Annotated in this window: 55 protein-coding genes, 1 tRNA gene and 1 riboswitch (1 of these 57 cut by a window edge); of the genes, 33 read left to right on the forward strand and 23 right to left on the reverse strand. The window is 64.4% G+C overall.

What is annotated here, in order from left to right; translation table 11 throughout:
• Window positions 1–182 (forward strand): hypothetical protein (locus ACK4TE_RS06545; RefSeq protein WP_409910689.1); only part of this gene is annotated, 182 nt, incomplete at its 5' end.
• A gap of 3 nt (window positions 183–185) precedes the next feature.
• Here the strand turns inward: ACK4TE_RS06545 and ACK4TE_RS06550 are convergent.
• The 3 genes from ACK4TE_RS06550 to ACK4TE_RS06560 are packed head-to-tail and all read right to left on the reverse strand — an operon-like array spanning window position 186 to window position 2,169.
• Window positions 186–992: a hypothetical protein gene (locus ACK4TE_RS06550; protein WP_409910690.1), complete on the reverse strand. Its 807-nt coding sequence runs from the start codon at window positions 990–992 to the stop codon at window positions 186–188.
• A 6-nt stretch (window positions 993–998) separates the two neighbouring features.
• Complete coding sequence (locus ACK4TE_RS06555) at window positions 999–1,949, reverse strand: M23 family metallopeptidase (protein WP_409910691.1); 951 nt, start codon at window positions 1,947–1,949, stop codon at window positions 999–1,001.
• 7 nt (window positions 1,950–1,956) lie between these two features.
• Window positions 1,957–2,169: a DUF2093 domain-containing protein gene (locus tag ACK4TE_RS06560; protein ID WP_409910692.1), complete on the reverse strand. Its 213-nt coding sequence runs from the start codon at window positions 2,167–2,169 to the stop codon at window positions 1,957–1,959.
• Between the two features lie 154 nt (window positions 2,170–2,323).
• Between ACK4TE_RS06560 and recA the strand changes: the two genes are divergently transcribed.
• From recA to ACK4TE_RS06575, 3 genes are all read left to right on the forward strand, one after another.
• On the forward strand, window positions 2,324–3,415 hold the full coding sequence (gene recA, locus ACK4TE_RS06565; RefSeq protein WP_409910693.1) for a recombinase RecA: 1,092 nt from the start codon (window positions 2,324–2,326) through the stop codon (window positions 3,413–3,415).
• Window positions 3,416–3,680: 265 nt separating this feature from the next.
• The gene (alaS, locus tag ACK4TE_RS06570) at window positions 3,681–6,326 is read left to right on the forward strand and encodes an alanine--tRNA ligase (RefSeq protein WP_409910694.1); all 2,646 of its coding nucleotides are present in this window, start codon (window positions 3,681–3,683) and stop codon (window positions 6,324–6,326) included.
• A 25-nt stretch (window positions 6,327–6,351) separates the two neighbouring features.
• The gene (locus ACK4TE_RS06575) at window positions 6,352–6,756 is read left to right on the forward strand and encodes a hypothetical protein (protein WP_409910695.1); all 405 of its coding nucleotides are present in this window, start codon (window positions 6,352–6,354) and stop codon (window positions 6,754–6,756) included.
• Between the two features lie 104 nt (window positions 6,757–6,860).
• Here ACK4TE_RS06575 and ACK4TE_RS06580 read toward each other — a convergent pair.
• From ACK4TE_RS06580 to ACK4TE_RS06595, 4 genes are all read right to left on the reverse strand, one after another.
• A tRNA-Pro gene (locus tag ACK4TE_RS06580) sits at window positions 6,861–6,937 on the reverse strand.
• Window positions 6,938–7,035: 98 nt separating this feature from the next.
• Entirely contained in the window at window positions 7,036–7,620 is a 585-nt protein-coding gene (locus ACK4TE_RS06585) for a glutathione S-transferase (protein WP_409910696.1), read from the reverse strand.
• A gap of 48 nt (window positions 7,621–7,668) precedes the next feature.
• On the reverse strand, window positions 7,669–8,601 hold the full coding sequence (locus tag ACK4TE_RS06590) for a rhodanese-related sulfurtransferase (protein ID WP_409910697.1): 933 nt from the start codon (window positions 8,599–8,601) through the stop codon (window positions 7,669–7,671).
• A 68-nt stretch (window positions 8,602–8,669) separates the two neighbouring features.
• A complete protein-coding gene (locus tag ACK4TE_RS06595) occupies window positions 8,670–9,059 on the reverse strand; it encodes a MerR family transcriptional regulator (RefSeq protein WP_409910698.1) in 390 nt (129 codons plus the stop codon).
• Window positions 9,060–9,130: 71 nt separating this feature from the next.
• Here ACK4TE_RS06595 and ACK4TE_RS06600 point away from each other — a divergent pair, with 71 nt between their 5' ends.
• Entirely contained in the window at window positions 9,131–10,384 is a 1,254-nt protein-coding gene (locus ACK4TE_RS06600) for an NADH:flavin oxidoreductase/NADH oxidase family protein (protein WP_409910699.1), read from the forward strand.
• Window positions 10,385–10,440: 56 nt separating this feature from the next.
• On the opposite strand, the gene ACK4TE_RS06605 is transcribed toward ACK4TE_RS06600, so the two are convergent.
• Window positions 10,441–10,818 carry a VOC family protein gene (locus ACK4TE_RS06605; RefSeq protein ID WP_409910700.1) on the reverse strand — a complete coding sequence of 126 codons (378 nt, stop codon included), beginning with the start codon at window positions 10,816–10,818 and terminating at the stop codon, window positions 10,441–10,443.
• A 65-nt stretch (window positions 10,819–10,883) separates the two neighbouring features.
• Between ACK4TE_RS06605 and ACK4TE_RS06610 the strand changes: the two genes are divergently transcribed.
• Window positions 10,884–11,369, forward strand: a complete 486-nt coding sequence (locus ACK4TE_RS06610; RefSeq protein WP_409910701.1) for a flavodoxin family protein — start codon at window positions 10,884–10,886, stop codon at window positions 11,367–11,369.
• Between the two features lie 316 nt (window positions 11,370–11,685).
• Here the strand turns inward: ACK4TE_RS06610 and ispH are convergent, their stop codons facing one another.
• The gene (gene ispH / locus ACK4TE_RS06615; RefSeq protein ID WP_409910702.1) at window positions 11,686–12,633 is read right to left on the reverse strand and encodes a 4-hydroxy-3-methylbut-2-enyl diphosphate reductase; all 948 of its coding nucleotides are present in this window, start codon (window positions 12,631–12,633) and stop codon (window positions 11,686–11,688) included.
• 117 nt (window positions 12,634–12,750) lie between these two features.
• Between ispH and ACK4TE_RS06620 the strand changes: the two genes are divergently transcribed.
• Window positions 12,751–13,323 (forward strand): hypothetical protein, encoded by a 573-nt coding sequence (locus tag ACK4TE_RS06620; RefSeq protein ID WP_409910703.1) that lies wholly within the window; start codon window positions 12,751–12,753, stop codon window positions 13,321–13,323.
• A 4-nt stretch (window positions 13,324–13,327) separates the two neighbouring features.
• Window positions 13,328–15,100, forward strand: a complete 1,773-nt coding sequence (gene argS / locus ACK4TE_RS06625) for an arginine--tRNA ligase (RefSeq protein ID WP_409910704.1) — start codon at window positions 13,328–13,330, stop codon at window positions 15,098–15,100.
• Window positions 15,101–15,149: 49 nt separating this feature from the next.
• On the opposite strand, the gene ACK4TE_RS06630 is transcribed toward argS, so the two are convergent.
• Window positions 15,150–16,223 (reverse strand): S41 family peptidase, encoded by a 1,074-nt coding sequence (locus tag ACK4TE_RS06630; protein ID WP_409910705.1) that lies wholly within the window; start codon window positions 16,221–16,223, stop codon window positions 15,150–15,152.
• A 172-nt stretch (window positions 16,224–16,395) separates the two neighbouring features.
• On the opposite strand from ACK4TE_RS06630, the gene ACK4TE_RS06635 reads away from it, so the two are divergent.
• The 9 genes from ACK4TE_RS06635 to gcvPB all read left to right on the forward strand — a co-directional run bounded on the left by ACK4TE_RS06635 (window position 16,396) and on the right by gcvPB (window position 25,045).
• Entirely contained in the window at window positions 16,396–17,424 is a 1,029-nt protein-coding gene (locus ACK4TE_RS06635; RefSeq protein ID WP_409910706.1) for a hypothetical protein, read from the forward strand.
• Entirely contained in the window at window positions 17,417–18,445 is a 1,029-nt protein-coding gene (locus ACK4TE_RS06640; protein WP_409910707.1) for an endonuclease/exonuclease/phosphatase family protein, read from the forward strand. The genes ACK4TE_RS06635 and ACK4TE_RS06640 overlap by 8 nt, the downstream gene beginning before the upstream one ends.
• A gap of 49 nt (window positions 18,446–18,494) precedes the next feature.
• Window positions 18,495–19,040, forward strand: coding sequence for an RNA polymerase sigma factor (locus ACK4TE_RS06645; protein WP_409910708.1), 546 nt, complete (start codon window positions 18,495–18,497; stop codon window positions 19,038–19,040).
• Window positions 19,037–19,402, forward strand: coding sequence for a DUF6768 family protein (locus ACK4TE_RS06650; RefSeq protein ID WP_409910709.1), 366 nt, complete (start codon window positions 19,037–19,039; stop codon window positions 19,400–19,402). The genes ACK4TE_RS06645 and ACK4TE_RS06650 overlap by 4 nt, the downstream gene beginning before the upstream one ends.
• A gap of 106 nt (window positions 19,403–19,508) precedes the next feature.
• Complete coding sequence (locus ACK4TE_RS06655) at window positions 19,509–20,285, forward strand: isocitrate lyase/phosphoenolpyruvate mutase family protein (protein ID WP_409910710.1); 777 nt, start codon at window positions 19,509–19,511, stop codon at window positions 20,283–20,285.
• Between the two features lie 53 nt (window positions 20,286–20,338).
• Window positions 20,339–20,430: riboswitch (glycine riboswitch) on the forward strand.
• Between the two features lie 144 nt (window positions 20,431–20,574).
• The gene (gcvT, locus tag ACK4TE_RS06660) at window positions 20,575–21,732 is read left to right on the forward strand and encodes a glycine cleavage system aminomethyltransferase GcvT (protein WP_409910711.1); all 1,158 of its coding nucleotides are present in this window, start codon (window positions 20,575–20,577) and stop codon (window positions 21,730–21,732) included.
• 21 nt (window positions 21,733–21,753) lie between these two features.
• Window positions 21,754–22,125 carry a glycine cleavage system protein GcvH gene (gene gcvH / locus ACK4TE_RS06665; RefSeq protein ID WP_409910712.1) on the forward strand — a complete coding sequence of 124 codons (372 nt, stop codon included), beginning with the start codon at window positions 21,754–21,756 and terminating at the stop codon, window positions 22,123–22,125.
• Window positions 22,126–22,130: 5 nt separating this feature from the next.
• Window positions 22,131–23,474 carry an aminomethyl-transferring glycine dehydrogenase subunit GcvPA gene (gene gcvPA, locus ACK4TE_RS06670; RefSeq protein ID WP_409910713.1) on the forward strand — a complete coding sequence of 448 codons (1,344 nt, stop codon included), beginning with the start codon at window positions 22,131–22,133 and terminating at the stop codon, window positions 23,472–23,474.
• The gene (gcvPB, locus tag ACK4TE_RS06675; protein ID WP_409910714.1) at window positions 23,474–25,045 is read left to right on the forward strand and encodes an aminomethyl-transferring glycine dehydrogenase subunit GcvPB; all 1,572 of its coding nucleotides are present in this window, start codon (window positions 23,474–23,476) and stop codon (window positions 25,043–25,045) included. Before gcvPA ends, gcvPB begins: the two co-directional genes overlap by 1 nt.
• A 12-nt stretch (window positions 25,046–25,057) precedes the next feature.
• On the opposite strand, the gene ACK4TE_RS06680 is transcribed toward gcvPB, so the two are convergent.
• Window positions 25,058–26,422 (reverse strand): acyltransferase family protein, encoded by a 1,365-nt coding sequence (locus tag ACK4TE_RS06680; RefSeq protein WP_409910715.1) that lies wholly within the window; start codon window positions 26,420–26,422, stop codon window positions 25,058–25,060.
• A gap of 136 nt (window positions 26,423–26,558) precedes the next feature.
• On the opposite strand from ACK4TE_RS06680, the gene ACK4TE_RS06685 reads away from it, so the two are divergent.
• The 7 genes from ACK4TE_RS06685 (at window position 26,559) to ACK4TE_RS06715 (ending at window position 32,205) form a co-directional block, all read left to right on the forward strand.
• Complete coding sequence (locus tag ACK4TE_RS06685) at window positions 26,559–26,906, forward strand: hypothetical protein (protein WP_409910716.1); 348 nt, start codon at window positions 26,559–26,561, stop codon at window positions 26,904–26,906.
• Window positions 26,907–27,049: 143 nt separating this feature from the next.
• Window positions 27,050–28,423: an amidohydrolase gene (locus tag ACK4TE_RS06690; protein ID WP_409910717.1), complete on the forward strand. Its 1,374-nt coding sequence runs from the start codon at window positions 27,050–27,052 to the stop codon at window positions 28,421–28,423.
• Window positions 28,420–29,685, forward strand: coding sequence for an amidohydrolase family protein (locus tag ACK4TE_RS06695; RefSeq protein WP_409910718.1), 1,266 nt, complete (start codon window positions 28,420–28,422; stop codon window positions 29,683–29,685). The genes ACK4TE_RS06690 and ACK4TE_RS06695 overlap by 4 nt, the downstream gene beginning before the upstream one ends.
• A 228-nt stretch (window positions 29,686–29,913) precedes the next feature.
• Window positions 29,914–30,651, forward strand: coding sequence for a hypothetical protein (locus ACK4TE_RS06700; protein WP_409910719.1), 738 nt, complete (start codon window positions 29,914–29,916; stop codon window positions 30,649–30,651).
• A 22-nt stretch (window positions 30,652–30,673) separates the two neighbouring features.
• Entirely contained in the window at window positions 30,674–31,078 is a 405-nt protein-coding gene (locus ACK4TE_RS06705; protein ID WP_409910720.1) for a DUF1489 family protein, read from the forward strand.
• A 41-nt stretch (window positions 31,079–31,119) separates the two neighbouring features.
• Window positions 31,120–31,356 (forward strand): hypothetical protein, encoded by a 237-nt coding sequence (locus ACK4TE_RS06710; protein ID WP_409910721.1) that lies wholly within the window; start codon window positions 31,120–31,122, stop codon window positions 31,354–31,356.
• 24 nt (window positions 31,357–31,380) lie between these two features.
• Window positions 31,381–32,205 (forward strand): sulfite exporter TauE/SafE family protein, encoded by an 825-nt coding sequence (locus tag ACK4TE_RS06715; protein WP_409910722.1) that lies wholly within the window; start codon window positions 31,381–31,383, stop codon window positions 32,203–32,205.
• Between the two features lie 2 nt (window positions 32,206–32,207).
• Here ACK4TE_RS06715 and ACK4TE_RS06720 read toward each other — a convergent pair whose 3' ends face one another.
• Window positions 32,208–33,662: a TrkH family potassium uptake protein gene (locus tag ACK4TE_RS06720; RefSeq protein ID WP_409910723.1), complete on the reverse strand. Its 1,455-nt coding sequence runs from the start codon at window positions 33,660–33,662 to the stop codon at window positions 32,208–32,210.
• A gap of 144 nt (window positions 33,663–33,806) precedes the next feature.
• On the opposite strand from ACK4TE_RS06720, the gene ACK4TE_RS06725 reads away from it, so the two are divergent.
• The 4 genes from ACK4TE_RS06725 to ACK4TE_RS06740 all read left to right on the forward strand — a co-directional run bounded on the left by ACK4TE_RS06725 (window position 33,807) and on the right by ACK4TE_RS06740 (window position 36,671).
• Window positions 33,807–34,856: a Glu/Leu/Phe/Val family dehydrogenase gene (locus ACK4TE_RS06725; RefSeq protein WP_409910724.1), complete on the forward strand. Its 1,050-nt coding sequence runs from the start codon at window positions 33,807–33,809 to the stop codon at window positions 34,854–34,856.
• Window positions 34,857–34,933: 77 nt separating this feature from the next.
• Entirely contained in the window at window positions 34,934–35,767 is an 834-nt protein-coding gene (locus tag ACK4TE_RS06730; RefSeq protein ID WP_409910725.1) for a universal stress protein, read from the forward strand.
• A 19-nt stretch (window positions 35,768–35,786) separates the two neighbouring features.
• The gene (locus ACK4TE_RS06735; protein WP_409910726.1) at window positions 35,787–36,155 is read left to right on the forward strand and encodes a hypothetical protein; all 369 of its coding nucleotides are present in this window, start codon (window positions 35,787–35,789) and stop codon (window positions 36,153–36,155) included.
• An 87-nt stretch (window positions 36,156–36,242) separates the two neighbouring features.
• A complete protein-coding gene (locus tag ACK4TE_RS06740) occupies window positions 36,243–36,671 on the forward strand; it encodes a hypothetical protein (protein WP_409910727.1) in 429 nt (142 codons plus the stop codon).
• 47 nt (window positions 36,672–36,718) lie between these two features.
• On the opposite strand, the gene ACK4TE_RS06745 is transcribed toward ACK4TE_RS06740, so the two are convergent.
• The 7 genes from ACK4TE_RS06745 to ACK4TE_RS06775 form a co-directional block, all read right to left on the reverse strand.
• Window positions 36,719–38,014 carry a hypothetical protein gene (locus tag ACK4TE_RS06745; protein WP_409910728.1) on the reverse strand — a complete coding sequence of 432 codons (1,296 nt, stop codon included), beginning with the start codon at window positions 38,012–38,014 and terminating at the stop codon, window positions 36,719–36,721.
• Window positions 38,015–38,128: 114 nt separating this feature from the next.
• Entirely contained in the window at window positions 38,129–38,665 is a 537-nt protein-coding gene (locus ACK4TE_RS06750; RefSeq protein ID WP_409910729.1) for a hypothetical protein, read from the reverse strand.
• A gap of 4 nt (window positions 38,666–38,669) precedes the next feature.
• The gene (locus ACK4TE_RS06755; protein ID WP_409910730.1) at window positions 38,670–39,413 is read right to left on the reverse strand and encodes a TlpA family protein disulfide reductase; all 744 of its coding nucleotides are present in this window, start codon (window positions 39,411–39,413) and stop codon (window positions 38,670–38,672) included.
• Window positions 39,414–39,567: 154 nt separating this feature from the next.
• On the reverse strand, window positions 39,568–40,776 hold the full coding sequence (locus ACK4TE_RS06760) for an acetyl-CoA C-acyltransferase (protein WP_409910731.1): 1,209 nt from the start codon (window positions 40,774–40,776) through the stop codon (window positions 39,568–39,570).
• Between the two features lie 162 nt (window positions 40,777–40,938).
• Window positions 40,939–42,531: a phosphoenolpyruvate carboxykinase gene (locus ACK4TE_RS06765; RefSeq protein WP_409910732.1), complete on the reverse strand. Its 1,593-nt coding sequence runs from the start codon at window positions 42,529–42,531 to the stop codon at window positions 40,939–40,941.
• Between the two features lie 287 nt (window positions 42,532–42,818).
• Window positions 42,819–43,235: an NUDIX hydrolase gene (locus tag ACK4TE_RS06770; protein WP_409910733.1), complete on the reverse strand. Its 417-nt coding sequence runs from the start codon at window positions 43,233–43,235 to the stop codon at window positions 42,819–42,821.
• Window positions 43,236–43,347: 112 nt separating this feature from the next.
• Window positions 43,348–43,647: a CC_3452 family protein gene (locus tag ACK4TE_RS06775; RefSeq protein ID WP_409910734.1), complete on the reverse strand. Its 300-nt coding sequence runs from the start codon at window positions 43,645–43,647 to the stop codon at window positions 43,348–43,350.
• 243 nt (window positions 43,648–43,890) lie between these two features.
• Here ACK4TE_RS06775 and ACK4TE_RS06780 point away from each other — a divergent pair, with 243 nt between their 5' ends.
• Entirely contained in the window at window positions 43,891–45,231 is a 1,341-nt protein-coding gene (locus tag ACK4TE_RS06780; RefSeq protein WP_409910735.1) for an acyl-CoA dehydrogenase family protein, read from the forward strand.
• On the opposite strand, the gene ACK4TE_RS06785 is transcribed toward ACK4TE_RS06780, so the two are convergent.
• Together ACK4TE_RS06785 and ACK4TE_RS06790 are read right to left on the reverse strand one after the other, a co-directional pair.
• Window positions 45,232–46,140, reverse strand: a complete 909-nt coding sequence (locus ACK4TE_RS06785) for an HNH endonuclease (RefSeq protein WP_409910736.1) — start codon at window positions 46,138–46,140, stop codon at window positions 45,232–45,234.
• Between the two features lie 68 nt (window positions 46,141–46,208).
• Window positions 46,209–47,573 carry a tryptophanase gene (locus tag ACK4TE_RS06790; RefSeq protein ID WP_409910737.1) on the reverse strand — a complete coding sequence of 455 codons (1,365 nt, stop codon included), beginning with the start codon at window positions 47,571–47,573 and terminating at the stop codon, window positions 46,209–46,211.
• Window positions 47,574–47,816: 243 nt separating this feature from the next.
• On the opposite strand from ACK4TE_RS06790, the gene ACK4TE_RS06795 reads away from it, so the two are divergent.
• A complete protein-coding gene (locus ACK4TE_RS06795; protein ID WP_409910738.1) occupies window positions 47,817–49,442 on the forward strand; it encodes a DUF4332 domain-containing protein in 1,626 nt (541 codons plus the stop codon).
• A gap of 2 nt (window positions 49,443–49,444) precedes the next feature.
• Here the strand turns inward: ACK4TE_RS06795 and ACK4TE_RS06800 are convergent, their stop codons facing one another.
• The gene (locus ACK4TE_RS06800; RefSeq protein ID WP_409910739.1) at window positions 49,445–50,422 is read right to left on the reverse strand and encodes a Gfo/Idh/MocA family protein; all 978 of its coding nucleotides are present in this window, start codon (window positions 50,420–50,422) and stop codon (window positions 49,445–49,447) included.
• A 207-nt stretch (window positions 50,423–50,629) separates the two neighbouring features.
• Between ACK4TE_RS06800 and ACK4TE_RS06805 the strand changes: the two genes are divergently transcribed.
• The 3 genes from ACK4TE_RS06805 (at window position 50,630) to ACK4TE_RS06815 (ending at window position 52,189) form a co-directional block, all read left to right on the forward strand.
• On the forward strand, window positions 50,630–51,055 hold the full coding sequence (locus ACK4TE_RS06805) for a hypothetical protein (RefSeq protein WP_409910740.1): 426 nt from the start codon (window positions 50,630–50,632) through the stop codon (window positions 51,053–51,055).
• 148 nt (window positions 51,056–51,203) lie between these two features.
• Complete coding sequence (locus ACK4TE_RS06810) at window positions 51,204–51,485, forward strand: hypothetical protein (RefSeq protein WP_409910741.1); 282 nt, start codon at window positions 51,204–51,206, stop codon at window positions 51,483–51,485.
• 32 nt (window positions 51,486–51,517) lie between these two features.
• Window positions 51,518–52,189, forward strand: coding sequence for an SDR family oxidoreductase (locus ACK4TE_RS06815; protein WP_409910742.1), 672 nt, complete (start codon window positions 51,518–51,520; stop codon window positions 52,187–52,189).
• A 3-nt stretch (window positions 52,190–52,192) separates the two neighbouring features.
• On the opposite strand, the gene ACK4TE_RS06820 is transcribed toward ACK4TE_RS06815, so the two are convergent.
• Window positions 52,193–55,081: the 3' portion of an efflux RND transporter permease subunit gene (locus ACK4TE_RS06820; RefSeq protein ID WP_409910743.1), read on the reverse strand. It continues 345 nt past the right edge of the window; 2,889 of the gene's 3,234 nt are visible here — the last part of the coding sequence; the start codon falls outside the window, past its right edge — the gene reads right to left on this strand; it ends in the stop codon at window positions 52,193–52,195.

Genomic DNA, 55,081 nt, shown 5'->3' on the forward strand with positions numbered 1-55,081 from the left:
TGTCGCATACGGACATGATGTCCACGCTGCAGGCCATCATCAGCGGCCAGATCATCGGTGTACGGCTGATTTCGCCGGAAGCGAACACGCGCTGGGCTGAGCAGAACCAGCAAGGCATGCGCTCGCTGATCGACTATGTGACGGATGGGCAGGCCCTGATGCAGAATGATGCGGGCGACTGAACGTCAGAGGCCTTCGGTGCGGATCACGCGGCGCTGATTGTCGATATAAATCTCCGCGCCGGGGCGGCGCCCGCCGGAAAGCATGCGGCGGGTGAGGCGTTCATAGTGCTGAACGAAATTCAGGACCCATGCACGGCGCTCATCCGTCATCGCTTCACCCCGCGAGGCCAGCAGGCCCGCTTCCTGTTCGAGGCGCCATCCGGGCACGCAGTCAAAATCCGGCGCGAGAATGTGCAGGAAACCATCCGCCCTGTCCCAGAGCGCGGAATAGTCGCCCGCGAGATCCGCTTCCTGCGCGCGCCGCCAGGTTCCGTCTGTGTCAGACGCTTCCACATCATTGATGGGCGGTGTGGCGGGCGCGTCCGGCTCCGGCAGCACGCCCATCATCCAGCCCTCAATCACAATCGCCGCCGGCCGCCCCCGGACGGTGCGCCACATGGAATGGGGCAGGGGCCGGTCGGCGGCCTTGTTGAAGATCGGAATGTCGAATTCTGTGCCCGGGCCGGTAGAGCGCAGGACGTTGATCATCAGGTTGAGCAACGCAAGCTTGTGCGTGCCGGGCGGGCCGCGGACTTCGAACAGCGCATTGCCTGCGCCGCGCGCCCGGCGCTGTTCCGGCGTGGCATAGAAATCATCAAGGCTGGCGCCGACGATGCGGCGCTGAATCCTGCCGAGCGCTTCGGCAAGCGCGGTGGACTTGCCGGAGCCCTGCGCGCCGGAAAGGAAGAGGACGGGAACATGGCCGGGCGCGGAGGCGGCGATGTGGCCTTCGATCCAGCGCTGGACCAGCGGGGCGATTTCATTGGCCATGCCGGATCAGTCCGTGAGCGGAAGATCGAGCAGCAGGGCGGGGTCGATGTAAAAGTCGCCGTCGCGGTCGCTGCTGGCGGCGTTGCGCCATTTGACGCCCCAGTGCAGGTGCGGCCCGGAGGAGCGGCCCGTATTGCCGGCGCGTCCGATCGGCTCGCCGAGGCTGACTGCCTGGCCCGCGGTGACGCCGACATCCGATAGGTGCATGAACACCGACAGGAGGCCGTGGCCGTGGTCCAGAAAGATGGTGCCGCCTTCGTAGTAGAGGTCGGCCTCGGCGAGGGTGACGATGCCGGGGGCGGGGGCGAAGATGGGCGCGCCGACAGGGGCGGCAAAGTCGAGGCCGAGATGCACGGACTCCGAGCTACAGGCCGCGCCTGACGTTTTCGACACGCCCGTATAGCGCCGCACCGGCCCGAAGAGCGAAGAGCGCGGCGTGGTGGAGGGCGAGACAAAGCCGGCCGTGGCGCCGGGGCCCTCCTCGAAAGTGGCGAAGGCGGCTTGCTTCTGCTCCCAGCTGCGCGCGGCATGGGCTTTCTGCTCGGGCGTGCGGGCATCGACCTTGTCGCAATCAACGCCGGTGACCGTGCGCCGCTCGTCCTGGCGGGGGGCGATCTCGAGTTCGGTCTCAAACTCCCGGCCGAAGATGGCGATACGCTCTGGGGCGAGGCGCGAGAGGCCGTAATGGACATAGCCGTCCGGCCCGGCCGTGAAGTCGGCCTCGCCGATGCGGAAGGTGTCGCCGGGTGCGCCGCGGCACAGGATGAGGCCGCCCTGTTTCAGGATGCCGCCGCAACGGGCAGGCGGCGCGTCCTCTTCCGAGATGTCTTCCGGGGGCGCCCCGATTTCTTCCGGAGCAGTTGAGCCTTCAGAGGCGGCAAGAGGCGGGCCGCTTGAGGTCGCAGCAGAACAGGCCGCCACGAGAAGCAGCACGATGACGCCGGCGAAAGACTTCACAGCCTTTTCAGGACTTCGGCGGGGTGAGGCGTTTTGCGGCGGCTTCGGCATCCCAGTAGGCCTCCTGCAGGTCAACGCTCCAGTAGCGCAGCGCATTGAGTGGGATCTGCCGGCCAGTGACCGCGCAGGTGACATAAGTGCCGGGCGAGAGGATGTCGAAATCCGCGTCGCCATAGCGGATACGGGCCTCGCCGCCGTGATTTCCGGATCGTGTGAGCATGCCCGGAGCATGCCAGACGGGGCGGCAGAAGAAAAGTGAGCTGTTCACAAGTTTCTGCTTTGTTCTCCGGAACAAATAGTGTACACACGCCTCAGAGATGGCAATCGGGGGCCTTGCCAAACTGGCCCCTATGGTAGACCAAAGGAGACGACTCGTGAGCAAGGCTGTACTCACCCTCGTGGATAAGGATTCAGGCGTGGACAAGCAAAAGGCCCTCGAAACGGCGCTCGGGAATATCGAGCGCTCCTTCGGCAAGGGCTCCGTGATGCGCCTGGGCGACAAGAAATCCATGGACATCGAGGCGGTCTCGACCGGCTCGCTGGGCCTCGATATCGCGCTCGGCATCGGCGGCCTGCCGAAGGGCCGGATCATCGAGATTTTCGGGCCGGAAAGCTCGGGCAAGACGACGCTGTCGCTGCATTGTGTGGCCGAGGCCCAGAAGAATGGCGGCGTCTGCGCCTTCATCGACGCGGAACACGCGCTGGACCCGGTCTATGCGGCGAAACTGGGCGTCGACCTGGACGATCTGCTGGTTTCGCAGCCTGATTCGGGCGAGCAGGCGCTGGAGATTGCCGATACGCTGGTGCGCTCGGGCGCGGTGGACCTTCTGGTCATCGACTCGGTGGCGGCGCTGACGCCGCGCGCCGAGCTTGAAGGCGAGATGGGCGACCAGCTGCCGGGCCTGCAGGCCCGCCTGATGAGCCAGGCGCTGCGCAAGCTCACCGGCTCGATCTCCAAGTCGAAATGCATGGTGATCTTCATCAACCAGATCCGCATGAAGATCGGCGTGATGTTCGGCAACCCGGAGACCACCACGGGCGGCAATGCCCTGAAATTCTACGCTTCCGTGCGCCTCGATATCCGCCGTATCGGCCAGATCAAGGAGCGCGAGGAAGTCATCGGCAACCAGACGCGCGTCAAGGTTGTGAAGAACAAGGTCGCCCCGCCCTTCCGGCAGGTGGAATTCGACATTCTTTACGGTGAGGGTATTTCCAAGACCGGCGAACTGCTTGATCTTGGGGTCAAGGCCAATGTCGTCGAGAAATCGGGCTCCTGGTTCTCCTATAATGGCGAGCGCATCGGGCAAGGCCGCGAAAAGGCGCGCCAGTTCCTGAAGGAAAACCCGGCCATGGCCAACGAGATCGAGGACGCCGTGCGGCGCAATGCGGGCCTGTTGGCGGAAGAGCTGCTGGCGGCCGGCATGGAAGCCGGCGAGGATGACGCCCCGGACGCCGCTGAAGGCTGACCGGCGCGCCGGATAATACAGGATAGCGGGTCACCGGCCTTCGGGCCGGGCCCGCGCGCCAGACCGGAAAGCAGGCACAAGGGGCCTCGCCGACCGGGCTGGCAAGCTTCCGGCCTATCGATCTCCGGGCTGGAAGAGTCCCCTTTGCGGCGCGCCTTGTCTTGGCGGGCTGCAAAGGGGCCTTTATATCGCCTCTGTAATCCTTCCTGCGCCTCGTCTATGGCGGGTGCGGGAATCTCCATTCGGGCAAGGACCAAGAGGGCAGATGCAAGGCGTAAATGAAATCCGGGAAACGTTCCTCAGCTATTTTGAGAAGAACGGACACGCGCGCCGGCCCTCGGCCCCGCTAGTGCCGCAGAACGACCCGACCCTGTTGTTCGTCAATGCCGGCATGGTGCCGTTCAAGAACATCTTCACCGGTGCCGAGAAGCCCTTCGCGCCGCGCGCGGTGACCTCGCAGAAATGCGTGCGTGCCGGCGGCAAGCATAACGACCTCGACAATGTCGGCTATACGGCCCGCCACCACACCTTCTTCGAGATGCTGGGGAACTTCTCCTTCGGCGACTATTTCAAGGAGGATGCGGTCCATTTCGCCTGGGACCTGGTGACGAAGGATTACGGGCTCGACCCGAAACGCCTCCTCGTGACGGTCTATGCCGAAGACGAAGAGGCCGCCACGATCTGGAAAAAAGTCGCCGGCCTGCCGGACTCGAAAATCATCCGTATCGGGACGAGTGACAATTTCTGGTCGATGGGCGATACTGGCCCGTGCGGCCCGTGTTCGGAGATTTTCTTCGATCATGGCGACAAGGTCTGGGGTGGCCCGCCCGGCAGCGCGGAGCAGGACGGCGACCGGTTCATCGAAATCTGGAACCTCGTCTTCATGCAGTTCGAGCAGCATGAGGGCGGCAAGCGCACGAACCTGCCCAAGCCCTCCATCGACACGGGCATGGGGCTGGAGCGCGTTGCGGCCGTGCTGCAGGGCAAGCACAACAATTACGAGATCGACCTGTTCCGTGCGCTGATCGATGCGGAGGAATCCGTCTATCGCCAGAAAGCTGAAGGCGACAAGACGGCCTCCTTCCGCGTCATCGCGGACCATCTGCGCACATCTGCCTTCCTCGTGGCAGACGGAGTACTGCCGTCGAATGAGGGGCGCGGCTATGTGCTGCGCCGGATCATGCGCCGGGCGATGCGCCACGGCCACATGCTCGGCGCGCGCGAGCCGCTGATGCACAAGCTCGTGCCGGCCCTCGTTGCCCAGATGGGCAAGGCCTATCCGGAGCTCGGCCGCGCGCAGGTCGCCATCGAGGCGGCGATCGAACAGGAAGAGGCCCGCTTCCAGCGCACCCTCGGCAACGGCCTAGCCCTGCTCGACAAGGCGGTCTCCGAACTGAAGCCCGGCGCCGCGCTGCCCGGCGATGTCGCGTTCAGCCTGTCAGACACGTTCGGCTTCCCGCTCGACCTGACGCAGGACATCCTGCGCGGCCGCGGCCTTGAGGTGGATGTGGCCGGATTCGAGACGGCGCTGGAAGTCCAGCGCGAGAAAAGCCGCGCTGCAGGCTTCTCCTCCGGTGATCAGGCCACGGATGAAATCTGGTTTGATGTGCGCGGCCGGCTCGGCGCTACGAAATTCACCGGCTATGGCAATCTTGCCGGAGAAGGCAAGCTCGTCGCGGCGGCCATGGGCGGCGAACTCGTGGACACGGTCGCGCCTGGCCCTGCAGAACTGGTGTTTGACGCGACGCCCTTTTACGCCGAATCCGGCGGCCAGGCGGGCGATCATGGCGAGATCATCTTCGAAGGCGGCGCGCGCTTCATCGTGCGCGACGTGCAGAAGCGCGCGGGCGACCTGCATGTTCATATCGGCGAACTGGTGTCCGGCTCGGCAAAGGCCGGCGCGAAAGCGCAACTGAAGGTCAACGGCGTGCGCCGGCGGCAGGTGATGGCGAACCATTCGGCAACCCACCTGATGCATGCCGCCCTGCGCAAGGTGCTGGGCGTGCATGTCACGCAGAAGGGCTCGCTGGTGGAGGCGGACCGTTTCCGCTTCGACTTCTCGCACGGCGCGCCGATGACGCCGGCCGAGATCGAGGCGGTGGAGGACGAGGTCAACGCCCAGATCCGCGCGAATATCGAAACCGGCATCAAAGTCACCAGCCCGGAAAAAGCCATCGAGGCCGGCGCGCTGGCGCTGTTCGGCGAGAAGTATGGCGATGAAGTCCGTGTCCTGTCGATGGGCGAGCCGTCCGGGGACGGACGGCCTTATTCGGTCGAGCTGTGCGGCGGCACGCATGTCGAGCGGTCGGGCGATATCGCCGTGTTCGCCATCCTCTCCGAGGGCGGCGTGTCTGCCGGTGTGCGCCGCATCGAGGCGGCCACGGGCGCCGAGGCGCTCGCCTACCTCAAAGGCCGGGCGCAGATTGCCGCCGATGTCGCCGACAGCCTGAAAGTGCCGCTGAAGGACCTGCCGCGCCGTGTTGCTGCGCTCACCGAAGAGCGCCGCTCGCTGGAGAAGGAACTCGCCGAAGCCAAGCGTAAGCTGGCGATGGGCGGGGGCGGCGGCGCGCCGGCTGGTCCGGAAGTGATCAACGGCGTCAATCTGATCGCCCGCGTCGCCGAAGGCGTCGGCGGCAAGGACCTGCGTGCGCTGGTCGATGAGGCGAAAGCCAAGATCGGTTCAGGCATCGTCGTGTTCATCGGCACCGAAGGCGGCAAGGCCGGTGTGGCCGTCGGCGTCACCAAGGACCTGACGGAGAAATACTCGGCCGTGGACCTTGTGAAAGTCGCCGCCGGCGTCATCGGCGGGCAGGGCGGCGGCGGCCGGCCGGACATGGCGATGGCAGGCGGGCCGGATGCGGACAAGGCCGGCGACGCGCTCGAGGCCGTGCGCGCCGCGCTGAAAGCCTAAAGCCAGGCTGGCGGGAGGTTTCGACATGCCCGCCGGATATTCAGGCACACCGCTCGGGAAAAAGCTCGGCTTCGCCGAAGGCGCGCCGCTCTGGGCGAAGGCAATGCCGGATACCGTGCGCGCCGAGATCGAACAGACGGTGTGCCCGCGCTATCTCGCCCGGCCTGTGAAGGCGCTGGGCGCCGCGCACATCTTCCACACCTTGGCTGCGGCGCTGGAGCCGGATCTGGCGAGGCTTCGCCAGCTGCTCGCGGCCGATGGCATGGTCTGGGTGTCCTGGCCCAAGAAGGCGGCCAGGGTTGAAACCGATATCACCGAAGATGTGATCCGGTCTCTGGCACTGCCGATGGGCTTTGTGGATGTGAAGGTCTGCGCCGTGGATGCCGTCTGGTCGGGCCTGAAGCTGGTGATCCGGAAAGAGCTGCGGTGAGGCGCGCGGCGGGGATACCGGCCTTCGCCGGCGCTCCGGCATCTTCAAACGAAATACAATTTCCCCGGATCGTGTTTTGCCGCTGAGCGTCCAACGTTTGATGATGGTCGGAGTGAGAGGATTCGAACCTCCGGCCCCTAGCTCCCGAAGCTAGTGCTCTACCAGGCTGAGCTACACTCCGATGCATCAATTGCCGCAGCCGCCGCAAGGCGCCCGGGCCGGGAAGCCGCGCTTTTACGCGCCGCCCCGGATTTTGCAAGGGGGCAAAGGGCGCGCCCGTCAGCCTGTGGCGAGCTGAGGTTCGGCAGAGCCGGGTTGCCAGACCGGGTACTGGGCCATGACCGCGTGGAAGCGCGGGCTCGCGATGTGGCCGGCAAGCCAGCCCTGCAGGGCCGAAGGGGCGTGCGCCTGCCAGTAGGTCCAGTCCACCGCGGCGAACTGGCGCACGAAGGGAAAGATCGCGATGTCGGCGAGCGTGGGCGCGGGGCCCATCAGCTGGCCGCCCTTCGCGTCGATGCGCGCGGCGAGGCCTTCGAGGATGTCTATCGCGGCGGCGCGGTGGCCTTCCGCGTCTGTCTTGTGGCGGTCTGCGTACTTGTAGCGGTCGAGGGCGTGTTTGAAGGGGCCATCATTCTGTGCGATCAGGCGCGCGGTTTCGGCCGCGTCGGCGTTCATCCAACCTTCAGGGTCGTTCTGCGCGAGGGCCCAGTGCATGATGTCCAGGCTTTCATCGATCACGAGGCCGTCCGTCTGTACAAGGACGGGTACCGTGCCCTTGGGGCTGACGGCGAGCATTTCGGGCGGCTTGTCGCGGAGCAGAACTTCACGCACGCGGACCGGAACGCCGGAGGCAGCGAGCGCCATCCGGGCGCGCATGGCGTAGGGGGCAGCGGCGGAAGGTGTATAGGAGTGTCACGGATCGCGCGTTGTGGGGGCCATGTGCTGTTCGCCGCGCGCGCGGGCAAGGGCCATCTGGCGCTGGCGTTCGGCGAAGCGGGCGCGTTGGGCGTCAGTCATCTCGCTGATGCAGGCGGGGCAGGAGACGCCTTCGACATAATCCTTGTGCTGACGGCCCTCCGGTGAGACGGGCCGGCCGCAGGCGTGGCAGAGAACGTGGTCGCCGGGCGTCAGGTCGTGGCGCACGCTGACGCGCTCGTCGAACACGAAACACTCGCCGCGCCACAGGCTATCAGCCTCCGGCACGGTTTCGAGATATTTCAGGATGCCGCCTTCAAGGTGGAACACATCCTCGATGCCTTCGGCCTTGACAAAGCTGGTGGCTTTTTCGCAGCGGATGCCGCCGGTGCAGAACATCGCGATCTTCGGCGTACGGCCTTCGCTTTCGAGGCGTGCGCGGAAATCGCGGAACCAGGCGGGGAAGTCGCGGAAACTGTCCGTCTGCGGATCGATGGCCCTTTCGAATGTGCCGATGGACACTTCATAATCGTTGCGTGTGTCGATCAGAACAGTGTCCGGATCAGAGATCAGCGCGTTCCAGTCTTCCGGCTTCACATAGCTGCCGACGAGCGCGTTCGGGTCCGTGCCGGGCACGCCCATCGTCACGATCTCGCGCTTCAGGCGCACTTTCAGGCGGCGGAAAGGCATGGTCTCCGCGTCTGCGAACTTCGCCTCCAGCGTTTCTGCGCCGGGCAGGGCGCGCAGCGCGGCGAGCGCTTCGTCAATCGCTTCAGGCGCGCCCGCGATGGTGCCGTTGACGCCTTCTTCGGCGAGCAGGACGGAGCCCTTCACGCCGAGCCCGCAGAACTTCGCCGCCAGCGCCTGCTGGCGATCGCGGTAGTCCGGAAAGCGGAAGAACTTGTAGAAGGCGGCGACGCGGAAACTCATGGGCGGCTTATGGCAAAGGGGCGCAGCAGAGGCCAGAGGACGCCTCAGCGCGCGCGCCGGACGCGGGGTCAGAAGCGGATACGGCTGACATCGGCATGGGCCTCCGCGCCCGGGTTTTCCTTCAGGTAGCGCAGGGTGGAGTCGATGCGCCGGCGCGTTTCGCGCAGCTGTTTCATGTGGGCATCGATGGCGACGAGCTTCTGTTCGAGCGCGGCAGAAACCGTCTCGCAGCTCGGCCGCGCGCCGGGGCTGGTGGCCATCAGGCCGGAGATTTCCTCGAGTGAGAAGCCGAGTGACTTGGCGAGATCGATCATCCGCAGGCGTTCGATCATCGAGGCGTCATAATCGCGGTAGCCATTGGGCGCCCGGTCCGCAGGCGGGATCAGGCCATGGGTCTCGTAATAGCGGATGCGTGAGGCAGGCAGGCCCGTACGCTCCGAAAGCTCGCCGATCTTCATGCCGCTTGACCTTCAACCATGGTTTAAGGTTTAGGGCAGAGCCGACTGCAACGCAACCGAGGTGTTTCAACATGTCCGACTCGCCGCTCTTCACGCCCCTGACACTGCCGAACGGCGCCGTCATGCCGAACCGGCTGTGCAAGGCGGCGATGGAGGAAAACCTCTCCGCGCCGGGCCAGGTGCCGGGGGCGCAGCTGCGGCGGCTATATGAAGGCTGGGCGAAAGGCGGCGTCGGCCTCGTGCTCACCGGCAATGTGATGGTGACGCCCGGCGCGCTGACCGGGCCGGGCGGGGTGGTGCTGGAAGAGGGCACGGACCTTGCGCCTTTCCGCGACTGGGCGAAGGCGGCGAAGCCGGAAGGCGGGCACCTGTTCATGCAGATCAACCATCCGGGACGGCAGATGTTTGCCGCGATGGGCGAGCAGGCCGTGGCGCCGTCGCCGGTGCCGGTCGACCTGGGGCAGCATTCGAAACTTCTGGCACAGCCGCGGGCGCTTGAGGAAACCGAGATCCGCGAGATCATCGTGCGGTTTGCCACCACGGCGGCACTGGCGGAGGAGGCGGGGTTTACCGGGGTGCAGATACATGCGGCGCATGGGTATCTGATCAGCCAGTTCCTCTCGCCCCTCGTCAACAAGCGCACGGATCAGTGGGGCGGTAGCCGCGAGAACCGGGCACGGTTCCTGCTGGAAACCGTCAAGGCGGTGCGGGCACGGGTGAGCCCGGGCTTCTGCGTGTCGGTCAAGCTCAATTCGGCGGATTTCCAGAAGGGCGGGTTCGACTTCGAGGATGCCAAATGGGTGGCCGCTGAGCTCAACACGCTCGGCCTCGACCTGTTGGAGCTTTCCGGCGGCAATTACGAAAGCCCGGCCATGCAGGGCCATACCGATGACAGCTCCACCTCCAAACGCGAGGCCTACTTCATTGATTTCGCCCGGCAAATCGCGGCCGTGACGACCGTGCCGATCATGGTGACCGGCGGCATCTATCGCAAGGCAACGGCTGAGGCGGCGCTGGCGAAAGACGCGCACGGCTTCGGGGTCGAGGTGCTCGGCATCGGCCGGGCGATGGCCTATGTGCCGGACCTGCCGGACCAATGGCGCAAGGGCAAGATGAACGACATCACCCTGCCGGAAGTGGCGTGGAAAAACCGCACGATGGCGGGCATGGCGGTGATGGCGCTGACCAAGCGCCAGCTGACGCGGGCCGCCGATGGCAAGGGCGCGATCTGGCGCGCCTCGCCGCTGCTGACGGTGATCCGCGATCAGCTGAAGACGCGCAAACTGGTGAAGCGCTACCGCACCTGGCGCGCCCGGAGCGGCTGAAAACCGTCCAGAAACTGTCCACACGGGGAGGGTAGACTTCTGAACGGAATGGCCGCTCAGGGCATCTGGGTAAGGCTGAGATTGTTGCCGTCGGGATCGTTGAACCAGCAGACTTTCACCGCCCCGCCGGGGGCGGACCAGACGCCGTCCGCATCCTGGCCGAAGCCCGGATAGACGAGAAACTCGACGCCCTTTGCCTTCAGCCCCGCCATCGCCGCGCGGATGTCCGGCACGGCCCAGCCGAGCACGGTGTGCGCGCCCGCCTGCCAGCCCTGAACGGTGGTGAGGCGCAGCGTGGTGCCGGCAAGATCGAACACGGCGGCGAAGTCGTCGGTCGAGACAGGGGTGAGCCCCAGCACATCGCGGTACCAGGCGCTCGCGCGCTTGTGGTCCGGGGTGAGGACGAAGGTGATGGCCTTGGCGTGTGTCAGCATGTTGGCGGCCTCCCCGCCGCGGGGGCGGTATAGCATGGTGCGTGGGGCGTGTTTAGGATGGCCCCATGAAACAGCTTCTCATCCTCTGGCATTCGCGCACCGGCACGGCGGAGGCGATGGCGCGGGCGGCGTTTGAGGGGGCGCGGGGTGAGGGCCAAGCGCGGCTCGTCGCAGCGGAGGCGGCGGGGCCGGAGGATATGCTCGGCGCGGCGGGCTATCTGTTCGCGGCGCCGGAAAACCTCGCCAGCCTCTCCGGCGCGATGAAGGAATTCTTCGACCGCTGCTACTACCCCCTGCTCGGGCGCATCGAGGGGCGGCCCTACGCCCTGATGATCGCCGCCGGCAGCGACGGGCAGGGCGCCGCCCGCCAGCTCGCCCGCATCGCGACCGGCTGGCGCCTCAGGGAAGTGCAGCCGCCGATGATCGTGAACACGAATGCTCAGACCCCGGAACAAATCCTCGCGCCCAAGACCGTGCCGCCGGAGACGCTGGCCAAGTGCCGCGAACTGGGCGCGGGGCTGATGGCGGGGGTGGGGAGTGGGATTTGGTGAGGGCATCGGGGAAACCCTCATGACCCTTCATCCCGGAAATCGCGTGAGCGATTATCCGGAACTCAGTTTCCGGACCATTCCGCCAGCGGCTTTGTCCTGCATGACAACCTGCAAGGTCCGGGTCCCGGTCTTCGCCTGTGGCGAAACCGGGATGACGACACACATCTGGCAAACGCGTCTTCGTAGGGCGACGCAGAAACTTTCAAAACATCACTAGCGGAAGTCCGTTCGATTAATACCAACTATGATCGCATCGGTTTGCGAGAATTGTGTAACGCCAACTACATCGCGTCGCGTTAGGCGGCAAAAGTTGTGCTCACCCCGCCAACACCCGCGGCAATTTGAACGTCACGGTCTCATCCGCCGTCTTCACCGTTTCCATGGTCACGTCGAAGCGCTCCCGGCAGGCGTCGATGACGCCTTGCACGAGGTCTTCCGGGGCGCTGGCGCCGGCGGTGAGGCCGAGGACGGACACGCCGTCGAACCAGGTCCAGTCGATGTCTTCGGCCGAGGCGATGAGTTCGGCCCGCGCGGCGCCCGCGCGCAGGGCGACCTCGACGAGGCGGACGGAGTTGGAACTCGTGCCAGCACCGATGACCAGAACGAGGCCGGCGCCGGGGGCGAGCACCTTCACCGCCTCCTGGCGGTTGGTGGTGGCGTAGCAGATGTCTTCCTTGTGGGGCGTGGCGATGCCGGGGAAGCGCGCCTGCAGGGCGGCGACGATCTCGGCGGTGTCGTCCACGCTCAGCGTCGTCTGGGTGAGGAAGGCGAGATTGGCGGGGTCCTTCGGCTGGTAGGCGCGGGCATCCTCCACCGTCTCGATCAGGGTGACGGCGCCACCCGGCAGCTGGCCCATCGTGCCGATCACTTCGGGGTGGCCGGCATGGCCGATGAGGATGATCTCGCGGGCGTTCTGATGGTGGCGCTCGGCCTCGACATGCACCTTGGAGACGAGGGGGCAGGTGGCGTCGACATAGATCATGTTGCGGGTGCGCGCCTCGGCGGGGACCGATTTGGGCACGCCGTGGGCCGAGAAGATGACAGGACGGTCATCCGGGCATTCGGAGAGTTCCTCCACAAAGATGGCGCCGAGGGCTTCGAGCCGCTCCACCACATGCCGGTTGTGCACGATTTCGTGGCGCACATAGACCGGGGCGCCCCATTTGGAGAGGGATTCCTCGACGATCTGGATGGCGCGGTCGACCCCGGCGCAGAAGCCCCGCGGGGCGGCCAGGCGGAGGGTGAGGGGCGGTCGGGCGGTCATTCTGGGTCAAAATCTCCTGCGCCTGATGCGTTGCGCGCTCGCGCCAAGGCCTTTAACACGGGTCACGCTATCAGATGGACAGGCCTTAGCATAAGGCCAAGATGGACACGCCGACGCATGCGCAAGACATTTCCCCTCGTTCTGGCCCTCGTGGCGGCCCTCGTCCTTACGGGGTGCGGCACGCGCCTCGCCCGCCAGCTCGACAATACGCCGAATGCAGGGGCCTGCCCGGTGGGCGGGTCGGTCTATGACGCGGCGCGGTATGTGAAGTTCGCGGACGGCACTGCCGGGAACTATTCCGACATCGCCTATACCGGCGAGATCACCGACGTGCGCCTCTATTGCCGCTACTTCAAGGATGAGCCTCTGGAGGCCGAGATCGAGATCGATTTCGCCTTCGGCAAGGGCCCGCGCGCCACGGCCGATGCGCATGACTACCCGTATTTCGTCGCTGTCACCCGCCGCAATGGCAAGGTGCTGGCGAAGGAGTATTTCAATGCCCAGGGCGAGTTCAGACGCGGCAATGTCGCGGCGAAGACGGAACTTGTGAACAAGATCACCATCCCGCGCGCCGACGAGTCGATCTCGGGCGTGAACTTCGAGATCATCGTCGGCTTCGAGCTGTCGCCGGAGCAGCTCGAGTTCAACCGTTCGGGCCAGCGATTCCGTCTCGACGCCACGGCGGGCTGAGACCATGCCCAGCCTGGCGAAGGAACTGTCGGCCGCTGCGGGGGCCGCGTTTGAGGGTATGGGGCTGGAGGCGCGCTTCGGTGAGGTGCGCCGCAGCGACAAGCCGGAACTGGCGGATTTCCAGTGCAATGGCGCGATGGCGGCGGCGAACGCGGCCGGGAAGAATCCGCGCGAGATTGCCGGCGAGATTGCCGCGAAGCTGAAGGCGCATCCGCTGGTGCTGTCGGCGGAAGTGGCCGGGCCGGGCTTCATCAACCTGCGGGTTTCGGACGCGGCGCTGTCGGCGCGGGCCGAGGGCGTGCGGGCCGACGCGATGGCGGGGGGCGAGAAGGCCGCGGGCGCGCAGGTCACGGTCATTGATTTCGGCGGCGCGAATGTCGCCAAGCCCATGCATGTCGGCCACCTGCGCTCGGCGGTAATCGGCGACACGCTGAAACGCATCTGCCGCTTTGCTGGCGATACGGTGATCTCGGACGTGCACCTCGGCGACTGGGGCCTGCAGATGGGTCATCTCGTCACCGAGCTTGAGGACGAGCAGCCGGGGCTGATCTATTTCGACGCGGCTTATACGGGACCGTATCCGAAGGAGCCACCGGTCACCATCGAGGATCTCGGCCGGCTTTATCCGCAGGCCTCCAACAAGGCGAAGGCGGACGAGGCGCGTAACGAGCGCTCGCAGAAGGCCGTCGCCGAAATGCAGGCCGGGCGGGCGGGGTACCGCGCGCTCCTGCGCCATTTCATCGATGTGTCGGTGGAGGAACTGAAGAAAGACTACGGCTTCCTCAACGTCTCCTTCGACCTGTGGAAGGGCGAGAGCGATGTGGATCACCTGATCCCCGGCCTCGTCGAACGCTTCAAGGCGGCTGGGCTCGCCGAGGAGAGCGACGGGGCGTGGATCGTCCGCGTTGCGAAGGACAGCGACAAGAAGGAAATGCCGCCCGTCATGCTGGTCAACAGCCGCGGCGGCACGGGCTATCACACCACTGACCTCGCGACGATCCTTGACCGGATGGAGACCCTGAAGCCCACGCCAGAGCGCATGCTGTATGTTGTCGACCAGCGCCAGGCGCTGCACTTCGAGCAGGTCTACCGCGCCGCCGCCATGCTCGGCCTGATCGCGGAAGACAGGCTGGAACATATCGGCTTCGGCACGGTGAACGGCGCCGATGGCAAGCCGTTCAAGACGCGCGAAGGCGGCGTGCTGCGCCTTGCCGATCTCAACAGCATGGCACTGGAAGAAGCGTTCCGGAAAATCGAGGCTGCCGGCAAGCTGCCGGAGGACATGGGCGATGAGGAACGCTTCGATGTCGCGAAAAAAGTCGCCGTCGCGGCGCTGCGCTTTTCCGACCTGATGAATACGCGGACCACGAACTATGTATTCGACCTTGACCGCTTCACCAGCTTCGAAGGCAAGACCGGGCCCTACCTGATGTATGCGGCGGTGCGGATCAAATCGGTGCTGCGCAAGGCCGCAGAGGCCGGGCATGTGCCGGGCGAGGTGGCGGTGACGGAAGACGCCGAACGCGCGCTCGTGTTGCAGCTCGACGGCTTCGGCGCCGCCGTGCTCGGCGCGCGCGAGAAACGCATGCCGCACATCCTGTGCGAACACCTCTACAACCTCGCGCAGGCCTTCAGCAGCTTCTACGCGGCCCTGCCGATTGCAGCAGAAGCGGACGCCGCCAAGCGCGCGAGCCGGCTGGCGCTCGCCGACGCCGTGCGGCACCAGCTTGAGACGGGGCTCGGCCTCCTGGGCATCACGGTGCCGGAGCGGATGTAATCCCGCAGGGTGCCTTGATCGAAGCGCAATGCACCCTGCGCGTGGCACCCTATTGGTCCAGCGAAGCAAGCCCTTCCTCGGCGATGTCGCGGTGGATGCCTTCCGCGGTTTCAAGGATAGCTTCGAGGGCGAGGCGATGCGCCCGCTCCAAAGCGGCTTCGGCGGGGACTTCTATGTCGGGCTTAACGCCGACGCCTTCCCAGTTGCCGCCGGTGATGGCGTTGTTGACGATCTGCATAGGGATGAAGGCGGCGAAGCCTGCCGCAAGCGGACGATAGCCGCCGGGGGTCGCCGCGCCGGCCGTGGTCGTGCCGACAAGCGTTGCGCGCTTCATGGCCTGAAGGTCGTAGGCGAATTCCTCGGCGCCGGAGCCGGTGCGCCCGTTGATCAGCACGAAAACAGGTTTGTCCGTGTACGCCGGCGAGCGGGGATCTGCGTAGAGCGTGCGGTTTCCAGCCGGATCAATCGGATCCTGCACATTCACCGTGGCTGTGCGCTCGGATACGAGATGACCGATAACATTGGCAACGCTGGCAGGTTCGCCGCCCGGCGCGTCGCGAACATCAATGATCAGGGCGCTGGTGTCCGCAAGCATGCCCATCGCTGCAGCGAGCTTTTCGATGCTGGGATCAGCATTGAGGAACATGTTGATACGAAGGTATCCCACATTGCCGGCCAGCCAACGCACGTCGGGAATCTCGCCGCCGCGAAGACGGACTTCCTCATGGAACAGGGCGATGTCTTCCGCCGAAGGCGGCGCGTCGCTGAATGTCGCGGTCACTTCAGGGCCCATGTAACGAACGCGAAAGTGGCGATCATCGACGAGCGGTTTCACATGCGTGTCGATCAGGCTCATCAGCTCGGCGGCAGTGGCGGCGTCCCTGAAGACACCGCGCTGTTCGAGGGCTTCGATCTCGCGCGCGGCAGCGGCGCCGCGGTCCCTGAAGGCGAAACGCTCGCGCAGGACATTCGCAAGGGACAGCATGACGTCGCGGTTTTCAGAGGCGTCCATGCTGATGGCGGCGGGGTCTGGCCGTCCTGCGGGTTGGCCGCAGGCAATTGCTGGCGCCACCGCCAGCGCGATGAGGGCGGCGCAGAGGCGCGTCGATAGGTTTCTGATCATGGAGCTCTCCGATGGGTGTTCTGAGCAACAGATGCAGCCCGCGAGGCGTATGGATGCACCGGCCTGAAACTTTTTTTGCAGATGCCGGGCCCGCCGCCGCTGCCCGGTTGCCATCCCCGCCGGTCGCTGCCATCAAGGGCGTTCGTGTTTAACGGTCTGGTGGGGGCGCGCCGTGATTCTTCTGTATGCCTGGTTGCTGGCGGTGGCTGCGGTTGTGGTGGCCTATGTGATCGCGGGGCCTGTCTGGGTGAAGCGGCATTCGCTGCATTTCCGGGTCGGGTCCAAGGAGCGGCGGGCGAGCGGGGCGTATGGCGAGATCACGCTCGTCACCTTCGGCGCCGCGATGGTCTGGATGATTGACAGCGCCTGCCCGGATGTGACGCTGGCCGGCATCATCGCCGAAAATCCGACGGCGACCCTGCTGGGCCTCATCGGCGTGGGCCTGATCGTCTATGTGCACGGCATCCGTACGGCGATGGCAGCGGATGGGGATGAACGAAAACCATTGTTCTATACCTACCTCGTCTATGGCATCTTCAGTGTACTGTTCTTTGCCGGTGGCGCAGCGCTGATCGCGATGCTGGTGAAGCAGGCCCTTGCGGATGGCAGCCGGCTGCAGGCCCTCGCGCAGGCCGCTATCGGCAACCTGCCGGGCAGCGCGGCCTCGGATTCCGACACGCTGATGCGCGGTCTCGAAATGTCCTATCTCGATATCCAGCTGATGCTCTCGCAGGCCGAGAACAGCATGACGCCGGTTTTCGTGTTCCTCGCCGGCATCTTCGCCATCAACCTTGCCGTGCGCCTGACGCCGCTGCGCAGCCTGTTCATCAACAATGCCGTGTTGCTGACGCTCGTCTCCACGATGATCGGCATCATCTCGGTCGTCGTCGTCGGAACCTGGACCTATGTCGGCAGCTATGCCTCGGTGATCAGTGAATATGTCGACGCGCTGCTCGTGTTCCGCCAGAATACGCCCGACATGAAGCCGGAATATGTGACGCGCTATTCGCAGATCACCGTGGCCATGATCGACCAGAAATCAGTCCTCGCCTTCGTCACGCGCATCTCGAGCGAGTGGGGCGGTGTTGCCGCCGCGCTCGGTATCGCGCAATGGGTGGTCGAACAACTCAACCGGCCTGAGGCCAAGGAAAGCCCTGCCCATGTGGAACCTGTAAGGGAAGCCGAGGTGGCCGATGCGTAAAATCCTGATCCCGGCGGGGCTGATTGCCCTGCTGGTCCTTTATCTCACACTCGCGGGGTGCATGACTTTGGCCGACAAGAACATTCCCGTCCGGCGCGCCGCCGCCTCTGCGCCGCTTGCGGCGGCGAGCGAGCCGCTGAAAGTGATGATCTGGAATATCGGCTATTCGGGGCTTGGCGAGGAGTCGGATTTCAAGGCCGATGGCGGCCAGATGCTGCGCCCGCCTGGCAAGGATATCGTGAAGAAGAATCTTGCCGGCATCCAGGACGTGCTGCGCGCCCAGGCGCCGGATGTGCTGATGATGCAGGAACTCGCCGGCCCCGGATTCCTGACGCATGGCGTGGATGTGGCGAAGGGCGTGAAGAAGGCGCTGCCGGGCCATACGATGTTCTTCTCCTCGGATATCCGTACACGGCTGATCCCCAGCCCGTTCGGCCTGCGGGTCGGCCTCGGCACGTTCCTGAAGGTTGCGAATGGCGGCACGGAGATCGTCCGCATTCCGGAAGAACCGGGGCCGATCATGGGCTTCATCAAGCGGCGCTATCATGTGCAGGTGACGGAGCTGGAAGTGTCCGGCGAGCCTTGGGTGCTGATCAATGTCCACCTTTCCGCTTTCGATGAAGGCGCGAACACGCGCATGCAGCAGCTGCGCGAAGTGCTGGCGCTGGCGCGGTCTTACCATGATCAGGGCAAGGCGGTCGTTGTCGGCGGCGACTGGAACATGCGCCTCGCGCCGACGGATTTTCCGTACACGGCAGATGACGCGGCCCAGTTCTGGATTCACGATTTCCCGCGCGAGGAACTCGCCGAAGGCTGGCAGGTGGTGATCGATCCTTCCGTGCCGAGCGTGCGCACGAATGAGCAGCCCTATACGGCGGGCGTTAACTATACGACCAATATCGATGGTCTCGTCGTCTCGCCGGGTGTGCGGGTCGGCGCCGTGCGCGGCATCGATCTCGGCTTCCGCATCACCGATCACCAGCCGCTGGTGGCCGAACTCAGCCGGGAAGGCCGCGATTGAACCTTTTGGCCCTGCCGGACGACTATACCTCTGAAAGGAAGGTCGCGGCATGGCTCTCAGCGAATCCGACAGGGTTTACGACGAACTGCTCGTCACGCTGGTGCGCAGCGGGGATGCGCGGGCGGCGGAGCGGCTTGCCGCGCGCTGGCAGCCGCGCCTGATGCGGGCCGCCCGGCGGATGCTGGGCGACGCGGAGGAGGCGCGCGAGGCGGTGCAGGAGGCCTGGGGCGGCATCTGCCGCGGCTGGCTGCGCCTGTCGGACCCTGCGATGTTCCCGGCCTGGGCCTACGGCATCCTCACCCGCAAATGCGCGGACCGCATCCGCCGCCTCGGCAGCGACCGCAAGCGTTTCGTCGCCGCCGAATCTGTGCCGGAGCCGACCTCGCCGGACGCTGAGCCGGTGCGCCACGCCATCACCGAAGCCCTCGGCCAGCTCAGCGCCGAGCACCGCATCGCCGCCATCCTGTATTTCAGCGAGGGGCTCACCCTCGCCGAAACCGCCGCCGCAACGGGCGTCCCCGTCGGCACGGCCAAGTCGCGCATCTTTCATGCGCGCCAACACCTGAAGGACCTTCTGGAAGGAGACCTGACATGACCAGTTTTGAATCCAAGCTGAAAGACAGCCTGACGGCGGAAGACGAAGCCTTCCTCCGCAATCTCGAAGAGGGCGAAACCCTGTTCGGCCAGCTCGGCGCGACCTTTACCGGGCCGATGACGATCTGGACCGGTTTTGCCTTCGTGCTGAGCTTTGCCTTTTTCGGCATTGCCGTCTGGGCGGGGTTCCAGATGTACGCTGCCAGCGAGCCGCGCCTGATGGTTTTCTGGCTCGCCATCTTCCTTTTCTCCATGATCGCGGTCGGCCTGATCAAGATCTGGTTCTGGATGCGCATGAACCACCTCGCCCTGCTGCGCGAGTTGAAACGCATCGAGCTGCGCCTGGTGCGCGGGGCGAAGTAAGGCAGCTTCGGGGGTGCAGTGTCCGCCGCGCGCGCAAGAAACGGGTCGCGGCGGGCCGTGCGCCACCCTATCTGCATGTCTGCAACCCAGACACAGGAGCAGGCGCATGCCGACCCAGACCGAAAAACTCGCGCAGTTCAGCCGCCTGCACAGCGGCGATCGCCCGCTGGTGCTTGTGAACATCTGGGATGCCGGCTCCGCCCGCACGGTTGCGGCTGCAGGCGCGGCGGCACTTGCGACAGGCAGCGCCTCGGTCGGCGGCGCGCTCGGCTTTGGCGACAAGGAAGCCGTGCCGCTGGACGTCGTGCTGGATCACATCGCCGGCATCGTGCGCGCGGTGGACCTGCCCGTCTCGCTGGACTTCGAGGCCGGCTATGCCGCCAGCGAAGCGGGCCTTGCCGAAAATATCCGCCGCGTCATCGCCGCCGGCGTGGTCGGCATCAACCTCGAGGATGGCTACCCTGCCGGAGATGGCACCGGCATGCGGCCGCTGGAGGAAGCCGCCGCCCGTATCCGCGCCGTGCGCGCGGCCGCCGACGCCGTGCTGCCGGGTTTCTGGATCAACGCGCGCACCGACATCTGCCTCAACACCAAGCCGGCCGAACACGACGCCCAGCTTGCGGCCATCATCGCGCGCGCCGAGGCCTATGCCGCCGCCGGCGCCAGCAGCTTCTTCGTGCCCGGCCTGCGCGACCTGGCGCTGATCCGCCAGGTCTGCGCCGGCTCGCCGCTGCCGGTGAATGTGATGTCCGGGCCCGAAGCGACCGGCTACGGCCCGCTCGCCGAAGCAGGCGTGCGCCGCATCAGTTATGGCCCGCATCCCTGGCGCGCGGTGATGGCGGCGCTCACTTCCTATGCACAACGTGCGGCGGAGCCCGGCTGAGCAGCCGACCGCCCTTGCCGCGCCGCAGAATCCGGGCTAGCTGACCCCCAAGGTATCTTCTTCCGGGAGAGAGCGGCATTCGGTGGCCGCCGCCGAAGGCGCAACCGCCCCGGAATCGCTCAGGCAAAAGGGCCGGAAGAAGATCAACACGCTGGAAAGAGGCGCTTCGGGCGCTTCGCCGAAGGAGCAAGCCGGGCGTATTCCGGCGGAATCTCTCAGGCGCCAAGGACAGCGGGGGCGACGGACGTGCGGCCATGCCCGCAAACCGTCTGCTTTCCGGGATGGCGCGATGGCTGACACAACGACTGAAACCCTGCGCCGCACCGCGCTCTACGACCTGCATGTTCAGGAAGGCGCCAAGCTCGTGCCGTTCGCGGGCTATGAAATGCCTGTGCAATTCCCGGCCGGCGTGAAGGAGGAACACCTCTGGACCCGCACGCAGGCCGGCCTGTTCGACGTCTCCCACATGGGCCCGTCCTACCTCACGCTCGCGTCCGGTACGCGCGCAGACCCGGCCGCCCATGAAGAGATCGCCGCGCTGATCGAAACGCTGGTGCCTTCCGACATCCGCGGCCTGAAACCGGGGCAGGCACGCCTCACCGTACTGCTCAATTCCGACGGCGGCATCCTCGACGACCTGATCATCACCCGTCCGTATGAGGAGGATCGCCAGGGCGAGCTCTATATCGTCGTCAACGGCGCGATGAAGCAGCAGGACTGGGGCATCTTCGAAACCGCGCTCGCGGGCAAGGCCGTGCTGACGCGCGCCGATGACGGCGTGCTGTTTGCGCTGCAGGGGCCGAAGGCGGAAACCGTGCTCGGCGCGCTTTTCCCCGTCTGCGCAGAGCTGAAATTCATGGAGAGCCGCCGCGTGGTGCAGGACGGCGAAACCTTCATCATCTCCCGCTGCGGCTATACCGGCGAGGATGGCTTCGAAGTGCTTGCCAGTGCGGCCGCCGGCACGGCGCTGGTGCAGCGCCTGCTGGACGATCCCGCCGTGCGCCCCATCGGGCTTGGAGCGCGCGACTCGCTGCGCCTCGAAGCGGGGCTTTGCCTTTACGGGCATGACCTGGCGCCGGACATTTCTCCAGTTGAGGCCGACCTTTCCTGGGTCATCCAGAAGCGCCGCCGCGAGGCGGGCGATTTTCCGGGCGCCGCGCGCATCCTCCGTGAGTTGAAGGAAGGCCCCGCCCGACGCCGTGTCGGCATCCAGCCGCTGGAACGCGCGCCGGCGCGCGAAGGCACCGAGATTTTCTTCGGCGACAATGCTATCGGCATCGTCACCTCCGGCGGCTTCGGCCCCAGCGTCGATGCGCCGGTAGCGATGGGCTATATCAATGTTGCCCATGCCGCGCCCGGCACGAGGATCGACCTGATGGTGCGCGGCAAGCCGCGCCCGGCCGAGATCGCCGCGCTGCCCTTCCTGCCTGCCCGTTACAAACGTTAGTCCGTTCAAGGAGAAACCCTGATGACCACCTATTACACCAAGGACCATGAATGGATCCGCGTTGAAGGCGACACCGGCACCATCGGCATCACGGCCTACGCCGCCGGCCAGCTGGGCGATGTCGTCTATGTCGAACTTCCCGAAACAGGCGCGAAGGTCTCAAAGGGCGATGATTTCGCTGTCGTGGAAAGTGTCAAGGCAGCCTCGGATGTCTACTCGCCGGTTTCCGGCTCCGTCGTCGAGGTGAACTCGGCGCTGGCGGATGCCTCCGAGACCGTCAGCGAAGCGCCGGAAGGCGATGGCTGGTTCGTCCGCGTCAAGCTTTCTGATACCGGCGAGCTTTCCAGCCTGATGGACAAGGCCGCCTACACCGCTTACTGCGAAGGGCTCTGAAATCCATGCGTTACCTCCCATTGACGCCTGTAGACCGCGCCAGCATGCTGGCCACCATCGGCGCGAAATCCGTCGATGATTTCTATACGGACGTTCCGGAAGAGGCGCGCCTGAAAGGCAAGGTCGCCGGCCTGCCAGACCATCAGGGCGAGCTTGCCGTCGAGCGTCACATGACGAAACTTGCCGCGAAGAACCGATCGGCCTCCTCCGGCCCGTTCTTTGTCGGCGCGGGCGCCTACAAGCATCATGTGCCGGCGACTGTCGACATGATCATACAGCGCTCGGAATTCCTGACGACCTACACGCCCTACCAGCCGGAAATCGCGCAGGGTACGCTGCAGACGCTGTTCGAATTCCAGACGCAGGTCGCCGCGCTCACCGCCATGGATGTCGCCAACGCGTCCATGTATGATGGCTCCACCGCCTGCGCCGAGGCCGCCGTGATGGCCGCGCGCGTGACGAAGCGGAAGAAGATCATCCTCTCCGGCGGCCTGCATCCGCACTATGCCGCCGCCACGCGCCTCCTCTGCGAAGCGCAGGGTCTCGTGGTCGTGCAGCTGCCCGTCGCGATTGACGGCGAAGGCGATTTGTCAAAGTCTGTGGACGGAGAAACGGCCTGTGTCATCGGCCAGAGCCCGAACGTGTTCGGCACGGTGACGGACCTCTCCGGCGTTGCCAGCGCCGCGCACGAGAAAGGCGCGCTGCTCGTATCGGTGTTCACCGAAGCGGTCAGCCTCGGCATGGTCACCCCGCCCGGCGAGATGGGCGCGGATATTGCCGCAGGCGAGGGCCAGTCCATCGGCAATGGCCTGAATTTCGGCGGGCCCTATGTCGGTCTCTTCGCGGTGCGCGACAAGCTGGTGCGCCAGATGCCGGGCCGCCTCTGCGGCGAGACGGTGGATGCAGACGGCAAGCGCGGTTTCGTGCTGACGCTGTCGACACGCGAACAGCATATCCGCCGCGACAAGGCGACCTCGAACATCTGTACCAACTCCGGCCTCTGCGCGCTCGCCTTCACGGCGCACATGACGCTGCTGGGCGGCAAGGGTCTGAAACAGCTGGCAGAGCTCAACCATGAAGCGGCCATCGAACTGGCGGATACGCTCGGAAAAGTGAAGGGCGTCGAGGTGCTCACCCCGCGCTTCTTCAACGAGTTTGCCATCCGTACACCGATGGATGCCGAAGCCGTGCTGGCCATGCTGGATGAACGCGGCGTGGTCGGCGGTGTGCGCGCCTCGCGCCTTTTCCCGCACGACCATCTCGGCGATGTCATCCTCCTCGCCGCCACCGAATGTACGACGGCGGACGATATCGCCGCCTATGCTGCCGCCCTGAAGGAGATCATCTGATGTCCATGAATTCAACCGGCCGCCCCACGGCGCCCACCGCCGTCTCCGCCGCTACCGTCGAAACCGTCTCCGGCTCGCGCGGGCTTCTGCAGCACGAAGACCTGCTGTTCGAAATCGGCACGCCGGAGACGACCGGCGTGGACCTGCCAAAACCGAAGGGCCTGAAATCCCGTCTCGGCGGTGTTGCACGCAAGACGGATACCGGCCTTGCGGGGCTCTCAGAGCCGCAGGCGGTGCGCCATTACATGCGCCTTTCGCAGAGGAACTACGCCATCGATCTCGGCCTCTTCCCGCTGGGCAGCTGCACGATGAAGCACAATCCGCGCCTCAACGAGAAGATGGCGCGCCTGCCGGGCTTTGCCGACATTCATCCGCTGCAGCCGCAGGCCACCGTGCAGGGCGCGCTGGAGCTGATCGACGAGCTTGCCACCTGGCTGAAAGTGCTGACGGGCATGCCCGCTGTCGCGATGAGCCCGAAAGCGGGCGCGCATGGCGAGCTGTGCGGCCTGCTCGCCATCCGTCAGGCGCTGATCGCGCGCGGCGAGGGCGATGTGCGCAAGCGCATGCTGGTGCCCGAATCCGCGCACGGAACAAATCCTGCCACCGCCGCTCAGTGCGGCTTCATCGTCGACGAGATCAAGGCCAACAAGCGCGGCCGCGTCGACATGGCTGACCTCAAGCGCAAGCTCGAGACGTCCCATGATGTCGCCGGCATCATGCTGACCAACCCGAACACCTGCGGCCTGTTCGAAACCGACATCCGCGAGATTGCCGAACTGATCCACAAGGCTGGCGGCTATTTCTACTGCGACGGCGCAAACTTCAACGCCATCGTCGGCCGCGTGCGCCCCGGCGATCTCGGCGTCGATGCGATGCACATCAACCTGCACAAGACCTTCTCCACGCCGCATGGCGGCGGCGGCCCCGGCTCTGGCCCTACAGTTCTGTCCGACGCGCTCGCGCCTTTCGCGCCGGTGCCTTTCGTGGTGAAGGATGAGGACGGCATCTTCCGGCTAACCGAGCATACCGAAGGCGAAGCCAGTGAGAGCTTCGGCCGCATGGTTGCCTTCCATGGCCAGATGGGCATGTTCGTCCGTGCACTGACATACATGCTCAGCCACGGCGCCGACGGTCTGAAACAGGCGGCCGAGGACGCTGTCCTCAACGCCAACTATATCCAGTCCCGCCTGAAGCACGTCATGAGCCCCGCCTTCGACGGCTATTGCATGCACGAGGCGCTGTTCTCCGACGCGTTCACCGCGGACGGCATCGAGACGCTCGACATCGCCAAGGCCCTCATCGACGAGGGCTACCATCCGATGACGATGTATTTCCCCCTTGTCGTCCACGGCGCCATGCTGATCGAGCCGACCGAGACGGAGTCCAAGGCCGAGCTCGACCGGTTCTGCGACGCGCTCGAATCCGTCGCGCGCCGCGCTGCGCAGGGAGACGAAACGCTGAAAGGCGCGCCCTATCTCGCCCCGGCCAAACGCCTCGACGAGACCCGCGCCGCCCGCAAGCCGGTGCTCAGATGGGTTCCTCCGTCCCCGGAGAAAGTCGCGGCCGAATAGGCGGGCGCCCTGTCAGGCTGCCAGTCTCTCGCGGCGGCGGAAGAGGGATTGGCGCAATTCGCCGAAAAGAATGATCCAGGGTTTCTCGATGAACCGGTAGGCCAGCCATGCCGCAGGGAGACTCAGGATCAGGCCGGCGGACAGGAAGAGCAGGTTGTCGACAGGCCCGGGCATGCCGAGCCGGAAATATGGTGCGAGGGTCTCCTGCGCGCCCAATGTCTCGAACGTGCGGCGCAGGGCGGTCAGCACAATGATGTGGCTCAGGTAGAGCGAGAAGGACCAGTCGCCGAGGCGAACGGCCCATCCCATCAGCATCCGGAAGAAGGGCTGGGTTGCCAGCAGGACGGCCGGCATGGACTGCCCCATCAGCCAGCCGATCCAGAGCACGGCCAGCATCGAGAGTGCCCCGACGATCACGGCCAGAACGACCGCGTCCTGCCGGGCGATGTCCGGGCTGAAATCGCTGAGCCCCGCCAGCAGGTAGATACCGCAGGTGATGATCGCGCCGATCGTCGCCGGAACAAGCCAAGCCAGGCGGCGGCGCAGGTCGAGACCGGCCAGCGCATAGATCAGCAGTGCCGAGGGCGGGCCAAACCAGAGGACGCGTCCCCATTTCAGGGTCTCTTCCGTTTCGACGCCCTGGTAGCACAGCGCCGCGACAAACCAGAGCGCCGCCACAAGGGCGACGATACCCGGTCGCCAGATCCGGCCGGAGACAACCGCCAGACCCGCAAAGGCGCCCATGATGAATTCCATGGTCATGGGATAGAAGACGAGGTCGCGCAGCGTGCCGGCGAACGGCACGGCAAAACCGAGACCTGTGCCGGCAACGATCATCGCCCCCCATGCCGCCAGCAGGAATGGCAGGAATCTGCGCGGCAATAACAGGAATAGCGCGAAAACGGCGTAGAAATAGACTTCGTGAACCAGTGTCCAGCCGACGCCGAGAATCGGAAACTCGGGCTGCGGCAGCAGGAGGAAGGACTTGACCACATAATCGAGCGGCGGCTGCGAGCGCGAAACGGCCTGCCATCCTTCGGTCCCGCCATTCAGGCCATAGGCGGCGGTGAAGTAGATCGCCATCAAACCGGCAAAGACCCACCATACCGGATAAATCCGGGTCGCCCGCGCAAACAGGAAGTCGCCCGCAGTCCGCAGTCCGGACCGGGCCTCCTGCGTCACGAACACCATGATGAATCCGGAGATAACGAAAAACAGGTCAACGCCGACATAGCCGTTGGAAAATGCCCGGCTCACCCAGGTTGTTTCCTCAAGGCCGTTGGTCTGGGTGCTGAGCTGCTCAAGCGCCCGGATATGGTACAGAACCACGAGAAGCGCCGCGAGTCCCCTGAGTGCCTGAACGGACTGCAGTTTCATTCCGGCCCTATCGCCCTCGGGGTTACGCAACAGAAAGTTACCGAGGTGTAGCAATCGGGTAACGCTGTTGCCAGACTTTCGACACATCTTCTGGTCTACTCTGGTGCGGACACAAAAAGCGCCCATATAGCTGACCATGCCCGACGATCTCAGACAGCCTCCCCCGGAAGCCTCCTACGCTCCCCCCATCCCCATCCGGGCGCTGCGCCAGGGTGTGAATGTGGCTGTGCGTCAGGTTCTGGCTGTCACCGGGCTTGGTCTCGTCGTACTGGCGATCCCGATCGGTATTGCCACGCCCTTCATTCCGATCGGCCTGCCGATGGCGATTGTCGGGGCGGTGCTGCTTGGCCGGAATGCGGTCTGGGGCCGGCGCTGGATGGAAAGCGTCATGGCCCGCCATCCGCGCGTCGAGAAGATGGCGCCGAACTGGCTGCTGAAGGCGGTCTTCGGCCGCGAAAAGCGCGTCTTCGCCGACAAGCCCTGAGGGCTGCGCCCGGCCTGCCGGTTGTTTCCGGTGGAATGCGTTCCGGGCCCTTGCGTTCCTGTTCAAACGCCGCACAGTTGGTTGCATGTAAAACCAATTGCGGGGCTGCAATGACATTCCGGAAACTGTGCCTGGCGGCTGTAATGGCCGCTGCGCTGGCCGCGTGCCAGAAGCCGGGTACGGGTGATGAAGGCCAGGGCGCGAAGGCGCCGGTCGCCGATCCCTATCCCTCCACTTACAAGGCATACCCGTCCCAGACGCTGCTGATCACCAATGCCACCGTCATCGACGGCGCCGGCCAGCTGATCGAGAAGGGCTCGGTCCTGATCGAGGGCGGCAAGATCAAGGCTGTCGGCGCGGATATCGCCGCGCCGGAAGGCGCCGCCACGCTGGACGCCTCCGGCCGTTGGGTCACGCCCGGCATCATCGACAATCACTCCCATCTCGGCGCCTATCCCTCGCCGGGCGTTGATGCGCACGGCGATGGCAACGAGATTTCGGGGCCCGTCACGGCCGAAGTCTGGGTCGAACATTCCGTCTGGCCGCAAGACCCCGGCTTCACCCGCTCGCTGGCCGGCGGCATCACCTCGCTGCAGATTCTGCCGGGCAGCGCCAACCTGTTCGGCGGGCGCGGCGTCATCCTGAAGAACGTGCCCGCGCGCACGATGCAGGCGATGAAGTTTCCCGGTGCGCCCTACACCATGAAGATGGCCTGCGGCGAAAACCCGAAGCGCGTCTACGGCTATGGCCGCGGCTCCACGCCGGGCGGCGCGCCCTACTCGCGCATGGGCAACATGGCCGGCTACCGCGACGCGTGGATCAAGGCAGCCGACTACAAGAAACAACTCGAGAAGGCCGCAAAGAATGGCGGCGATCCGCCGAAGCGCGACCTTGAACTCGAAACCCTCGCGGGCGCGCTCTCGGGCGACATCCTCGTGCACATGCACTGCTACCGCGCCGACGAGATGGCCCTCATCCTCGATCTGTCGAAGGAGTTTGGCTACAAGGTCGCCGCTTTCCATCACGCGGTCGAATCCTACAAGATCGCCGACAAGCTCGCCGAATACGGCACCTGTTCCTCGATGTGGGCAGACTGGTGGGGCTTCAAGATGGAAGCCTATGACGGCATCCGCGAGAACATCCCGATGGTCCACGCCGCCGGCGCTTGCGCTATCGTCCACTCCGACAGCGAAGTCGGCATCCAGCGTCTCAATCAGGAAGCCGCAAAGGCCTGGTCGGACGGCCGGCGCGCCGGCATCGACGTGCCAATAGAGGTGGCGTGGCAATGGCTGTCGCTGAACCCGGCCAAGTCGCTCGGCATCGATGACAAGACCGGCACGCTCGAGCCCGGCAAGATGGCCGATGTCGTCGTCTGGTCCGCCAACCCGTTCAGCAGCTACGCCAAGGCCGATCAGGTCTATATCGACGGCGCGCTGATGTATGACCGCACCGATCCGGCCTACCTGCCGGTCATGGATTTCGAACTTGGCCATCCCGGAGAAGGAGACCGCAAATGATCCGCCGCCTGCTTCTCAGCCTCGCGGTGCTTGGCGCCGCGCCTATCGCCGCCGCCCAGCCGGTTGCCATCCATGGCGAAACCGTCTGGACCGGCACCAGCCAGGGCACGCTCACCAACGGTGTCGTGGTCATCAACAATGGCCGCATCGTGTCGGTCGGCCCGGAAGGCTCTGCGGTGCCTGCGGGCGCGACCGAAGTGCGCGCCAAGTGGGTCACGCCCGGCCTCATCGCCGCCTTCTCGCGCGTGGGTCTCTCCGAAGTCAGCGGCGTTGCGCCCACCAATGATGGCGGTGCGGCCGGCTCGGCCTTCTCGGCCGCGCTCGATGCGGGTGATGGGTTCAATCCTGATGCGTCTTCGGTGCCGATCACACGGCTCGAAGGCTTCACCCGCATCGTTGTTGCGCCCGAAGCGCGCTCGAAACTGTTCGGCGGTCAGGGCTTCGTGGCTGACACGTCCGGCCTTCCGGGCAGCATCTTCAAGCCGAAGGCCTTCGCCTTCGTCGTCCTCGGCGAAGAGGGCGCCAACCGTTCCGGCGGCTCGCGCACCGCAGCCTGGGCCGCCATTCGCGGCGCCTTCGATGACGTCCGCTTCTTCGGCGCCCGTTTCATGGCGCACAATGAGGGCAACGTGCTCACCCGCATGGACGCTCAGGCCCTGATGCCGGCGGTGCGCGGCGAGCAGATGATCCTGTTCCAGGCCAGCAAGGCTAGCGACATCGAGGCGATCCTCGACTTCAAGGAACAGAACCCCACGCTGAAGATCGCCATCGTCGGCGCCGATGAAGCCTGGCGCGTTTCCGGCCGGCTCGCCGAAGCGGGCGTTCCGGTCATCATCGATGCCTTCTCGAACCTGCCCGGCAGCTTCCAGCAACTCGCCTCCACCGGCGAGAATGCGCGGCGTCTGTCCGAGGCCGGTGTCACCGTCGCCATCGCCCATCTCGACAGCCCCGGCCATCAGGCGCGCCTCGCCACCCAGGTCGCCGGTAATGCCGTCGCCCACGGCATGGACTTCGACGCCGCCCTCGCGGCGCTGACCGTCACCCCGGCGCGCATCTTCGGCCTGACGGGTCTCGGCAGCCTCGCCCCCGGCAACCGGGCGGACGTCATCGCCTGGGACGGCGACCCGCTGGAAGTGACCTCGGCCCCGACCGCGGTTTACATCGACGGGGAAGCCCAGCCGATGGAAACCCGGCAGACCAAACTGCGCGACCGCTACCTGAACCTTGACGAAAGCGAGCGGCCGCTGGCCTACAAGCATTAGGGGAGAAAGCTGGAAAAAGCTGGAATCCGCCGGACACCCGCTGGAACCAGCGGGAAAGATTACGCGAACTTAAGGCAGGAAACTGCCCCGGATGAACTCTTGTTCAACTCCGGTAAATCTTTCCCGCCGCAGTTTCCTGCCTCTGTCATCCCCTGAAAACGGCCACTCTGCCGCAGAGCTGCCGCAATCCCCGGAGATGACATCCGCGTCTTCGGAATGGGTAGGGTAATGTTGATTGCGTTCCTGTTTTCGCTCGCAATGGCCACAGGTTCCGGCCCGATGCACTCGGCCCTCGAGGCCACCGAAGCTCCCGAAACCCTGCGCGCGGCCTTCACGGTGGAACTGGAATCCTATTCCGCCCGCTACACCTACACCTATGACCCCCGCCGCTCCCCTTCGGAGCGCTGGCAGCTGGTAGAACGAAGGGGCCAGGACCCTGAATTGGAACAGGTTGCTGCCAACTGGGCAGCAGAGCCGGCGCCCGATGGCCGCCTGTTTCCGGACGACCTGCGCGCCAGCCTCGGCCCCTCGGTCGATGTGAACACCGACGGCGCCTTCTGGCAGCTGAAATTCCGCCACCACCCCAATCACAACGACACCGAATTCGACGTCTGGGCGGCTGAACGCCTCACCGCGACAGCTTTCCTCGACCCAATCGTCGAGCGCTTTCAGCGCATCGATTACCGCCTGCCCAAGCCGGTCAAAGGCCCCTCCGGCGGCAAGCTGACGAAGTATGAGCAGAGCTATTACCTGAAAACCGAGCCACGCTGGGGCTTTTCCTATGTCTCCGGCTTCGCCATCAAGCTGGAAGCCCGCGCCGCCTTCAAGACCATCGAGCGCCGCTATGAGGCGCGCGTGACCGAGGCGAACTTCTTCTTCGCTAGCCAGGCGGCAGAGAAGGCTTTCGACAGCCAGCGCGAGGCGCGTCTTCAGATGGCGTCTGGATTCGGAGGCCGGGGGCGCTAGACTCGCCCTCATGACGATTCACATGGTCAAACTCTGCGTCGGCGCGGACACGGTCGAGGACCTGGCCGACTGGCAGGAACGGCAGATGAAAAAGCTGCCAAACCCGTTGCATCACACACGGATGATGCCCAAACGCGCCGAAGAGATGCTGCAGGGCGGCTCGATCTACTGGGTCATCAAGCGCGCGATCCGGGTGCGCCAGCGCATCATCGATATCCGCACGGTGCAGGACGAGGACGGCAAGGATATGTGCGAACTCGTTTTCGATCCCGAACTCGTGCGCACCTACGCCCGCCCCAAACGGCCCTTTCAGGGCTGGCGCTACCTCAAGCCGGGCGAGGCGCCGCGCGACCTGAATTCCGGCGAGAGTGCAGCAGATATCCCGGCAAATCTCGATGCCGCCTTGAAAGATGCGGGCGTCTGGTAGACACAGCGCCAGACCGCTGACTTTTTTTCAGGACCTTTCCCATGCCCCAGTTCGACATGATCCTCCTCACCCCGCAGGAAGCCGAAGGCGCCGATGTGCTGCAGCACACCGCCGGCAAGCCGGTGCGCGAAGGCGGCGGCGACGAAACCTATCGCTGCGGCGGGTGCAAGACGAAGCTGCTGGTGAATGTCGGCCACCATGATGCCCACGGGGTGGTCGTGAAGTGCGGCAAGTGCGGTAAGCTCAACACAGAGCCACATCACCACCACCATCACTGACCCGGCAAGAACCGGGGCGGGCAGATGACCGAGTTCCTCAGCCAGTATGGCGGCCTGCTGCTCGCGCTTGGGGCTGCCGGCCTGTTTGCGGGTCTCGTTGCCGGCCTGTTCGGCATTGGCGGCGGCGTTGTGATCGTGCCGACCTTGTTCTTCCTGCTGACGCAGATGGGCTATGGCGAGACGGCGATGCATGTCGCGGTGTCGACCTCGCTGGCGACGATTGTTGTTACCTCGATCCAGAGCGCGTCGGCACACCACAAGCACGGCGCGGTTGACTGGCACATTATCCGCACCTGGGCGCCCTGGATCATGGCGGGCTCGATCGGCGGGATGCTGGTGGCCGGGTACATGTCGAAACAGCTGATGCTCGGCGTGTTCGGCACCATCCTGATCCTGTTCGCGGCGCAGTTCTATTTCGGCCGGCCGAGCTGGAAGCTCGCGGAGGAGATGCCGGGCGGCGCGGCGCGCGCGGGCCTTGGCGGCCTCGCGGGTGCGATCTCCGCGATCATGGGGATTGGCGGCGGTACGATTGGCGTGACGCTGATGACCGTGTGCGGAACATCCATTCACCGCGCCGTCGGCACGGCATCGGGCTGGGGCGTGGCGGTGGGACTGCCGGGGGCGATTGCGGCGGTGATTGTCGGATGGGGTCGCGAGGGCTTGCCGCCCCTCTCTGCTGGCTTCGTGAACCTGCCGGCCTTTGTGCTGATTGCGCTGGCAACGATGGTGATGGCACCGCTCGGCGCGGCGCTGGCACACAAGCTGGATGCGACGCGCCTACGCAAGCTGTTCGGCATCCTGCTGGCGATTGTTGCTGTACGGATGGTCTGGCAGGCGCTGGGCCTGTAATTTCAGCCGCGCCAGAAGCGCGGGGTGAGCACCACGAACACCGCCACGAACTCAAGCCGGCCGAGCAGCATGGCGATGGAGCAGATCCATTTGCCGGTGTCGGTGAGGCTTGCAAACGTCGTCGAGGGGCCGACTTCCGGGCCAAGGCCGGGGCCGACATTCGACACGCTGGTGGCGGACGCCGAGATTGCCGCCAGCGGATCCAGCCCGGTAAAGGAGAGCGCCGCGGCGGCTGCCATGAAGGTGACGAGGTAGAGGAACAGGAACACCATCACCGACTGCAGGGTTTCCTCATCCACGATGCGCCCGCCATAGCGGATGGGCGCGCGCCGGTGCGGCTGCACCATCCGCTGCGACCAGGCGATGAGCGCCCTGGCGGTGATCTCCAGGCGGAACATCTTGATACCGCAGGAGGCTGAGCCTGCGCAGCCGCCGAGAAAGGTGGCGATCAGGAAGAGGGCAACCACCGGGTGGCCCCAGGTGTCATAGGCCGCTGTTGCGTAGCCCGTGCCGGAGATGACCGAAATCACGTTGAACACCGCATCGACCCCGCCCTGCCACAGGCTCTCGAAGGCGGAGCCTTCCAGGCGAAGCTCGTGATACACGACGATGATAATTGCAATGCCCAGCGCCAGGGCGAGGAACAGCCTCGGCTGCGGATCGGTGATCAGGGGGCCGATGCGACCCTGCAGGATGAGTATGGCGAACAGGCTGATGGGCATTGCAGCGATCGCCATGAAGACCATCGCGACATAGACTGAGGGCGTGCCGTTGAAGTGGCCGAAGGAGGCGTCATAGGTCGAAAATCCGCCTGCGGACAATGTCGTCATGGAATGGTTGATGGCGTCAAACCAGTTCATGCCGGTGAGACCGTAGAGCAGGGCGCAGACCGCCGAGAGAATGAGATAGGCGTAGCCGATATAGGCGGCGATGTCGGAGACGCGCGGCAGGAACTTGCCGGTCATGTCCGAACTCTCCAGCGAGAAGAGCTGCATCCCGCCGACCCGCAGCTGCGGCAGGATGGCCACGGCGGTGACGATGATGCCGATGCCGCCGATCCATTGCAGGATCGACCGCCACAGCAGGACCCCGCGCGGCATGTCGTCGAGGCCAGTGAAGGCCGTGGCGCCAGTTGTGGTGATGCCCGACACGCTTTCGAAGATGGAATCGGTAATCGAGTGGCCGGAAACGATGAAGGGCACGGCGGCAATCGCCGGCAGAACAACCCAGACGATGACAGTAAGCAGGAAGGCCTCGCGCTGGCCCATCCGCATCTCGCCGCCCCGGGCAAGCACCCAGCACAGGCCGCCCAGCAGGGCAGAGAAGGAGAAGGAGGCGACGAAGACGTGCGCCTTCTCGTCCCCGTCGGCCAGGTCGATCAGCGCACAGGGCAGCATCGCCACCGCAAGCAGGACGGTCAGTAGGCCGAGGGCCAGGATGACAGGGCGAAGCTGCATGCGGCGGGCACCTTACGCCCGAATTCCTGCAAAGATGTCAATGCGGTGCACAGGTCATGCCGGGACAGGTTGACGCTGCGCCAGAGGGGGGGCTAGAGCGGCCAAATAGTTTCATTTGAAACGCTTTTTCCGGACGGTCCCGCCATGTTCGACAATCCCTCCTTTGACGGCCATGAGGGCCTTCACGCCTTCCATGACGCGGCAACCGGCCTGAAATGCGTGATTGCGGTGCATTCCACGGCGCTGGGCCCGGCGGCCGGCGGATGCCGTATGTGGAACTATCCCACGGGCGACGCAATGCTGACCGATGTGCTGCGCCTGTCGCAGGGCATGAGTTACAAGAACGCGATGGCGGGCATCCCGCTGGGCGGCGGCAAGGCGGTGATCTGGGGCGATCCGAAATCCGGAAAGTCCGAAGCCCTGTTCGAGGCTTTCGGCCGGGCGGTGCATAGCCTGAACGGGACTTACTACACGGCCGAGGATGTCGGCGTGGATGTGGCAGACATGACCATCGTGCGCCGGCAGACGAAATTCGTGGCGGGTCTTGATGAAGGCGACGCGGCGAGCGGCGACCCCTCGCCGGTGACGGCGATGGGGGTCTATCTCGGCATCCGCGAAGTGGCCAAGCGCCTGTTCGGGACGGATGACCTCAACGGCCGCACGATTGCCGTTCAGGGCGTCGGGTCGGTCGGCGGTTATACCTGCGAGCATCTGGCCAAGGCCGGCGCGAAGCTGGTGATCACCGATATCGATCAGGAAGCGCTGGCGGCGGTGTCCGCGCGCACAGGGGCGGTCGTGGTGGCGCCGAATGACATCTATGATGTCGAGGCCGACATTTTCTCGCCGAATGCGCTCGGCGCGATCATCAACGAGAAGACGCTGGCGCGCCTGAAGGTTAAAGGGGTTGCAGGCGGCGCGAACAACCAGCTGGTCGTGCCGGAGATGGGCGAGTTCCTGCGCCGCAAGGGCATTCTCTACGCCCCGGACTATGTGATCAATGGCGGCGGTATCATCAACGTGGCCGCAGAAATCTCGGGCAGCTATTCGCGCGAGTGGGTCGACGCGACTCTGGCGAAGCTGATCGATACGCTGGGGGAGGTTCTGGACGAAGCGCTGCAAACCAATCAGCCTACGAACTATGTGGCTGACCGCATTGCCCGGGCGCGTATTGCCGCAGCGCGCAAGGCTAGGTAGAGTTACCTAATCCGGCCCCGGCCCTGCAGTGCTAGAAGCTGTTCCACGGTCGCAAACGGTCGGTGAGGAGGCTTTTCATGTCTGTTATCGCCATGCTGCAGGGCACCCCTGAAGTCGATACAGTCACCACGCAATCCGCGCTCGCGATTGCCCGGCGCCTGAACGTTCCGCTGACAGGCCTGTGCGCCTTGCCGGATCCGCAGACGGCGCTGATGGTTGTCTCGACGCCGGAATCTGCCGGGATGTCAGCCGCTGCGGCGACTAATATCATCGAGCTGCAACAGGAGCTTCTCGCCAAGGCCGAGCAGGCTTTCCGCGATGTCGTGACCATGGGCGCACACGGGCTCGACTGCTCCTTCGTGCACCAGGTCGGGATCGCCGAATATGCCGCTGCCAGCGCAGCGACGCTTTCGGAGGCAATCGTGTTTCCGCGCAGCGCCGCGAAGACCGGCGAGCCGCTGTCTCTTGCTTTCGACTATGTTCTGATGGATGCGCGCCTGCCGGTTTTCCTTTCCGGCAACAAGCCGTTTGAGCCAGGTGCGGTGATCATCGGCTGGGATGGATCGAACGGTGCATCGCGCGCGGTCCGTTTCCATTCGCATCTCATTCGCGCGTTCGGGGATGTGGTGATTGCCCAGAACCGGAAGGATGCTGAACGGGACGGGGCGCGTCCGGGCATCGCGCCGGGATCGCTCGAAGACTGGCTGAACCGCAAGGGTGTGAAAGCGCGCAGCGAAAGCCTGGAGGGCGAAGTCTCCAGCGCGCTCATGGCGCTGGCGTCTGGCGTCGGTGCAAGCCTGATCGTCGCGGGCGCCTACGGGCATTCGCGGCTCGGTGAGCGGCTATTCGGCGGCACGACGCGCCGCCTGCTGACGGCCGCCGATTCCCCCGCCCTCGCGCTCGCCCGCTGATTTACTCCGGAGACTGATGATGAGCCTCAGACGCATTACCCTTCAGCTTGCCCGCAATCCCGGCCTTCCGGCGGGCGATCCCGAGCAGGGCTACATGATCATTGCGCCGCTGACCGGGGCAGGCCAGCTCGACATTGAAGGCTGGCGTCAGAACCGGAAAGCCTGCCGCGTCTACCGGTTTCATCCTGATCCGGCCGAAAAGGCCGATGGCTGGCTGACGCATCGCGGCGAGAAATGGTTCTTCCACTATGATGAGGAAGACGAAGGCGATGACGAAGCCGTGTTCCGCCTCGGGGCGCACACTTTCCGCGAAGGGGAATATGTGACCATCGACCATCCCGGCCGCGACGCGCAAACCTATAAGGTGACCGACGTCTCGCCGGTCTGAGCCGGTTACCCGAACCTTAACGAGGTAGCGCAGAATTTCAGAAACATGGCAAACGCGAAATTAGCCATGCCGCGCTAAGCTGCCGGTATGGAGAAGTTCGCAGTCCCCATTGCTCTGATCGTTGGCGTGTTCCTGTATTTCACCCACGATGCGGGCTTTCAGTTCGAGCGCGCAAGCGCCGAAAAGCGCCATGCCTTTGTCGAGCGCCAGGCGAACCTTGTGGCGCGCAAGGCGGAATTCCCACTGTATCACGACAGCAAGTTGCAGTCTCTTGTGATCGCGGAAGATGCGATGCGGGCGACGTTGCGAATCCGGGTCGAGACAACGATGCGGATTGAGGGGCGGCGGTCGGCGATCAACCTCAAGGCCTGCGAAGGCTATCTCAAGTCATTCCTCGACGAGCATGATATTGCTCTGCGCCTCGAATTCTATCGCGGCCCTGGTACAATGGCCGCCATGATGACGCTGACGCCGATCTCCTGCAAACGCATGGTGGAAGTGGTGCAGAAGAAATAATTTCCATCCGTGCACGGATTAACACCCCGCCGGCCGCTTTTCTGCCTTCAGTTCCAGGGATTGAACCTGCGCACGTTGCCGGGGGCGGGCGGGACAGGTTTGTCATCGCCGGGAACATCTCCGGTGCCTGTTTCCGGAACCGGCGGCGGGTAGGGATCATTGCTGCGCATGTCCGGATAGGCATCAAGCGCGTCCGGGGGCAGGTCCAGCGTGCCGTCAATGATGATGCGTTTCGGTGGCTCGGCGACAACTGGCTCGGGCACCGGCTCAGGCCGCGGCGTAGGCGGCGCCGGCACGCGCTGGGCCGCGCCAAGGCCGAAGCCCATCGGGATCGATGACAGGGAGATCGGTTGCGACAGTGTCGGCGCAGCGGCCGCGGCCACGGGCTCGGGCGCCAGGGCAGGCTCTGCCGCGGCGACCTGTTCAGGCACCGGCTCGGGTTGAGGCTCAGGCTGGGGTTCCGGTTCCGGCGATGACGGTTCGAAGGCGCCGAACGTGCCGAACGATCCGGGTTCTTCCGCCGGTTCCGGAACGGGCTCCGGCGCTGCGCCTTTGACAATCCATTCCTCTTCGACGGCCGGGGCCGGCTCTGCCGCGACAGGCTCGTGGATGACAGGGGCAGGTGCGGGTTCGGGCTCAGGCACAGGCTCAGGCGCGGTTTGCGCAACTGGGACAGGTGCGGGCTCGGGCTCCGGTTCGATCGTCAGCACAGGCTCCGGCGCTGGCTCGGGCTGAGGAACAGGCAAAGGCACAGGTTCCGGCTCAGGCGCGGTTATAGGCTCAGGTTCGGGCGCAGCGGCGACGGGTTCGGGCGGCGCGGCGTCTTCGATCACCGGCGTCGGCGGGCTGTTGATCTTGTCAGCCAGCGTTGCCACGGCCTGGGTGATGTCGGTCTCGCTCTCGCCTTCGACCGGCGCGGTCTCATCCGTGGTTGCATCCGGCGCATCAACGGTCAGCACCGGTATGACGGGCGGCGCTTCGGCGGGGGCAGGCGCAGGGGCTTCTTCCTCGCTGGCATCCAGTCCCGCAAGCAGGGCGTTGATTGCCTTTTCCGCCCCGCGCGCATGCCGGTGCGCCTCGCGGTAAAGTTCGGCCACGAACTTGGAGTAGGGGCGGCCGTGGGCGTCCACATCGTCGGCGAATTCTTCGGGCAGGCAGGTCTCGATTTCGCGGCCCATGCCATCGGTCAGCAGCACCGCGTGCGGCTCCGGCGTCAGCACGACGCGGTAGCCTTCCGTGTCGTGCACGACCCTACCGTTCTCCCCCTCGATCCAGGCGACGCGCTGTTTGCGCGTCATATCGCTCAGCTTGTCGATGAGGCGCTTGGTGGAGGGATGCAGCATTGCGGCGTGCTTTCCTAAAATACGGCAAGATGACAACCGTGTCAGGTTAGCCCGGCCCGCTGCAAGATTCAAACCATTGAAACCACGCCCGGCTGCTTTGCCGATGCGGGCGGACTATCGGGGTGTCGGGCCGGGAACATAACGCGCCGATTCGAGCCGGGGCGCGTACCGGGCGGACGGAAAGGCGAGAATCAGCTCGCCGGTCGACAAGGCAACCGTGCAGGAAAACGGACCATCCGTAGGGGCCGGCTCGGGATTGCAAGCTTGCGCAATTTCAGCCGGAAGGTCGGTAAACGGGCTAACATTGGGCTGCAGCTCAACAAGGCCGGTGTCTCCCGGCACAAGCACGGTTACCGATCCGATGAAGCCGCGCGACCAGTCCGGCCTGAGCCGGAACAGGTCCGCATCGCTACCGGGTTCGCGGACACTGAAGATCGGGACTCCGTCTTCTTCGTCGGCGACGATGGTGAAGCCCGGAAAGGCGCGCTCGATCGATGGCAAGGTGAACGGGATTTGCCCGGATAGCCCCTCGATGCTACTGGCCGTCACCGTCACCGCTTCGGCGGGCGCGGGTGGCGGCGCGGGTTCGGGCAAGGGCTGTGTGCAGCTGGACGCCAGAAGGAGGGCGAGCAGGACAAGGGCGCGTTTCATGCCCTTAGTCTATATCGGAAGGATCCGTCGCGAGAAGGTCGCGCACCTGTTTGCGCACTTCGGCGACGTTCTTCAGGAACGTCTTCACCGGCTGGTCCTGATCCACCGACAGGTCCGTGCGGAAACCGCGCACAATGCCGTCCGGGGAGACGAGCAGGTAGGTCGGTGTCCAGCTGATCTGCAGGGCCTGCCGGATGCTGGCATCGTTATCCAGAACCACAGGGAAGCTGTAACCGGCGGAGTCGAAATAGGCCTCCAGCGAGCCGTATTTCTTGAACAGCTCTTCCGGCGATGTCCGGGTGGCGCTTGCGGGAACGTGCAGCGAGACGAAGTCGAGGTCCGGATCCTGCGCGATTGCGCGTTCGAGCGCGGCGACATACGGGCCATCGCGCACGCAATCCCCGCACCAGACGCCCCAGACATCAATCACGGTCCAGCGGTTAAGTTTGGTGGAGTCAAAGGTGCTGCCGTCGGTCACCGGCGCAGTGAACGCCGGAAGCTTCTGCCCGAGCAGGGCGTAGTGGAAGGGCCGGTCATTCACGTCACGGGGTACGCCGTCTCCCTTGTCCCCGGCGCCTTCTGGGGGCGCGAGGTTTTCGGTGTAGAAGCCGGTCGCCTCGACTTGGGTGGTTGCTTCAGTTGAGTCGGAGGATGACTCTGCCGGGCTGGCAGGTTCCTGCGCAGGCTCGGATGGCCCACAGGCAGCGAGCAGCAACGCGGCGGCGAGAGCGAACGATGCATGTTTCATGGGGCCTGCTCCGGTTGTTTCCGCCAACGTGCCATCCGCGGGTGACCGGAAAAAGGCAGCGCTGCTCAACCGACCCGTAAGCAAAAGGGCGGCCTTGTGAGCCGCCCTTCGCATTTCTGGCAGTGATTTCCGGCGCGGTGCCGGAAAATCAGGCTCAGCTGTAGATTTCGAACAGGCCGGCAGCGCCCTGGCCACCGCCGATGCACATGGTGACGACGCCCCACTTGGCCTTGCGGCGCTGGCCTTCCATCAGGATGGAGCCGGTGCAGCGTGCGCCGGTCATGCCGAACGGGTGGCCGATGGAGATCGAGCCGCCATTGACGTTGTATTTCGCCGGGTCGATGCCGAGGCGGTCGCGCGAGTAGAGGCACTGCGAGGCGAAGGCTTCGTTGAGTTCCCAGAGGTCGATTTCATCGACCTTTAGGCCGTGACGCTCCAGCAGGCGCGGAACGGCGAAGACCGGGCCGATGCCCATTTCGTCCGGATCGCAACCGGCGACGTTGAAGCCGACGAAACGGCCGAGCGGTTTCAGGCCGCGCTTTGCGGCTTCCTTGGCTTCCATCACTACGACAGCTGCGGCGCCGTCCGACAGCTGCGAGGCATTGCCGGCGGTGACGTATTTGCCTTCCTTCACGACCATGCCGCCGGAGAAGACGGGCTTCAGGCCGGCGAGGTTCTCATAGGTCGTACCCGGACGGTTGCAGTCGTCGCGGTCAACGGTGACTTCCTGCACGGTTTCTTCGCCGGTTTCCTTGTTGACGAGTTTCATCTTCGTCTTTAGCGGCACGATTTCCTGGGCCATCAGACCCTTCTGCTGGAACTCGGCGGTGCGGCGCTGGCTCTCGGCGGAATACTCGTCCTGGTATTCGCGGCTGACCTTGTAGCGCTCGGCGACGATCTCGGCGGTTTCGATCATGCTCATCCAGATGGCCGGCCATTTCTGGAACAGGCCTTCCTCTATAATGCGGTGGCGGTTGGTCTTGCCGGAATGGGCGACCAGCGAAAGGCTTTCCACGCCGCCGCCGATGGCGACCGGGGCGCCTTCATGCACGACCGTGTGCGCGGCATTGGCGATGGCCTGCAGGCCCGAGGAGCAGAAACGGTTGATGGTGGCGCCTGCCGTCGAGGACGGGCAGCCGGCGGCGAGCGCGATGTTGCGCGCGACGTTCATGCCCGAAGCGCCTTCCGGCTGGGCGGAGCCGAAGAACACATCTTCGACCGCAGCGGCTTCGACGCCGGCACGCTCGAGGGCCGCCTTGGTGACGTGGCCGCCCATGACGATGGGGTGGGTGTCGTTCAGACCACCGCGATGGGTCTTGGTGAGACCGGTGCGGGCATAGGATACGATGACGGCTTCACGCATGGGCTTCCTCCGGGGATGGTTGGCGTTTGTTGCGGCGCACCCTATCGGGCACAGCGCGGCGGCGCCAGACTTCCCTTCACGTCAAGCCGGGCTCCGCGACGAAAAAACCCGCCCGGAAGAACCGGGCGGGTCTCTGGAGATCAGGCAGTTGCGACCTGAAGCCTAGACGGCGACCTTGGCTTTCGGCGCGGCGGCTTTCACAGCCTCGTCGACATAGGCCTCGAACTTCTTGAAGTTCGCGACGAACTCGTCGGCGAGTTTCGCGGCCTGCGCATCGTACGCTGCCGGGTCTGCCCAGGTCGATCGCGGGTCGAGGATTTTCGCATCGACGCCTGGCACGGACACCGGCACGAGGAAGCCGAACGTCTCGTCCTTGCGGAACTGGACATTGTTCAGCGAGCCGTCGAGTGCGGCGTTGAGCAGCGCGCGCGTGGCCTTGATCGGCATGCGGTTACCCTGGCCGTAGGGGCCGCCGGTCCAGCCGGTGGAGACCAGCCAGCAATCGACATTGTAGCGGGCGATCAGCTCGCGCAGCAAGTTACCGTACTCGGACGGATGGCGCGGCATGAACGGGCCGCCGAAGCAGGTGGAGAAGGTGGCCGAAGGCTCGGTCACCCCTTTCTCGGTGCCGGCGACGCGTGCGGTATAGCCGGAAAGGAAGTGATACATCGCCTGTGCCGGGGTCAGCTTGGCGATCGGCGGCATGATGCCATAGGCATCCGCCGTCAGCATGATCAGGTTCTTCGGCTGGCCACAGCGGCCGGTGAGCGACGCATTCGGAATCGCCTCGATCGGATAGGCGCCGCGCGAATTCTCCGCGAGCGCTGCGGAGTCGAGGTCGAGTTCGCGCGTGACCGGATCCATCACGACGTTCTCGAGCACCGTGCCCCATTGTTTCGTGGTCGCGTAGATTTCAGGTTCGGCCTCGGCCGACAGCTTGATCATCTTGGCGTAGCAGCCGCCTTCGAAATTGAAGAGGCCGTTTTCCGACCAGCCATGCTCGTCATCGCCAATCAGCGTGCGCGAGGCATCGGCCGAAAGCGTCGTCTTGCCGGTGCCCGACAGGCCGAAGAAGATCGCGGCATCGTCCTTGGCCGAGGTGTTGACCGAGCAGTGCATCGGCATCACGCCCTGGTTGGGCAGGAGGTAGTTGAGGATCGTGAAGACGGATTTCTTCGTCTCGCCGGCATAGGACGTGCCGCCGATGAGGACGAGGCGTTTCGCGAAATTCACGGCGATCACGGTTTCGCTGCGGCAGCCATGCTTCGCCGGGTCGGCGCGGAAGCTCGGGCAGTTGATGATCGTGAATTCTGTCTTGAAGCCCGCCAGTTCGTCCGTTGTCGGAAGACGCAGGAGGTGGCGGATGAACAGCGAGTGCCACGCATATTCGGTCACGACGGTCACCGGAAGGTGGTAGTCGAGATCGGCGCCGCCGAACAGGTCCTGCGAGAACATGTCCTGCTTCGCGATGTGGGCTTTAAAGTCCGTCCACAGAGCTTCGAAATGCTCCGGCGACATCGCTGCGTTATTGTCCCACCAGACGGTGTTCTCGGTCAGCGCGTCGCGCACCGTGAACTTGTCCTTGGCGGAACGGCCCGTGTGCTGGCCGGTTTCGACGACGAGCGCGCCGCCTTTGGCCACGCGGGATTCGCCCGAAGCGACCGATGTTTCGTAGAGGCGTGCTTCGTTCCAGTTCTTCCGAACAGATTTCGGCTGCACGCCCAGCTCTGCCAGGATTGCTACAGTGTCGCTCATTATTACCCTCGTATCGCAGCGATCATTCGGCCGCCCCCGGCCTCATCACCTAGCGCCCATTAGCGCGCTGCAAGACGGATTTGCAACAAGCATGCCCACGCGATTCCGGCTGCTTTGCCGCATTTCGGCGCGGTATTTTTTCGCCGCAGGAAATGTACTTCGTTGTCAATTTGCGTGAGCGCTAACATGGTTCGGGCCTGGAGGTGCCTGTGCACGAGTGTGCAATTTCGGGGCAGGGTCTGTTCGCACGGAATCGGTGAGACCTGATGCTCCGTGACAGGATGAATTCATGCAGCTGGCGCAGATTGCCTGGATCGGATCCAGCTCCGGGCGGCCTCCGTCAGCGGGGCGGGCAGGTCGTCCAGCGGGAACCATCCCCAGCCGCCATGCTTCTCGGGCTCGAGGATCGCCGGCGTGCCGGACAGGATGCGGGCATTGTAAACGGGCGCCACCCAGTGCCGGCCATCACCGGCGTCGATGGTTTCGGCGATGCAGGCTAGGCCGAGGATCTCGATCTCGATGCCGAGCTCTTCGGCAATCTCGCGCCGCGCCGTTTCTGCCGCTGCTTCGCCGAAATCGATCTTGCCGCCCGGCAGTCCCCAGGCACCGGCTTCCGGCTGGCGCAGGCGCTGGATGAGGAGGAGCCGTCCATCATTATCGCAGATCGCGGCACCGCATCCGGCTTCGGGCTTTTGGTCGACCATCTGATCACTCCCGCTTGCCGGGGTGATGTTCCAAGCGCGGGATTCGCGCAACAAAAAAGGCCGCCGCGGTGCACCCGCGACGGCCCGAGGAGAGGCTTGGAGAGATCGAGCCTTATTTCTTGGCGGCGGCGTTGCACTCGGCCAGCTGCTCAGCAGTGAGCTCCGACTTCGTGTTGCGCAGAGCGGTCAGCTCGCCGACCTGTTTCGCGATCTTCTTGCAGATGCGGACGGTGGGGGCTTTGCGGTCGAGTTCGGCCGAGCACTTGGTGCCTTCGCAGGACCAGACGACGCTTTCGGCGACGATGCGCTTGGACGAAACCGGGTTCACGGTCTCGAAGGTGTAGGAGTTGCTGGCGAAAGCCGGGGCGGCGATGGCCGCAAATGCTGCGGCGGCGACGATGGAACGGAGCATGGGAGGGTGCCTTGTCGTTCGGGGTTGAAACTGCATTCGGTTATCAGGCTGGCTGCCTGTGCCTATGAGTAAGGAACGCTGAATAATTCGTCAAGCGTTCAGAGCGTCGAATTCAGAATTATTGGAGAACGGTTCGTTCCGATTGCCGCATACCGGCGCTCCGGCTTGCCCCGGCGGCACAAATTGTCCGCTCGCCTGACGGGCGTATGGTGGCCTCAGGCCCATGAGGCAAGGGAGGTATACATGGATTTCAACATTCCGAAGGACATCGCCGACTATCTCGTCGTGCTCGACAAGTTCATCGAGGACGAGATCAAGCCGCTGCAGGCGCAGGACGATAACGAGCGCTTCTTCGACCATCGCCGCGAATGGGCGCGGACCGATTTCGACAATGGCGGCCTGCCGCGCCCGGAATGGGAAGAGCTGCTGCGCGAAGCCAAGCGCCGCGCCGACAAGGCCGGCCACCTGCGTTACGCCCTGCCAAAGGAATTCGGCGGACAGGATGGCACCAATCTCGGCATGGCGATCATCCGCGAGCATTTCGCCAAGCAGGGCCTTGGCCTGCACAACGACCTGCAGAACGAACATTCCATTGTCGGAAACTTCCCGCAGATCCTGATGCTGCGCGACTTTGCGCGGCCGGACCAGAAACACCTTGCCGTCGAAGCGCTGGAAGGAAAGTTCCGCGCCTGCTTCGGCCTCACCGAGCCGCATCACGGCTCGGATGCCACGCACATGGAAACCCGCGCCGTGCGCCACAAGAAAGACGGCAAGGATGGCTGGCTGATCAATGGCGAGAAGATGTGGATCACCGGCATGCATGTCGCCAGCCACATCATGCTGTTCTGCCGCACTAGCGGCAATGATGGCGATGCGCGCGGCATCACCTGCCTGCTCGTTCCGGCGCGCGACCCCGGCGTGATCATCGAAGAGTATATGTGGACCTTCAACATGCCGACGGACCACCCGCGCCTCACCATCAAGGATGTCTGGGTGCCGGAGGATGCGGTCTTCGGCCCGCCCGAAGGCGGCCTCGCGCTCGCCCAGCATTTCGTGCACGAAAACCGCATCCGCCAGGCAGCATCTTCCTGCGGGGCGGCGATCTATTGCATCAATGAAAGCGTGAAATACGCGCTGGAGCGCAAGCCGTTTGGTAAGGCGCTCGCCACCAATCAGGCGATCCAGTTCCCGCTGGTGGAGCTGGCGACTCAGGCCGAGATGCTCCGCCTGCTGATCTTCAAGACGGCCTGGGAAATGGACCAGATGTCGAAGCCGGAAGTGGCGATCCGCCTCTCCGACAAGGTCTCGATGTGCAACTATTATGCAAACCGGCTTGTCTGCGAGGCCGCCGACCGCGCGATGCAGGTGCATGGCGGCATCGGCTATTCGCGCCACAAGCCGTTCGAGCATATCTACCGCCACCACCGCCGCTACCGCATCACGGAAGGCTCTGAAGAGATCCAGATCCGCAAAGTCGCCGGCCACCTCTTCGGTTTCATGGGCCCGGCCAAACACGGCCAGCGCACCGGCGAAACGGATTCCAAAGGCAAAAGCACCGAGCCGACGGATTTCGCGGTTCGGTGATCAGTGCTTGAAGCAGTTTTCACGATGCCACCCGAGAAAACTCGGGTGGGGTCGCATATGTGGATCGATAGGGGATTCCGCCTTCCGGCTTTTGTTCGCGAGTGCCCAAATTTGATCTGGATTGTTGACCTGCCGCGAAACTAGAAGATCAAGATCGTCGGAAAGAGAAATCAGACCACGATCAAACATCCAGTGCACGGTTCCGGACAGCGCGATGCCATTCCGAATGCTGTCTGGGCCGCCTTGGGCGACAGGCTTGATATGTGCGGCTTCCACCTCAGCTCTGCCGCCCCCATTGATGAGTTGCAGTCCTGTTATTGCGCATTTGCGGTCATACGCATCGACAACAGTTTTTCGAAATATCCGATCTCGGACGGTTCGGTTCAAGGTTTGCTCCACCCGAAGTCTCTCAAATTCGACCTCAAACTCTGCTGCGGGCTCCCGCACCCCAATTAAGGGGCGTCTATCAGAAACTTCTCCGATGCGAGGCAACGTTACATCGTCTGTGTCGAACGCCCTCGCCAATATTCGAAAGAAGTCGCGATCTGGTATTTCGCGGACAGCGCTTCTGATTAAGCCGCTGGGTTTGTTGCTTCCTGTTTCCAGCCTGCTTTCCAAGAAGCCGGTGTCGCTTGAGTACGGTACGAAGCGCTCAAACGGAAAGAATGATCCTGGTTCAATAATCGCAATGAACATGTCTTCAATGGAAGGGTCTGGAATAATTTGTTGGACCTTTGCCACCGAGTTGTAACCTAGTCGCCCGCCTCCGCCGCGCGGCTCGTAGTAAATGATCCAATCGCCGATCAATTTATCAACACGTGATTTGTATATCTTGGGGAACTGGTAGCGAGCCTCTGGCAAATCATCATAGATCGAGTCCGGACGATGAGCGAATATGCCTTTTGCCATGGATTGTTACGCCCCGAAGTGTCTGTAGTGAAACACTGAATCAATGTTTCAAATCGAGCAACCTGATTCTATAGCCTCTCAAACACCACCGTGAAGTGCCGCATCATCGGCGGTTCCTTCACGATACGCAGGCCCCGCAGCCTGTCCTTACCTGCGGCAACTTCCTCGAGCACTTCGACCACATAATCGGCATGGCTCTGGGTGTAGACGCGGCGCGGCATGGCGAGGCGGACGAGGTCCATGGCGGCGGGGGCTTCGGTGCCGTCGGGCCGCCTCCCGAACATCACGGTGCCGATCTCGCAGGCGCGGATGCCACCGGATTCATACATCGCGCAGGCGAGCGCCTGGCCAGGATATTCCAGCGGCGGAATATGCGGCAGGAAGGCGCGCGCATCGATGAACACGGCATGCCCGCCTGCAGGCTTCACCACAGGCACGCCCATCGCATCCAGCCGCTCGGCGATGTAGGAGTTCGTCCGCACACGGTATCGCAGGTAATCCTCATCGATGATTTCCCTCAGCCCCTGGGCAATCGCATCAAGGTCGCGCCCCGCAAGGCCCCCATAGGTCGGGAAGCCTTCGGTCTGGATCAGCAGGGTGCGGGCGCGCTCGGCCAACGCATCATCATTCAGCGCCAGCCAGCCGCCGATATTGGCGAAGGCATCCTTCTTGGCGCTCATCGTCATGCCGTCGGAGACCGCGAAACAATCGCGCACAATATCCTTGATCGGACGATCCTTCTGTCCCTCCTCGCGCAGCTTGATGAACCAGGCATTCTCCGCAAAGCGGCAGCCATCAATATAGAAGGGCTTCCCGTGCGCCTTTGCCAGCGCCGCTGCGCCCCGGATATTCTCGAGGCTGACAGGTTGTCCGCCCCCGGCATTGTTGGTGATGGTCATCATCACCGCCGGGATGCGCGCGCCTTCCGCCTTCAACACCGCCTCCAGCGCGCCAAGGTCCATATTGCCCTTGAACGGATGATCGAGCGAAGGCACGCGCCCCTCGGCAATCGGCAGGTCCAGCGCCTCGGCGCCCATCGCCTCGATATTGCCGCGCGTCGTGTCGAAATGCGTGTTGGAGGGGATCAGGTCTCCCTTCTTTGCAATCAGAGAGAACAGGAGGTGTTCGGCCGCGCGGCCCTGATGGGCGGGAATGATATGGGCAAAATCCATCAGCTCCTTCACCGCGGCCTCGAACCGGTAAAAGCTCGGCGCGCCGGCATAGCTCTCGTCGCCGGTCATCACCGCCCCCCATTGCGCGCTGCTCATCGCCGAGGTGCCGGAGTCCGTCAGCAGGTCGATGATCACATCGTCCGAGTGCAGCTTGAACAGGTTGTAGCCGGCGGCTTTCAGCAGGCCCTCGCGCTCGGCGCGGGTGGTCATGCGGATGGGTTCTACCGATTTGATACGAAACGGTTCGATGATGGTCTTCATGGTTCACTCCCGGGCTGATGTCCCTGAGGGTGAAGCGGTTTTGCCGCCCCGCGCACAGGAACTCCTGCGCTGCGGTTGCCTCTCCGGTGTGCCGGAAGACGGCCGCGCTCAGCGCCTGTTGCGATGCCGGGGCAATACCACACGCCGGCGCCCAATGCCAAGCCGGGCAGGCGGGGTTAACAGCGCGTTCACCATCTTCGGGGAGTTTCCGGGTGACTGACTCGAAACTTCAGGAATTTCGCCATGACGCTGCTCGAACGCGTGATCCGCAATCACCGCTGCCGCTCGACGCACCATTACATCGCCTTCGATGCCCTCTCGCTGATCGGCGGGGAGCAGGGCGAGGCCTGGAAATCGCTGTTCCTGGTGCACCATGAACACCTGCTGGAAGGCGCCAAGGCGCCGGACGCAAAGTTCAAGGATTTCAAGAACCACGTCCTGCATGTCGGCGAAGGCGAATGGGGCGGCGCGCGCGCTGCGGCCACCGAATGGTATGCCCGCGCGGTCGATCTTCTGCGCCGCAAGCGCTGGAGCGAAGCGGCCTATGCCCTCGGCGTGCTCAGCCATTATTACGCCGACCCGATCCAGCCCTTCCACACCGGCCAGACCGAGGCCGAAGGTATCATCCACCGCGCCGTGGAATGGAGCATCGCGAAATCCCGCCCGGAAATCGACGCGCGCATCGAGGCGAACGGCTACCCTGAAATCGAAATCCCGGACGGCCTCGGCTTCGTCTCGGAAATGGTGCGCGAGGGCGCGCTGCTCAGCAACGCGCACTATTTCACCTTCATCGATCACTACGACCTCGATGCCGGCGTCGCCGATCCCCCCTCGGGTCTCGACGAGACGATGCTCGCCGCGATCACTGACCTTATCGCCTACGCCACTGCCGGCTTCGCCGCCATCCTTACGCGCGCGGCGGAGGAGGCAGCCGTCTCGCCGCCGAAGGTGAACCTGACGCTGCAGGGCTATATCGAAACGCTCGACATCCCGCTGCGCTGGATCACGGCGAAGCTCGAGAATGCCGCTGACAAGCGCACGGTGGAGCGGATGTATGCCGAGTTCCAGAAGACCGGGAAGGTCATCAAGACCCTGCCGGACGATGACAAGGCCATCCGCGCGATGCACGCAAAGGAAGTGCGGCGCATCCCGCTTAAACAGCTTGACGCCGAAGAGCCCGCGCCCATCGGCAGGCTGAACGAAAACCGCCCGCCGGAAGAACCCGAACTGGAACTGACCGAAGCCGAAGCCGTCGCCATGCCGGACGATCTGCCGCCTACGGAGCTTGCCGAGATTGCCCGCCGCGACTCGACAGCCGTGCCCGCGCGCGGCCTGTTCGGCACACGCAAACGCAACACGGCGCCGGAGCCCGAAGCAGAAATCGAAGCCGAAGCTGAGCCGGCCGAAGCTGAGGCCGCAGAAGAAGCAGACTCCGCCGCGCCGCGCCGCCTCGCCGCATTCGAACTCGACAGCCCGGTCGTCGATGCGCCGTCCATTGGCCGCAAGACGGCGAAACAACTCGCCCGCGCCGGCATCACAACAATCGGTGACCTGCTCGATTGCGATCCGGACATGGTCGAGCTCGAGCTCAATGTCCGCCACATCACGTCCGAAGCGATCCGCACCTGGCAGGACCAGACGCAGCTGATGCTCGAAGTGCCCGGCCTGCGCGTTCACGACGCCCAACTGCTCGTCGGCGCCGGCATCACCAGCCGCGACGATCTCGCGAATGCCTCGGCGCGAACCGTGTTCGAACTCGCGACCGAATTCCTCACCACACCGCAAGGCGAGCGCGTGCTGCGCGACGATCAGGTGCTGCACGAGGACGAGGTCGAGGAATGGATCGAAATGGCGCAGGACGCCGCCTGACCTCAAGCCGGACGGTTCACACCCGCCGCCGCATACACCGCATCGATCAGCGCCATGTTGGCCACCGCATCTGCCCCGCCCGTCAAAGGCGGGGCATTTGTTTTCATCACATCAATCATGTGCGCCAGCTGGTGGTCATAGGTCGTCTGCCCCTCCACGCTGTAACGCCGGATCGACAGGCCGCGCCGGATCGTGATCGAACTCCCCAGCGACGGATGCAGAGGATTGCGCGCCACCAGAACGCCCTCTGTGCCTTGCAGCGCGAGCAGCGCCTTGAAGCGCTGCCCCGGCATCATCGAGGTGCGCACCTTAGCGGGCACGCCGCCGGGGAATTCCAGGTTCGCCTCTGTCACCAGATCGGCGCCATGCTCGCTGAGGCGCGCGGACGCGGACTTCACCTCCGGCTCTGATCCCGCCACGGTGCGCGCCCAGTGCAGCGCGTAGCATCCGAGATCCATCAGCGCGCCCCCGCCGAGCGCCGGATCATGCCGCAGCTCTCCCGGCCGGTATTTGATCGCCACGGAAAATTCCGCGCGGACCGCGCACAGCTTGCCGATGGCGCCCTCGTTGACCTGCCGCAGGATTTCTTCGAACATCGGATGGAAGCGGTAATGGAAAGCCTCCACCAGCGGACGCCCGGAGCGCGCCGCCGCTTCGGTCATCGCCCGCGCCTCGCGTGCATTCATCGCGAACGGCTTCTCGCACAGCACGGCCTTGCCCGCTTCCAGCGCCGCGATGGTCAGGTCCATATGCCGGTGCGGGGGCAGGGCATTGTAGATGAGGTCAATGTCGCGCCGTGCGATCAGGGCTTCATAGCTTGCTTCCCATTCGGGAATGCCATGTTCGCCCGCATAAGCCCGCGCTTTCTCGCCGTCGCGCGCAGCGACACACACGACAGAGCAATCCGCGCGCTTCGATGCGGGCACGATCACTGCTTTCGGCGCGATCTTCGCCGCCCCCAGAATGCCGATCCGGATCATGTCGAACTCCTCATCTGGGTGTCATCTTCGCCAACATTACAGCAAGCGTAAACAAAAACGCGGCTTCTGTTTACTGACACCTAACGCGCTTTAATCGGTTTCTTCATCCGGCGTGAAAAAAAGTTCACGCGGGTAACTTTCCGGAAACCACGCGCGGCGAAGAGTGACCTCGTCGCGAGGCCATTGACCTCAGGAGTGCAGTTGCCAATGATGATTGATCTGATCGTGCACATCGCTAGCAGCAATGGACTCGCGACACCTGTTGCAGAGCGTGCACTGGGCATTGTCCTCAACGGCGCAGAGCGCCAGGGCAGCCCGCTCGCTGATATCGTGTTCAAAAAGGTTCCCGGCGCGCGCACGCTTGCCGCGCGGACCGGTGCAGAGATCGGCGCCCCCACGGGCGACATCGCGCGCCTGATCGAGCAGACCCCCGGTGGACGCCGGTATGTCAACGTCTCCATGATTTCCGCACTCCAGGATGCCGGCCTTGATCACAAGGCCATCGGTACGCTCCTGCCGTCCATCGGCAGCTGGATGCAATCCGTACACGGCATGAATGACATAGGCCATCTGGGCGACCTGATGAGCCTCGCGGGATCGCCGGCCCGCGGGAAAGAGGTGCGCGCCGCTTAACGCGCTGGTCCCGCGACGCGATCCGGTACTGCTATACAGACCCATCTGGTCTTCGTGCCGTTTCAGAAGTACCGGGCCGTCCGCAAGGGCGGCCCTTTTCTTTTCTGGCCTATCCCGCTACAGCGCGTCTGCGTCCGTGGAGACTGATATGAGCGACACCCTGGTCACGAAGCCCGACGAAGCCATTGCCCTGCGCCTGATGCAGGCGATCCGCGCCGATGCCGAGCGGGCCTGCGCCCCGGACGCGGTCGATCTCGTCTCCGTCACGTTTGACGTTTCCGCAACCGCAGCCGACCCGGGGAGCCTGCGCTACACGCCCCGTATCGACCGCAAGACGCGCACCATCCTGTTCACGGGTGGCACCGCCACAGCCGGCGAAAAGACCGTGATGACCGCGACGGCAGTTTACCGGATCACGCCGCACGCCTAGGATCCGCCGGCATTCCGCTGCGGAGACCCCCGATGCCAACCACCCTCATCACCGGCGCCAATCGCGGCATCGGCCTTGCGCTCGTACGAGAGTTCAAAAAGCAAGGGCATGATGTCATCGCGACGGCGCGAAACCTGTTTGAAGCCGGCGACCTCGTCGAAACGGGCGCGGAGTGCTACCGCCTGGACGTGTCCGATCCCGCCTCCATCGGCCAGTTCGTCATGGAGCTTGCCGGCCGGCCCATCGACTATTTCATCAACAATGCCGGCCTTGGAGACCGCGCCCCGATCGGGACGCTCGACTATGACCGGTTCGAGCTGATGCTGCGCGTGAACACGATTGCGCCGATCTGCCTGCTCGACGGCCTGACGCCGAACCTGATTGCCGGGAAAGAAAAGGTCGCCGCCGCTCTCTCCAGCCAGCTCGGGTCGATCCAGAACACGACCATGGGTTTCGGCCTTGCCTACCGGGTGTCGAAAGCCGGCCTCAACATGGGCCTGCGGACGGCGGCGCACACACTTGCCGAACACGGCATCACGCTGCTCGCCCTTCATCCCGGCTGGGTAAAAACCGACATGGGCGGCGAGAATGCACCGGTCGAGCCCGCCGACAGTGCGGCCGGGCTTTTCAAGGTCATCACCGGATCGGGCCCTTCGAAAGAGCTCCGCTTCTTCGACTTCGAAGGCAAGACGCTGCCCTGGTAGGGCCTACTCGGCGGCAGGTGGCAGTGTCCGGTGCGCCGGCAGTGTATCATTCGCGGCGTAGGACGGATCTGCCTCAAGGGCACCGTCCCGCTTCTGGCGGACCTTCTGCCAGAGCCGCGACGACACGCGCTGGAACCGGTCCGGCACCAGCAGCCAGGTCGGCGTTACCAGCAGGATGATGATCGTCGAAAAGGCGAGGCCGAACACCACGGCCGTTGCCAGCTGCACCCACCATTCGGAGCTTGCGCCACCGAAATTGATCGCGCCTTCGCGGAAATTCACGTTCATCTGGATGATCATCGGCAACAGGCCGCACACGGTCGTGAACGTAGTCAGCAGGATCGGACGGATGCGCTGCGCTGCCGTGGCAATCGCCGCATCCTCTGACGAGCGCCCGTCTTCCTTCAGGCGGTTGAACGTGTCGATCAGGATGATGTTGTTGTTCACAACAACACCCGCCAGCGCGACGATCCCCGTACCGAGCATCAGGATACTGACATATGGCAGGATCAGGTTCACGCCGACGAGCACGCCGGCTGTCGAGATGATCACGGCCGACAGTGTCAGCGCTACCTGCCAGAAATTGTTGAACTGCCACAGCAGGATCACACCCATCATGAACAGCGCCGCCAGCGCCGCCCCGGCGAAGAAGGCGCCGGCTTCGGCCGTGTCTTCATCGGCGCCCTCGAAGCGCACTTCGAGACTTGTGGGCAGGCTCTGCTCTGCCAGGAAGGTCTTCAGCTCGGCAACAATCGCCGCGCCTGTGCCCTGTTCCTTCGCGTTTGCGCGCACGTCGATCACGCGCCGGCCATCGCGGCGTTCGATCTGGCTGATGCGCGGCGCCGGGTCGCGCGTCACGAACAGTGAAAGCGGCACGTTACCTTGCGGCGTCGCAATCCGCAGCGTATCGATGGCCGATGCCGAACGGTCGCCTTCCGGGAAGCGCACGCGTATATCGACTTCCTCATTCGCATCATCCGGGCGGAACCGGCCGACAAGCACACCATTAGTGACAAGCTGCACTGCCGCGCCGATCTGCGCTACGTCGACACCGAACTTGCCGGCTTCGGCGCGGTCCACCGTCAGCTGATACTCCACGCCAGGCAGGGGCCGCGAGTCGTCAATCTCGATCACGTCATTTCGGGCTTCCAGCCAGTCGCGCAGCAGCGTCGCCGCGCGGTCAAGCTCCGCCGAGTTGTTGCTCAACAACGCAACCTGGATGTCCTTGCCACCGGGCGGGCCCTGTTCACGCGGGCTGATCTGGAAGCGTAGCGCCGGCACCGCTGACAGGCGCGCGCGTACCTCCTCCAGCGTCTTGCGCGCATCATACGGGCCGTCAGCGGTTGTATTGATGTCCAGAAGAATCTGGCCGATCGTGTCTTGTGGGCTGCTGCCGCCGCCCTCAAACCTCGAGCTGGATGACCCGCTGCCTGTGCGTGTCGAAATCGCAGACAGTCCGTACACGTCCGAAATAGCGTCTTCGGCGACCCTGACAAGCTGCGCCTTTTCCACTTCCGACAGTGCGCCTTGTGCCTGCACGTACACGAAAGCCTGCTCCGGCTCGACATCCAGGAAGAATTCGGTCTTGTGCTGCTCGGACCCGAACCAGATGAAGATCGAGATCACCGCCGCGAACACAGCTGCGGTCGTGATCAGCGGGCGTTTCACGGTTTCGGAAACCACCTTCACATAGGCGCCGATCCAGCCCTTCGCCTTGCGCGGATCGCCGCCCGCGGCCAGCGCCGCAAGGTTTTCGTCCGTGCCGCCTGCTCGGCCGCCGATGACCGTGCCCAGCACTGGCAGGAAGATCAGCGCGACAATCAGCGAAGACGTCAGAACGAAAATCAGCGTAAGTGGCAGGTAAGCCATGAACTTGCCCGGCATCGAGTTCCAGAACAGGAATGGCACGAACGCCGCCAGCGTCGTCAGCGTCGAGGACACCACCGGCCAGAACATCCGCTTGGCAGACATCGCATAGGCTTCCTTCCGGCTTAGGCCCTCGGCCATCTTCCGGTCGGCATATTCAGTCACAACGATGCCGCCATCGACAAGGATGCCGACCGCGATGACCATGCCGAACATGACCATCATGTTGATCGTGTATCCGAAAGCACCCAGGAACAGGAACGCGATCACGAAGGAAGACGGGATCGCAATACCGACCAGCGTTGCCGATCGGATGCCGAGCGCGGCGACGACCACGATCATCACCAGGACGATCGCCGTCATGATCGAGCTTTGCAGCGTGCCGAGCTGAGAGCCGATCAGTTCCGACATGTCGGACGTGATCTCGGCGCGCACAGTCGCCGGCCATTTCCTGCTCTCATCATCCACGATGGCGCGCACATTGTTTGCCGTGTCGAGAATGTTCGCGCCTGTGCGCTTCACCACTTCGACCAGCAGTGCCTTCTCGCCGTTGAAGGTCGCAAACCCGGTAGGGTCCTTGAACGTGCGGCGCACGTCCGCAACATCTGCCAGCGTCACGACGGAGTTTTCCGTGCGCTTCACCGGCAGGTTCAGCGCGTCCTCGCCGGTGCGGATGATGCCCGGCACTTTCACCGAAAAGCTGCCCTGTCCGGTATCGATCTGACCCGCAGGCACCAGCTGGTTGTTGGAGGAAACGACCGCGTAGATTTCCTGGTAGGAGATATTATAGGTCTCGAGCTTCACCGGATCGATGACAATCTCGAGCAGGTCCTCGCGCTTTCCCTGTACGCGCGCCTCAAGAATGCCGGGGTCTGCTTCCAGCCTTTCCCGCAGGTCTTCCGCGATCCGCGCCATGCCGCGCTCCGGGGCGTCACCATAAATGTTGACCACCAGCACCGGAAACTGCGCCGCATTGAATTCGGTCACGATCGGTTCGCGCGCATCCTGCGGAAAGTAGCGCTTGGC

Origin of the sequence: Hyphomonas sp. (genome assembly GCF_046313975.1) — a bacterium.
Classification (GTDB): Bacteria; Pseudomonadota; Alphaproteobacteria; order Caulobacterales; family Hyphomonadaceae; genus Hyphomonas.

Bases quoted from the DNA above. Each gene is read 5' to 3' on its own strand.
- ACK4TE_RS06550 (WP_409910690.1), bottom strand. From the start codon at position 992: ATGGCCAATGAAATCGCCCCGCTGGTCCAGCGCTGGATCGAAGGCCAC.
- ACK4TE_RS06560 (WP_409910692.1), bottom strand. From the start codon at position 2,169: ATGCTCACACGATCCGGAAATCACGGCGGCGAGGCCCGTATCCGCTAT.
- alaS (WP_409910694.1), top strand. From the start codon at position 3,681: ATGCAAGGCGTAAATGAAATCCGGGAAACGTTCCTCAGCTATTTTGAG.
- ACK4TE_RS06575 (WP_409910695.1), top strand. From the start codon at position 6,352: ATGCCCGCCGGATATTCAGGCACACCGCTCGGGAAAAAGCTCGGCTTC.
- ACK4TE_RS06585 (WP_409910696.1), bottom strand. From the start codon at position 7,620: ATGGCGCTCGCTGCCTCCGGCGTTCCGGTCCGCGTGCGTGAAGTTCTG.
- ACK4TE_RS06590 (WP_409910697.1), bottom strand. From the start codon at position 8,601: ATGAGTTTCCGCGTCGCCGCCTTCTACAAGTTCTTCCGCTTTCCGGAC.
- ACK4TE_RS06595 (WP_409910698.1), bottom strand. From the start codon at position 9,059: ATGAAGATCGGCGAGCTTTCGGAGCGTACGGGCCTGCCTGCCTCACGC.
- ACK4TE_RS06600 (WP_409910699.1), top strand. From the start codon at position 9,131: ATGTCCGACTCGCCGCTCTTCACGCCCCTGACACTGCCGAACGGCGCC.
- ACK4TE_RS06605 (WP_409910700.1), bottom strand. From the start codon at position 10,818: ATGCTGACACACGCCAAGGCCATCACCTTCGTCCTCACCCCGGACCAC.
- ACK4TE_RS06610 (WP_409910701.1), top strand. From the start codon at position 10,884: ATGAAACAGCTTCTCATCCTCTGGCATTCGCGCACCGGCACGGCGGAG.
- ispH (WP_409910702.1), bottom strand. From the start codon at position 12,633: ATGACCGCCCGACCGCCCCTCACCCTCCGCCTGGCCGCCCCGCGGGGC.
- ACK4TE_RS06620 (WP_409910703.1), top strand. From the start codon at position 12,751: ATGCGCAAGACATTTCCCCTCGTTCTGGCCCTCGTGGCGGCCCTCGTC.
- argS (WP_409910704.1), top strand. From the start codon at position 13,328: ATGCCCAGCCTGGCGAAGGAACTGTCGGCCGCTGCGGGGGCCGCGTTT.
- ACK4TE_RS06630 (WP_409910705.1), bottom strand. From the start codon at position 16,223: ATGATCAGAAACCTATCGACGCGCCTCTGCGCCGCCCTCATCGCGCTG.
- ACK4TE_RS06640 (WP_409910707.1), top strand. From the start codon at position 17,417: ATGCGTAAAATCCTGATCCCGGCGGGGCTGATTGCCCTGCTGGTCCTT.
- ACK4TE_RS06645 (WP_409910708.1), top strand. From the start codon at position 18,495: ATGGCTCTCAGCGAATCCGACAGGGTTTACGACGAACTGCTCGTCACG.
- ACK4TE_RS06650 (WP_409910709.1), top strand. From the start codon at position 19,037: ATGACCAGTTTTGAATCCAAGCTGAAAGACAGCCTGACGGCGGAAGAC.
- ACK4TE_RS06655 (WP_409910710.1), top strand. From the start codon at position 19,509: ATGCCGACCCAGACCGAAAAACTCGCGCAGTTCAGCCGCCTGCACAGC.
- gcvT (WP_409910711.1), top strand. From the start codon at position 20,575: ATGGCTGACACAACGACTGAAACCCTGCGCCGCACCGCGCTCTACGAC.
- gcvH (WP_409910712.1), top strand. From the start codon at position 21,754: ATGACCACCTATTACACCAAGGACCATGAATGGATCCGCGTTGAAGGC.
- gcvPA (WP_409910713.1), top strand. From the start codon at position 22,131: ATGCGTTACCTCCCATTGACGCCTGTAGACCGCGCCAGCATGCTGGCC.
- gcvPB (WP_409910714.1), top strand. From the start codon at position 23,474: ATGTCCATGAATTCAACCGGCCGCCCCACGGCGCCCACCGCCGTCTCC.
- ACK4TE_RS06680 (WP_409910715.1), bottom strand. From the start codon at position 26,422: ATGAAACTGCAGTCCGTTCAGGCACTCAGGGGACTCGCGGCGCTTCTC.
- ACK4TE_RS06685 (WP_409910716.1), top strand. From the start codon at position 26,559: ATGCCCGACGATCTCAGACAGCCTCCCCCGGAAGCCTCCTACGCTCCC.
- ACK4TE_RS06690 (WP_409910717.1), top strand. From the start codon at position 27,050: ATGGCCGCTGCGCTGGCCGCGTGCCAGAAGCCGGGTACGGGTGATGAA.
- ACK4TE_RS06695 (WP_409910718.1), top strand. From the start codon at position 28,420: ATGATCCGCCGCCTGCTTCTCAGCCTCGCGGTGCTTGGCGCCGCGCCT.
- ACK4TE_RS06700 (WP_409910719.1), top strand. From the start codon at position 29,914: ATGTTGATTGCGTTCCTGTTTTCGCTCGCAATGGCCACAGGTTCCGGC.
- ACK4TE_RS06705 (WP_409910720.1), top strand. From the start codon at position 30,674: ATGGTCAAACTCTGCGTCGGCGCGGACACGGTCGAGGACCTGGCCGAC.
- ACK4TE_RS06710 (WP_409910721.1), top strand. From the start codon at position 31,120: ATGCCCCAGTTCGACATGATCCTCCTCACCCCGCAGGAAGCCGAAGGC.
- ACK4TE_RS06715 (WP_409910722.1), top strand. From the start codon at position 31,381: ATGACCGAGTTCCTCAGCCAGTATGGCGGCCTGCTGCTCGCGCTTGGG.
- ACK4TE_RS06720 (WP_409910723.1), bottom strand. From the start codon at position 33,662: ATGCAGCTTCGCCCTGTCATCCTGGCCCTCGGCCTACTGACCGTCCTG.
- ACK4TE_RS06725 (WP_409910724.1), top strand. From the start codon at position 33,807: ATGTTCGACAATCCCTCCTTTGACGGCCATGAGGGCCTTCACGCCTTC.
- ACK4TE_RS06730 (WP_409910725.1), top strand. From the start codon at position 34,934: ATGTCTGTTATCGCCATGCTGCAGGGCACCCCTGAAGTCGATACAGTC.
- ACK4TE_RS06735 (WP_409910726.1), top strand. From the start codon at position 35,787: ATGAGCCTCAGACGCATTACCCTTCAGCTTGCCCGCAATCCCGGCCTT.
- ACK4TE_RS06740 (WP_409910727.1), top strand. From the start codon at position 36,243: ATGGAGAAGTTCGCAGTCCCCATTGCTCTGATCGTTGGCGTGTTCCTG.
- ACK4TE_RS06745 (WP_409910728.1), bottom strand. From the start codon at position 38,014: ATGCTGCATCCCTCCACCAAGCGCCTCATCGACAAGCTGAGCGATATG.
- ACK4TE_RS06750 (WP_409910729.1), bottom strand. From the start codon at position 38,665: ATGAAACGCGCCCTTGTCCTGCTCGCCCTCCTTCTGGCGTCCAGCTGC.
- ACK4TE_RS06755 (WP_409910730.1), bottom strand. From the start codon at position 39,413: ATGAAACATGCATCGTTCGCTCTCGCCGCCGCGTTGCTGCTCGCTGCC.
- ACK4TE_RS06760 (WP_409910731.1), bottom strand. From the start codon at position 40,776: ATGCGTGAAGCCGTCATCGTATCCTATGCCCGCACCGGTCTCACCAAG.
- ACK4TE_RS06765 (WP_409910732.1), bottom strand. From the start codon at position 42,531: ATGAGCGACACTGTAGCAATCCTGGCAGAGCTGGGCGTGCAGCCGAAA.
- ACK4TE_RS06770 (WP_409910733.1), bottom strand. From the start codon at position 43,235: ATGGTCGACCAAAAGCCCGAAGCCGGATGCGGTGCCGCGATCTGCGAT.
- ACK4TE_RS06775 (WP_409910734.1), bottom strand. From the start codon at position 43,647: ATGCTCCGTTCCATCGTCGCCGCCGCAGCATTTGCGGCCATCGCCGCC.
- ACK4TE_RS06780 (WP_409910735.1), top strand. From the start codon at position 43,891: ATGGATTTCAACATTCCGAAGGACATCGCCGACTATCTCGTCGTGCTC.
- ACK4TE_RS06785 (WP_409910736.1), bottom strand. From the start codon at position 46,140: ATGGCAAAAGGCATATTCGCTCATCGTCCGGACTCGATCTATGATGAT.
- ACK4TE_RS06790 (WP_409910737.1), bottom strand. From the start codon at position 47,573: ATGAAGACCATCATCGAACCGTTTCGTATCAAATCGGTAGAACCCATC.
- ACK4TE_RS06795 (WP_409910738.1), top strand. From the start codon at position 47,817: ATGACGCTGCTCGAACGCGTGATCCGCAATCACCGCTGCCGCTCGACG.
- ACK4TE_RS06800 (WP_409910739.1), bottom strand. From the start codon at position 50,422: ATGATCCGGATCGGCATTCTGGGGGCGGCGAAGATCGCGCCGAAAGCA.
- ACK4TE_RS06805 (WP_409910740.1), top strand. From the start codon at position 50,630: ATGATGATTGATCTGATCGTGCACATCGCTAGCAGCAATGGACTCGCG.
- ACK4TE_RS06810 (WP_409910741.1), top strand. From the start codon at position 51,204: ATGAGCGACACCCTGGTCACGAAGCCCGACGAAGCCATTGCCCTGCGC.
- ACK4TE_RS06815 (WP_409910742.1), top strand. From the start codon at position 51,518: ATGCCAACCACCCTCATCACCGGCGCCAATCGCGGCATCGGCCTTGCG.